The 56,695-nt window shown below is 51.9% G+C and carries 59 protein-coding genes and 1 tRNA gene (2 of these 60 only partly in view); 41 read left to right on the top strand and 19 right to left on the bottom strand.

Annotation, left to right across the window (positions count from 1 at the left end; all coding sequences use genetic code 11):
- The 4 genes from EKM83_RS02425 to EKM83_RS02410 all read left to right on the top strand — a co-directional run.
- Positions 1–164, top strand: the final stretch of a protein-coding gene (locus EKM83_RS02425) for a MerR family transcriptional regulator (RefSeq protein ID WP_125575051.1). The gene continues 256 nt to the left of window position 1, outside the view; 164 of the gene's 420 nt are visible here — the last part of the coding sequence; the start codon falls outside the window, past its left edge; the stop codon is at positions 162–164.
- Positions 165–178: 14 nt separating this feature from the next.
- Complete coding sequence (locus tag EKM83_RS02420; RefSeq protein ID WP_125575050.1) at positions 179–589, top strand: cupin domain-containing protein; 411 nt, start codon at positions 179–181, stop codon at positions 587–589.
- A gap of 12 nt (positions 590–601) precedes the next feature.
- On the top strand, positions 602–937 hold the full coding sequence (locus tag EKM83_RS02415; RefSeq protein ID WP_125575049.1) for a carboxymuconolactone decarboxylase family protein: 336 nt from the start codon (positions 602–604) through the stop codon (positions 935–937).
- Positions 938–1,030: 93 nt separating this feature from the next.
- Positions 1,031–2,149 carry a glycosyl hydrolase family 8 gene (locus EKM83_RS02410; RefSeq protein WP_125575048.1) on the top strand — a complete coding sequence of 373 codons (1,119 nt, stop codon included), beginning with the start codon at positions 1,031–1,033 and terminating at the stop codon, positions 2,147–2,149.
- A gap of 88 nt (positions 2,150–2,237) precedes the next feature.
- Here the strand turns inward: EKM83_RS02410 and EKM83_RS02405 are convergent, their stop codons facing one another.
- The 4 genes from EKM83_RS02405 to EKM83_RS02390 form a co-directional block, all read right to left on the bottom strand.
- Complete coding sequence (locus EKM83_RS02405; protein ID WP_164505566.1) at positions 2,238–3,566, bottom strand: Nramp family divalent metal transporter; 1,329 nt, start codon at positions 3,564–3,566, stop codon at positions 2,238–2,240.
- On the bottom strand, positions 3,559–4,512 hold the full coding sequence (gene hemH, locus EKM83_RS02400; protein ID WP_125575046.1) for a ferrochelatase: 954 nt from the start codon (positions 4,510–4,512) through the stop codon (positions 3,559–3,561). Before hemH ends, EKM83_RS02405 begins: the two co-directional genes overlap by 8 nt.
- A 793-nt stretch (positions 4,513–5,305) precedes the next feature.
- On the bottom strand, positions 5,306–6,247 hold the full coding sequence (locus tag EKM83_RS02395; protein WP_125575045.1) for a GH25 family lysozyme: 942 nt from the start codon (positions 6,245–6,247) through the stop codon (positions 5,306–5,308).
- A 144-nt stretch (positions 6,248–6,391) separates the two neighbouring features.
- Positions 6,392–7,321 (bottom strand): matrixin family metalloprotease, encoded by a 930-nt coding sequence (locus EKM83_RS02390; protein WP_125575044.1) that lies wholly within the window; start codon positions 7,319–7,321, stop codon positions 6,392–6,394.
- Positions 7,322–7,540: 219 nt separating this feature from the next.
- On the opposite strand from EKM83_RS02390, the gene EKM83_RS02385 reads away from it, so the two are divergent.
- The 5 genes from EKM83_RS02385 to EKM83_RS02365 all read left to right on the top strand — a co-directional run bounded on the left by EKM83_RS02385 (position 7,541) and on the right by EKM83_RS02365 (position 14,330).
- Positions 7,541–8,101 carry a DNA-3-methyladenine glycosylase I gene (locus EKM83_RS02385; protein ID WP_125575043.1) on the top strand — a complete coding sequence of 187 codons (561 nt, stop codon included), beginning with the start codon at positions 7,541–7,543 and terminating at the stop codon, positions 8,099–8,101.
- Positions 8,102–8,116: 15 nt separating this feature from the next.
- Positions 8,117–9,253, top strand: coding sequence for an exonuclease SbcCD subunit D (locus EKM83_RS02380; RefSeq protein ID WP_125575042.1), 1,137 nt, complete (start codon positions 8,117–8,119; stop codon positions 9,251–9,253).
- On the top strand, positions 9,250–12,399 hold the full coding sequence (locus EKM83_RS02375) for an AAA family ATPase (RefSeq protein WP_125575041.1): 3,150 nt from the start codon (positions 9,250–9,252) through the stop codon (positions 12,397–12,399). The genes EKM83_RS02380 and EKM83_RS02375 overlap by 4 nt, the downstream gene beginning before the upstream one ends.
- Positions 12,400–12,886: 487 nt before the next feature.
- Positions 12,887–13,870 carry a choloylglycine hydrolase family protein gene (locus EKM83_RS02370; RefSeq protein WP_125575040.1) on the top strand — a complete coding sequence of 328 codons (984 nt, stop codon included), beginning with the start codon at positions 12,887–12,889 and terminating at the stop codon, positions 13,868–13,870.
- Between the two features lie 10 nt (positions 13,871–13,880).
- Positions 13,881–14,330, top strand: coding sequence for a GNAT family N-acetyltransferase (locus EKM83_RS02365; RefSeq protein WP_125575039.1), 450 nt, complete (start codon positions 13,881–13,883; stop codon positions 14,328–14,330).
- A 66-nt stretch (positions 14,331–14,396) separates the two neighbouring features.
- Here EKM83_RS02365 and EKM83_RS02360 read toward each other — a convergent pair whose 3' ends face one another.
- Positions 14,397–16,652 (bottom strand): glycoside hydrolase family 3 C-terminal domain-containing protein, encoded by a 2,256-nt coding sequence (locus EKM83_RS02360; RefSeq protein WP_125575038.1) that lies wholly within the window; start codon positions 16,650–16,652, stop codon positions 14,397–14,399.
- A 439-nt stretch (positions 16,653–17,091) separates the two neighbouring features.
- Between EKM83_RS02360 and EKM83_RS02355 the strand changes: the two genes are divergently transcribed.
- From EKM83_RS02355 to EKM83_RS02325, 7 genes are all read left to right on the top strand, one after another.
- Positions 17,092–18,732 carry a peptide ABC transporter substrate-binding protein gene (locus EKM83_RS02355; RefSeq protein ID WP_125575037.1) on the top strand — a complete coding sequence of 547 codons (1,641 nt, stop codon included), beginning with the start codon at positions 17,092–17,094 and terminating at the stop codon, positions 18,730–18,732.
- Between the two features lie 271 nt (positions 18,733–19,003).
- Positions 19,004–19,552, top strand: a complete 549-nt coding sequence (locus EKM83_RS02350) for a DNA-3-methyladenine glycosylase I (protein WP_125575036.1) — start codon at positions 19,004–19,006, stop codon at positions 19,550–19,552.
- Positions 19,553–20,070: 518 nt separating this feature from the next.
- Positions 20,071–20,877 (top strand): MetQ/NlpA family ABC transporter substrate-binding protein, encoded by an 807-nt coding sequence (locus EKM83_RS02345; RefSeq protein ID WP_125575035.1) that lies wholly within the window; start codon positions 20,071–20,073, stop codon positions 20,875–20,877.
- A gap of 57 nt (positions 20,878–20,934) precedes the next feature.
- Positions 20,935–21,999, top strand: a complete 1,065-nt coding sequence (locus tag EKM83_RS02340; protein ID WP_125575034.1) for a methionine ABC transporter ATP-binding protein — start codon at positions 20,935–20,937, stop codon at positions 21,997–21,999.
- 9 nt (positions 22,000–22,008) lie between these two features.
- Positions 22,009–22,683 carry a methionine ABC transporter permease gene (locus tag EKM83_RS02335; protein WP_382337833.1) on the top strand — a complete coding sequence of 225 codons (675 nt, stop codon included), beginning with the start codon at positions 22,009–22,011 and terminating at the stop codon, positions 22,681–22,683.
- 646 nt (positions 22,684–23,329) lie between these two features.
- Entirely contained in the window at positions 23,330–24,241 is a 912-nt protein-coding gene (locus EKM83_RS02330) for a DMT family transporter (RefSeq protein ID WP_125575129.1), read from the top strand.
- A gap of 11 nt (positions 24,242–24,252) precedes the next feature.
- Complete coding sequence (locus EKM83_RS02325; RefSeq protein ID WP_125575032.1) at positions 24,253–24,876, top strand: histidine phosphatase family protein; 624 nt, start codon at positions 24,253–24,255, stop codon at positions 24,874–24,876.
- Between the two features lie 141 nt (positions 24,877–25,017).
- On the opposite strand, the gene EKM83_RS02320 is transcribed toward EKM83_RS02325, so the two are convergent.
- The 3 genes from EKM83_RS02320 to EKM83_RS02310 all read right to left on the bottom strand — a co-directional run bounded on the left by EKM83_RS02320 (position 25,018) and on the right by EKM83_RS02310 (position 26,898).
- The gene (locus EKM83_RS02320) at positions 25,018–25,770 is read right to left on the bottom strand and encodes an SDR family NAD(P)-dependent oxidoreductase (RefSeq protein ID WP_125575031.1); all 753 of its coding nucleotides are present in this window, start codon (positions 25,768–25,770) and stop codon (positions 25,018–25,020) included.
- A gap of 251 nt (positions 25,771–26,021) precedes the next feature.
- The gene (locus EKM83_RS02315) at positions 26,022–26,237 is read right to left on the bottom strand and encodes a P8 family protein (RefSeq protein ID WP_125575030.1); all 216 of its coding nucleotides are present in this window, start codon (positions 26,235–26,237) and stop codon (positions 26,022–26,024) included.
- Between the two features lie 280 nt (positions 26,238–26,517).
- Positions 26,518–26,898 (bottom strand): glycine cleavage system protein H, encoded by a 381-nt coding sequence (locus EKM83_RS02310; RefSeq protein ID WP_125575029.1) that lies wholly within the window; start codon positions 26,896–26,898, stop codon positions 26,518–26,520.
- 188 nt (positions 26,899–27,086) lie between these two features.
- On the opposite strand from EKM83_RS02310, the gene EKM83_RS02305 reads away from it, so the two are divergent.
- The gene (locus EKM83_RS02305) at positions 27,087–28,127 is read left to right on the top strand and encodes a lipoate--protein ligase family protein (RefSeq protein WP_125575028.1); all 1,041 of its coding nucleotides are present in this window, start codon (positions 27,087–27,089) and stop codon (positions 28,125–28,127) included.
- The gene (locus EKM83_RS02300) at positions 28,124–28,444 is read left to right on the top strand and encodes a DUF7671 family protein (protein WP_125575027.1); all 321 of its coding nucleotides are present in this window, start codon (positions 28,124–28,126) and stop codon (positions 28,442–28,444) included. Before EKM83_RS02305 ends, EKM83_RS02300 begins: the two co-directional genes overlap by 4 nt.
- A 760-nt stretch (positions 28,445–29,204) precedes the next feature.
- Here EKM83_RS02300 and EKM83_RS02295 read toward each other — a convergent pair.
- Complete coding sequence (locus EKM83_RS02295; RefSeq protein ID WP_225418605.1) at positions 29,205–30,860, bottom strand: peptide ABC transporter substrate-binding protein; 1,656 nt, start codon at positions 30,858–30,860, stop codon at positions 29,205–29,207.
- A 433-nt stretch (positions 30,861–31,293) separates the two neighbouring features.
- Here EKM83_RS02295 and mutY point away from each other — a divergent pair, with 433 nt between their 5' ends.
- From mutY to EKM83_RS02270, 5 genes are all read left to right on the top strand, one after another.
- Complete coding sequence (gene mutY / locus EKM83_RS02290; RefSeq protein ID WP_125575026.1) at positions 31,294–32,433, top strand: A/G-specific adenine glycosylase; 1,140 nt, start codon at positions 31,294–31,296, stop codon at positions 32,431–32,433.
- A gap of 80 nt (positions 32,434–32,513) precedes the next feature.
- Positions 32,514–32,834, top strand: a complete 321-nt coding sequence (locus EKM83_RS02285) for a hypothetical protein (RefSeq protein WP_125575025.1) — start codon at positions 32,514–32,516, stop codon at positions 32,832–32,834.
- 10 nt (positions 32,835–32,844) lie between these two features.
- Positions 32,845–33,459: an alpha/beta hydrolase gene (locus tag EKM83_RS02280; RefSeq protein WP_125575024.1), complete on the top strand. Its 615-nt coding sequence runs from the start codon at positions 32,845–32,847 to the stop codon at positions 33,457–33,459.
- 190 nt (positions 33,460–33,649) lie between these two features.
- Entirely contained in the window at positions 33,650–33,853 is a 204-nt protein-coding gene (locus EKM83_RS02275) for a cold-shock protein (RefSeq protein WP_024746588.1), read from the top strand.
- A 179-nt stretch (positions 33,854–34,032) separates the two neighbouring features.
- Positions 34,033–34,275 (top strand): cytochrome b5 domain-containing protein, encoded by a 243-nt coding sequence (locus tag EKM83_RS02270; RefSeq protein WP_125575023.1) that lies wholly within the window; start codon positions 34,033–34,035, stop codon positions 34,273–34,275.
- A gap of 203 nt (positions 34,276–34,478) precedes the next feature.
- Here EKM83_RS02270 and EKM83_RS02265 read toward each other — a convergent pair whose 3' ends face one another.
- Positions 34,479–35,036 (bottom strand): TetR/AcrR family transcriptional regulator, encoded by a 558-nt coding sequence (locus tag EKM83_RS02265; protein WP_125575022.1) that lies wholly within the window; start codon positions 35,034–35,036, stop codon positions 34,479–34,481.
- A 93-nt stretch (positions 35,037–35,129) separates the two neighbouring features.
- Between EKM83_RS02265 and EKM83_RS02260 the strand changes: the two genes are divergently transcribed.
- Positions 35,130–36,827 (top strand): MFS transporter, encoded by a 1,698-nt coding sequence (locus EKM83_RS02260; protein ID WP_125575021.1) that lies wholly within the window; start codon positions 35,130–35,132, stop codon positions 36,825–36,827.
- Between the two features lie 182 nt (positions 36,828–37,009).
- Here EKM83_RS02260 and EKM83_RS13245 read toward each other — a convergent pair whose 3' ends face one another.
- Positions 37,010–37,150, bottom strand: a complete 141-nt coding sequence (locus tag EKM83_RS13245) for a hypothetical protein (protein WP_164505565.1) — start codon at positions 37,148–37,150, stop codon at positions 37,010–37,012.
- A 10-nt stretch (positions 37,151–37,160) separates the two neighbouring features.
- Here EKM83_RS13245 and EKM83_RS13550 point away from each other — a divergent pair, with 10 nt between their 5' ends.
- Positions 37,161–37,427, top strand: coding sequence for a transposase (locus EKM83_RS13550; protein WP_125575020.1), 267 nt, complete (start codon positions 37,161–37,163; stop codon positions 37,425–37,427).
- A 26-nt stretch (positions 37,428–37,453) separates the two neighbouring features.
- Here EKM83_RS13550 and EKM83_RS02250 read toward each other — a convergent pair.
- Positions 37,454–37,527 (bottom strand) — tRNA-Arg (locus EKM83_RS02250).
- A gap of 126 nt (positions 37,528–37,653) precedes the next feature.
- Between EKM83_RS02250 and EKM83_RS02245 the strand changes: the two genes are divergently transcribed.
- A complete protein-coding gene (locus EKM83_RS02245) occupies positions 37,654–37,971 on the top strand; it encodes a hypothetical protein (RefSeq protein ID WP_125575019.1) in 318 nt (105 codons plus the stop codon).
- A gap of 807 nt (positions 37,972–38,778) precedes the next feature.
- Positions 38,779–38,928, top strand: coding sequence for a hypothetical protein (locus EKM83_RS13240; protein WP_164505564.1), 150 nt, complete (start codon positions 38,779–38,781; stop codon positions 38,926–38,928).
- A gap of 141 nt (positions 38,929–39,069) precedes the next feature.
- Here EKM83_RS13240 and EKM83_RS02240 read toward each other — a convergent pair whose 3' ends face one another.
- Positions 39,070–39,831: an SDR family NAD(P)-dependent oxidoreductase gene (locus EKM83_RS02240; RefSeq protein ID WP_125575018.1), complete on the bottom strand. Its 762-nt coding sequence runs from the start codon at positions 39,829–39,831 to the stop codon at positions 39,070–39,072.
- Between the two features lie 176 nt (positions 39,832–40,007).
- Here EKM83_RS02240 and EKM83_RS02235 point away from each other — a divergent pair, with 176 nt between their 5' ends.
- Entirely contained in the window at positions 40,008–40,703 is a 696-nt protein-coding gene (locus EKM83_RS02235) for an NAD(P)H-dependent oxidoreductase (RefSeq protein ID WP_125575017.1), read from the top strand.
- Positions 40,696–40,875, top strand: a complete 180-nt coding sequence (locus tag EKM83_RS02230) for a hypothetical protein (protein WP_125575016.1) — start codon at positions 40,696–40,698, stop codon at positions 40,873–40,875. Before EKM83_RS02235 ends, EKM83_RS02230 begins: the two co-directional genes overlap by 8 nt.
- A gap of 66 nt (positions 40,876–40,941) precedes the next feature.
- Here the strand turns inward: EKM83_RS02230 and thiD are convergent, their stop codons facing one another.
- Positions 40,942–41,760: a bifunctional hydroxymethylpyrimidine kinase/phosphomethylpyrimidine kinase gene (gene thiD, locus EKM83_RS02225; protein WP_125575015.1), complete on the bottom strand. Its 819-nt coding sequence runs from the start codon at positions 41,758–41,760 to the stop codon at positions 40,942–40,944.
- 118 nt (positions 41,761–41,878) lie between these two features.
- On the opposite strand from thiD, the gene EKM83_RS02220 reads away from it, so the two are divergent.
- Both EKM83_RS02220 and codA read left to right on the top strand, forming a co-directional pair.
- Positions 41,879–42,175: a hypothetical protein gene (locus EKM83_RS02220; RefSeq protein WP_125575014.1), complete on the top strand. Its 297-nt coding sequence runs from the start codon at positions 41,879–41,881 to the stop codon at positions 42,173–42,175.
- Between the two features lie 25 nt (positions 42,176–42,200).
- Positions 42,201–43,436, top strand: coding sequence for a cytosine deaminase (codA, locus tag EKM83_RS02215; RefSeq protein ID WP_125575013.1), 1,236 nt, complete (start codon positions 42,201–42,203; stop codon positions 43,434–43,436).
- A 593-nt stretch (positions 43,437–44,029) separates the two neighbouring features.
- Here the strand turns inward: codA and EKM83_RS02210 are convergent.
- Positions 44,030–44,503 carry a hypothetical protein gene (locus tag EKM83_RS02210; protein WP_125575012.1) on the bottom strand — a complete coding sequence of 158 codons (474 nt, stop codon included), beginning with the start codon at positions 44,501–44,503 and terminating at the stop codon, positions 44,030–44,032.
- 451 nt (positions 44,504–44,954) lie between these two features.
- On the opposite strand from EKM83_RS02210, the gene EKM83_RS02205 reads away from it, so the two are divergent.
- The 6 genes from EKM83_RS02205 to EKM83_RS02180 all read left to right on the top strand — a co-directional run bounded on the left by EKM83_RS02205 (position 44,955) and on the right by EKM83_RS02180 (position 51,172).
- The gene (locus EKM83_RS02205; RefSeq protein ID WP_125575011.1) at positions 44,955–45,815 is read left to right on the top strand and encodes a ribonuclease H family protein; all 861 of its coding nucleotides are present in this window, start codon (positions 44,955–44,957) and stop codon (positions 45,813–45,815) included.
- A 117-nt stretch (positions 45,816–45,932) separates the two neighbouring features.
- Positions 45,933–46,403, top strand: a complete 471-nt coding sequence (locus tag EKM83_RS02200; RefSeq protein WP_125575010.1) for a VOC family protein — start codon at positions 45,933–45,935, stop codon at positions 46,401–46,403.
- A 257-nt stretch (positions 46,404–46,660) separates the two neighbouring features.
- A complete protein-coding gene (locus tag EKM83_RS02195; RefSeq protein ID WP_125575009.1) occupies positions 46,661–47,269 on the top strand; it encodes a sugar O-acetyltransferase in 609 nt (202 codons plus the stop codon).
- A 311-nt stretch (positions 47,270–47,580) separates the two neighbouring features.
- Positions 47,581–49,194, top strand: coding sequence for a BCCT family transporter (locus EKM83_RS02190; protein ID WP_382337835.1), 1,614 nt, complete (start codon positions 47,581–47,583; stop codon positions 49,192–49,194).
- 307 nt (positions 49,195–49,501) lie between these two features.
- Positions 49,502–49,960, top strand: coding sequence for a universal stress protein (locus EKM83_RS02185; RefSeq protein ID WP_125575007.1), 459 nt, complete (start codon positions 49,502–49,504; stop codon positions 49,958–49,960).
- A 534-nt stretch (positions 49,961–50,494) separates the two neighbouring features.
- A complete protein-coding gene (locus EKM83_RS02180) occupies positions 50,495–51,172 on the top strand; it encodes a beta-phosphoglucomutase family hydrolase (protein ID WP_125575006.1) in 678 nt (225 codons plus the stop codon).
- Here the strand turns inward: EKM83_RS02180 and EKM83_RS02175 are convergent.
- On the bottom strand, positions 51,126–51,518 hold the full coding sequence (locus EKM83_RS02175) for a DUF488 domain-containing protein (RefSeq protein ID WP_125575005.1): 393 nt from the start codon (positions 51,516–51,518) through the stop codon (positions 51,126–51,128). The genes EKM83_RS02180 and EKM83_RS02175 overlap by 47 nt on opposite strands.
- A 55-nt stretch (positions 51,519–51,573) precedes the next feature.
- Between EKM83_RS02175 and EKM83_RS02170 the strand changes: the two genes are divergently transcribed.
- From EKM83_RS02170 to EKM83_RS02160, 3 genes are all read left to right on the top strand, one after another.
- Positions 51,574–52,203, top strand: coding sequence for a DNA-3-methyladenine glycosylase (locus EKM83_RS02170; RefSeq protein WP_125575004.1), 630 nt, complete (start codon positions 51,574–51,576; stop codon positions 52,201–52,203).
- A 93-nt stretch (positions 52,204–52,296) separates the two neighbouring features.
- Positions 52,297–52,560 (top strand): AbrB family toxin-antitoxin system antitoxin, encoded by a 264-nt coding sequence (locus EKM83_RS02165; RefSeq protein WP_125575003.1) that lies wholly within the window; start codon positions 52,297–52,299, stop codon positions 52,558–52,560.
- Positions 52,561–52,858: 298 nt separating this feature from the next.
- Positions 52,859–53,710 (top strand): helix-turn-helix domain-containing protein, encoded by an 852-nt coding sequence (locus tag EKM83_RS02160; protein WP_125575002.1) that lies wholly within the window; start codon positions 52,859–52,861, stop codon positions 53,708–53,710.
- A 797-nt stretch (positions 53,711–54,507) separates the two neighbouring features.
- On the opposite strand, the gene EKM83_RS02155 is transcribed toward EKM83_RS02160, so the two are convergent.
- The 3 genes from EKM83_RS02155 to EKM83_RS13235 form a co-directional block, all read right to left on the bottom strand.
- Complete coding sequence (locus EKM83_RS02155) at positions 54,508–55,224, bottom strand: demethylmenaquinone methyltransferase (RefSeq protein WP_125575001.1); 717 nt, start codon at positions 55,222–55,224, stop codon at positions 54,508–54,510.
- Positions 55,225–55,308: 84 nt separating this feature from the next.
- Entirely contained in the window at positions 55,309–56,103 is a 795-nt protein-coding gene (gene map, locus EKM83_RS02150; protein WP_125575000.1) for a type I methionyl aminopeptidase, read from the bottom strand.
- Between the two features lie 143 nt (positions 56,104–56,246).
- Positions 56,247–56,420: a hypothetical protein gene (locus EKM83_RS13235; RefSeq protein WP_164505563.1), complete on the bottom strand. Its 174-nt coding sequence runs from the start codon at positions 56,418–56,420 to the stop codon at positions 56,247–56,249.
- Positions 56,421–56,610: 190 nt separating this feature from the next.
- On the opposite strand from EKM83_RS13235, the gene EKM83_RS02145 reads away from it, so the two are divergent.
- On the top strand, positions 56,611–56,695 hold the beginning of the coding sequence (locus EKM83_RS02145; protein ID WP_125574999.1) for an MFS transporter. The gene runs 1,328 nt beyond the window's last position; the window shows 85 of its 1,413 coding nt (coding positions 1–85); it begins with the start codon at positions 56,611–56,613; the stop codon falls past the right edge of the window.

Here is a 56,695-nt window from a genome sequence, read left to right as displayed (position 1 = left end):
CAATGCTCCAGCAGGTCAAGGTGGATGCCGAGGCCGATATTGCTGAATTGCAGATGCATTTACAAGTCTTAGGACACAAGATCGACTGGTACGATGGTAAAATTGATCACTCGATTCCAGATGCTGAGAGCTTCCACGACTACTTGCAAAAATTTCAAGACTAAAGAGGCTAAAAAATATGGCAAGGAATGAAAATGTGAAAAATGGCGTCATCTTCCCAGTTGGCGAAAAAAACGTGGCTTACCAAGATGTCTTCACGGGTCAAAGCTACTTACAGGGCCTGGTCAATGACCCCGATGTCAGTGTTGGTGTGGGTAATGTGACCTTTGAACCGGGGTGCCGGAACAACTGGCACATTCACCACAATGGGTTCCAAATCCTGCTGGTCACGGGTGGCGAAGGCTGGTATCAAGAAGCTAGTCAACCCGCACGCCGGCTTCATCCTGGCGATGTGGTCGTGACTAAGGACGGCGTTAAGCATTGGCACGGTGCCACCAAGGATAGTTGGTTTAGCCACGTCGCCATTACGGCGGGTACTCCAGAATGGTTGGAACCAGTGGATGACGCCCATTACGACGCGTTGGATTAGGAGGTTAGCACGATGGCGAAAAAACAAACTGCTGGTCGGGACAACTTAGGTGATTTTGCGCCCAAGTTTGCTGAACTCAATGACGATGTCTTATTCGGTCAAGTCTGGTCACGCGAGGATAAATTATCCGCGCACCAACGAAGTTTGATTACGATTTCTGCATTGATTTCTGCGGGCAACTTTGAACAACTTCCAGCACATCTGAAGATTGGCAAGGGCAACGGCATCACCAAGGACGAGATTGCCGAAGTTATTACCCACTTATCCTTCTACGTGGGTTGGCCTAAAGCGTGGTCTGCCTTCAATATTGCCAAGGAAATCTTCACGGATGAGGCAAAAACTAAATAGCAACGTTATTCCAGGATTGTGGCGGTGGTCACAGTCCTTTTTATTTCAGTGCGCGGTATAATGAACGTATGAATAGCGAAAGGAGTTACCAGTATGCATTTACATAAATTAATCGTTGGTATGGCGGTGTTGTGTGGCTTGACGGTTGGCGGCTTAGCGCTGTCCCAACCGATGTCGGCGCACGCGGCGTCTGCCACCACGCTGTATAAGCAGTGGCGGAAGGCTTATGTGGGCGGCAAGACCCAAAAGTATGTCAAGTCCAACAACGGCCAAGGAGCCACGACCGCTTTATCTGAGGGCCAGGGTTACGGCATGTTAGCGGCCGTATTGGCGGCTAAGAAGGGCGTCAATACGCGGAGCACGTTTAACCAGTTCTACAAATACTACCGTGCTCACCGGGTATCCAGCAAGGTCCCGTTGATGCAGTGGCAACAGACCAAGCGTGGCGGCAAGCTGACCAGTACCGGCCAGCAGCGAAATTCGGCGACCGATGGAGATTTGGACATTGCCTATGCGTTGATTTTAGCCGACAAGAAGTGGGGTAGTAAAAAGGTCAATTACAAGGCGGCCGCCAAGAAGCTTTTGAAGGCCATCAAGCAAAAGGAAATCAACCCGACGACCTTACTGCCAACTATGGGTAATTGGGCCACGAGTGCTTATGACCGCAGTAAGTTGCGGACGGCGGATTTGATGACGGGGTACTTCAAGACGTTTGCGAAATACACCCACGATAGCTTCTGGAACAAGGTGGCTAAACGCAGTCAAACCGCAGTTAAGAAGCTGAGTGCGCGGCACAAGACGGGCTTGTTTCCAGACTTCATTTTCGTGACAGGTAAGAGCCTGAAGCTCAAGGCCGTGCAGCCGTATGCCATTGAATCGGGCACGGATAATCAAGTTGGCTACAATGCTTGCCGGGTGCCGTGGCGGTTAGCCCAGACTTATAAGATCAAACATGACAGCGTGACCAAAAAAGCGCTGCTCAAGCAACTGACCTTCTACAACCGGAAGGCCAAGATCAAGGCGGTCTACACGCTCGGCGGCAAAGCGGTCAACACCTACGAGAACACCGCGTTTACCGCGCCGGTCAACTACGCGGCGCGCGTGATGAAGCGCACGTCCCTGAAAAAGAAGACGGCTAAGCAACTGCCAAAATCGATTGAAAAGAAGAATTATTTCTCAGCGACTTTGCAAGTGGTCACAGCGTTGGGATAGACGCAACCGGCTACCCGTTTCACTGAGTTAAAATGCCATATAAAAGCGCGTTTGGACAAATGGCCCAGACGCGCTTTTGTATGGCATTTTAAGAAAAAACAGAGAGTAATAATTGCAGGTTAAACACGGTGATCACCGCCGTCAAGCCGTACCCGATGACTGCGATTGCGCGGCGGTTGACGTGGTTGCCCATTAGCGGCGACTGGTCCGTCAAATGAATCAGTGGGAAAAGGGTGAATGGCAACGCAATGCTCAAGACCACCTGAGCGTAGACGATGAGGCTTTCAAAGGTGTGGTCGTTAAAGCCGACCGCCCAGCCAATCAAGATGATGGGCACTAGCGTTACGAAACGTGTCAGCAGGCGCCGTTGCCACAAGGGTAAGCGAATGTGGATGTAGCCTTCCATCACGATTTGTCCGGACAGGGTGCTGGTGATGGACGAAATCAGCCCGGTGATCAAGAGGGCCAACGCGAACAACCAACTCATGAGCGGACTAGCCAACGTGCCGACGATGGCGCTATTTTTCAGGCCCTGGTAGACGGCCTGCAGACTGGAAAGTTGGCCCGTTTTGCCAAAGAATAGCGTGCCGCCGAGAATCAAGAGTAAGGCGTTAATGATCAGAGCCGCAATCAAATGGACGGTAGAATCCCAGCGGGCGAACCGCAACGCCTCGGTGACTTGCGCCGGGTCGTGCTCGTCGTAGCGCCGACTTTGGGCGAGGGCCGAATGTAAGTAAAGGTTGTGGGGCATGATGGTCGCGCCGATAATGCCGACGCTGAGAATCAATTTTTCATGATTGGTCAGGAGGCTGAGCGAAGGGACCAAACCGCGAGCAATCGCACTCGGCACGGGTTGGGCGCGCCAGACCTCGATGGCAAAGATCAGCCCCACGGTGAGAATCGCCACCAACACGATGAATTCGATGCGCCGAATGCCGAAGTGCAAAAACAACAGGACAATCAGCACGTCGGCCACTGTCAGTAGGATGCCGTAGACCAGCGGCAAGCCAAAGAGTAATTTCAAGGCGATGGCCGTGCCCACGACCCCGGTCAGATCGGTCGCCATCATCGCCACCTCATTGAGCAGCCACAGCGTGATACGCACGGGTGTGGGAACCTGGGCCGCGATTGCTTGAGCCAAATCTTGACGGGCCACGACGCCGAGCTTGATGGCCAAATCCTGCATGAACATCGCGACTAAAATCGCCATGACCAGGACTGCCAACAGTTGATAGCGATACTGGCTGCCCCCCGCCAGCGACGTCAACCAATTGCCGGGGTCCATATAGCCAATAGCCACCAACGCACCGGGCCCGCTATAAGCGAGAAATTTCTGGAAAAATGACGTCTCATAGACGCTAGGTACCGGCACGCTACGATTGACTTCATCCAAACTGGGCCGCGTGGGTTCAGGCATGGGCATCACCCACTTGAGTGAGTCGCTGTTGCGCTAAATCAGCGAGAAACCGGCTGAACCGCGGGTCGTCATTCATCGGCGGAACCAGCTGGAAATTGTCGCCGCCACTGGCCTTAAACGTTTGGTAGTTTTGAACGTAATCTTCTTCTAAGGTTTCCAGACAGTCGGCCACGAAAGACGGTGTCGCAATTAAGACGTTGCGTTTGCCTAGCTCGACTAGCTGCATCAGCGTGTTCTTCAAGTAAGGCTTCTGCCACGGCATCGGGCCGAACTTAGATTGATAGACCGTCTGGACCTTGTCGGCGGGCAAGTCGGGCAGACGGTCCAAAACGCCTTGTGTGGTGGCCTGACACTCCGTCGGGTAGGGGTCACCGTGACGAACCATGGCGCTAGGGATGCTGTGGTAACTGAATAAGACGGCATCGTAATCGGCCTGTTGATAGGCGTGCCAGACTTGATCCGCCAAGAGGTCGAGGTAGGCTGGCTGGTCGTAGAAATGGTGAACCGTGGTGACGGGTACACCAGTAGCTTGAGCCTGCTGAAAAATACCGCCATGCGTGCTTTGCGTGTACTGTGGGAAAAGCGGCAGTAAGACGATGTGATCGCAGGTTTGTGCTAACTGGGTTAACGCCGGTCCAATCGCGGGTTGGCCGTACGTCATGGCGTAGGCGACCTGCCAGTCTGGCAACAGTCGTTGAACTTGTTGCGCCATTCGTTGGGTGTACACAATCAGAGGTGAGCCTTCCTGGGTCCAAATATGTTGATAGAAGGTCGCCGAGCGCCAGGAACGAGTGGGCAAAATGATGCCGCGCAACAGTGGTTGCCATAGGGCAGGCGACATTTCAATCACGTTGCGGTCGCTGAGAAATTGGCGTAAGTATTGGCGCACGTCCGCCGTGGTGGGCGAAGCGGGTGAGCCTAAATTGACTAAGAGTAAACCGTTCATGAGAATTCCCCCAAGGGTTATGATTAAATTAATCTTAGCATAAATTAACCGCTTACAGAGTCACTCACTAAAGATTCTTTTGCGGAGATGGTGATACCTAAAGACAAGAAAGATAAGAATCAGCTAGAAGCATAGTCACCACGCGACTGATGGCGAAAAAATCAATCGTTTACAGCTTCGTAGTGAGGACTGGTCGCCTACCGTCCACCAACTATGGGTTGGAACGCAGTGGGCGGACCGGACCGAGCCTGAAAAACGGTCTCGGCCTCGTTTTGAGCCGAAGGTCGCGTCTCAAAGACGCCAGTTGTCTAAGCGGCATGAATCACGCCGCTAAAACAACTCCCACGGCTGAACCCATAGTTGGCGGACTCTCGGCTGCAGAAGTGCTTGCCAGTAAAAGTCGGCTTAGCCCTAGACGGCAGCTATTCTAGCGGTTGATTCCTAACACAGTGTTATTGATAATCACCAACCCGCCGGAGACAGCCAGAGATGGAGCCAGCTGTGTCGACGGTGTTGGCTGAGGTCTTTTCTCAGCCTACAGCGTGGGGCGACTTTGGAGACTGACTGATTTTGTCAGGCTTCAAAGCGAACTGGAAGCCCGCCCTTTGGCTGGAGGTGTCCCTCATAGCAGGCGGAATTTCTGGCTGACGCAGGCTCCTGGTTTGACTAAGTTTATATGGACAGGATACTGTCGTTTCGGGTGTTAACGCGTAAATGTTACTTTCAATCTTTAGGTGATACGAAAAAAGGACCGCAACCGAAGTCGCTGTCCTTAAAACAGTTAAATTTAATTTTAGTAAGTCGTCACGAATGCCTTGTTAGCAGTCACGTACTTGCCGTTGTTCAATTGGAAACGGTAAGCGTTCTTGCTGTTCTTGGTGATGGCTTTGACCGCAACCTTCTTACCGGCAGTCAATTTGGTGCTTCGCTTGTTCTTTGTGAACAACGTGCTGTTGTATTCATAAACGTTCTTGTCGATCTTGATGCCAGTCACGTTTTTCACACTACTGTAGTAGCTAGGCGTAGTATGGGCGGCACCGGCGAACCAGCTCTTGACCACGGAATTGTTTTGAATCTTGTTCAAGTCAACGTTACCGCTGATACCGGAGACCCGTCCCGTACTGGTGTATTGCCACAAGTCGATGGACGTACCAGAAACCTTAGGCTTAGTGGAACTGTACTTGGCGATCCAAGAACCGTCAAATTTAGAGAAGTCCAAGTTATGTGAGTTGGCGTAATATTCACCAGCATACATGATCAAAGGCTTATCCGTTAAGCTCCGCATGGTCTTCAACCAGGCATTAACGTAAGTTTGTTCGGACTTAGTGGCACTTGGCATCCGCTTTTCTTCATCCAAAGCGAAGAACTTCGTGTGCGCGTTACTCCGCTTGTAGAAGTCCTTGGCTTCTTGCTTGGCATCCTTCACACTCGTGAATTCGGCAAACATGTATTGGCCGAATGGCACGCCCGCCTTGTAGGCACCGTTGGCGTTGACGTTACGCTTGCTGTCGACCATGTAGCCAGCGTCGCCCTTGCTCCCGTGTTGTACACGAATGATGGCGTACTTTAAGTCCTTGGACGCCTTGTTCCAGTTGATATTTCCTTGGTATTGAGAAACATCCGCAACTTTGTTACCGGCTGCTTGTGCGCTAGTTGTGCTCAAACCGATACCCACGGCCAAAACAGCAGCTGCAGCGGCCAAACCGGCCCCTAATTTATGAAACTTAATTTGCATGAATGATATCCTCCTCAGTCTTTGGGTCCATTGTACACGGTCTGACTTGCGAGGAGGTTACGGACAATTTACAATTGATTACAGTTCGATTGCAGAAAAAAAGTTGCCAACGAGAAAACGATTGGCAACTTTTTACGGAGTTGATCAGTGAACAGCCACATAAATTTTAAGCGCGAGTTTGGCGCGATTCTTATCGGTCTTGGTCACTGGTGTGTATTTGGACAGACCAGCTTTGACTTTCTTGTAGCTGTAAACGTTGCTACTACCGCTTTCAAAGTACATTAAATCTTTCTTATTCGGTGAATGATTAAGTCCCATCACGTGCCCCAGTTCATGGGCGATCGTGCTGGCGTATTCGTACATGCGGCCTTCGTTGGCGAGCTTATTCTTCACCAGAGTCACGTCTTTTTTCAAAACGGCGTATTCTGGTAAACTCGTCTCGACCTTACCGGCTTCCTGATTGAACAGTGTCTGGTACTCGTTGTCGTCGGCAGAGATACCTTCAGCCATCAGGTTAGCCTTGGCCTTCGCTTCAATCTTCCCAGCGTATTGCTTGTAAAAGGCGTCGTTGAGCTGATTGGTCATGGCCACGCCGATATTTTGCTTTTCGGCGGTGTAAAATGATTGCCGAATCTGTAACTGCTTCTTAGCAGGCGTCCACCACGCGTCACTTTGATCACTCTTGGTAGGGGTGGTCTTGGAGACGGAGAACGTCAGATTGTGCTTTTTCTTGGTGCCGACAGTAAATTCTTTCTTGCCCAGCTTCTTGTTCCAGTAAGCCATCGCGGTGGTAACACTCTTCTTGAGCGTCTTATCCTTGGTGTTCACGTACACCGTGGTCTTGCCGTTTTTCTTCAAGGCGGTCTGTGCATCATAAGCTAACTTGTATTTCTTGCCCAGCGTCTTGGCGTGCTTTTGATAGTAGCCCTTGGATTTTTTGAGCAATGCACTAGACGGGGTCACACTGGCAGCTGAAGCCGTGATGGTGCTAGTGGTGATGGCGGGTGCCACGATTAAGGCTGCCGCAACGGCCGTAATCAGTGAGCGCGCCTTGAGATGGTGTGTTCTACGCATGATGATAACCTCCTCTATTCCCCAAAACATGTCATGTTTACAATAGCATAGGCCATTAGTTGCGTAGGGTCAAGCAAAATTAATTGAGGAAATATCAGATGAATAAACCACTGATTGCGGCATTGGTGTCGCTTTCATAAAATAATAAATCGAACGTTTGTTTGGTCTTTGAATTGGAATCTGGTATAGTAGATTTAACAGAAAATGGGAGGAATCGTCATGGTTAAACGATGTGATTGGGCAACGGGTTCACCGGTGATGGAACGGTATCACGATGAAGAATGGTGTCGGCCGCAACACGATTTACAGAAGATCTTTGAGCTACTCTGCCTAGAGACCTATCAGGCTGGGTTGAGCTGGCAAACGGTACTGAATAAGCGCGCTGCTTTTCGCCGGGACTTTTACGATTTTGATATCGCCAAAGTCGCGGCCATGACCCCCGCAGACATTGCACGCTTGTTGACTGACCCTGAGATCATTCGTAATCGGCGGAAGCTCGAAGCCACGGTCAACAACGCCCAGGTCATTTTAAATTGGCCGGCTGGTCCTGACTTTGCGACGTGGCTGTGGGCCTTTGTCGGTGGGCAACCAATCCGCCACGCCATTCAGTCGGCTGATCAGATGCCGGCAACGACGGATCTGGCACAGCATATTTCCCGAGAAATGAAGAAACGCGGCTTCAAGTTCGTGGGGCCCACCACCGTTTATTCCTTTCTGCAAGCGGTGGGTATGGTGAATGACCATTTGGTGAGTTGTGATTGGGCGCCAGAGAATAAGTAGAGAGAGGGCAGGACGATGCGATTTTTACATACAGCGGATTGGCATATTGGCAAAAAGCTTCACGGCTATGATTTGATTCCAGAACAAGAGGAGGCCTATCGGCAGATCAAGGCGATCGCGGTGGCCGAGCACGTGGATGCCATCGTGATTGCGGGCGACCTCTATGACCGCGCACTCCCCAGCGAACCGACCGTGACGGCATTGACGAAGATGCTGGTGGACTTGAACCGCCACGAGAAATTTCCGCTGCTGGCTATCAGTGGTAATCATGATTCCGGCGTGCGGTTGGGTTACGGGGCCGAGTGGTTTTCGAGCACCGACTTTTTCTTACGGACCAAATTAGCAGACGTCTTAAAACCAGTGACACTGGGCGATACGCAGTTCTTTTTACTGCCGTATTTTGAACCAATCGCTGCTCGAAAGTTCTTTGATGACGATAAGATTCGCACCGTCAATCAAGCGATGGAACGGTTAGTGGCGGCAATGCAGGAAAAATTTGCGCCAGACAAAAGACACGTCTTGATCGCCCATTTCTTTGCGGCCGGTAGTCAACATACAGATTCAGAAACGCAGGTTCAAGTAGGGGGCTTGAATGCCGTCCCCGTGGACTTACTGGCCCCATTTGACTACGTGGCGTTGGGACATTTACATCGTAAAGAGGCCTTGCAAAATGAACCGACTGTCAAATACAGTGGCTCACCGCTGAAATTTTCGACCAGTGAGGCTGCGGATACCAAAGGGGTGTGGATTGTGGATACCGACACGACACCGGTAACCGTGACCTTTAAGCCGTTGAAACCGTGGCATGACTTGGTCGTATTGGAAGATAGTTTTGATCACTTAATGGACCCCAATCACATTTACCCAGTGACGCCGGAGGACTTTATCGCCGTGAACCTGACGGACACCACGCCGATTACCAACGTGATGCAACGACTGAAGACCCGGTTTCCGCGGGTGATTGAGTTAAATCGGGTCAACCAATTGCTGGTGACACCAGAAACTTTGGACGTGCACCAGGTCCAACAAGACCCCGTGACGCTTCTGAGTGATTTCTTTGCCCAGGTCACGCAGCACGACTTGAGTGACCAGCAGTTGACTTGGGCCAAGCAGGCCTTACAGCGTGCGGAAAAGGAGGAGGAACAACAATGAGCCCAGTAACCTTACATCTGGAATATTTTGGTCCTTATCGGGATGCGACCATCGACTTCACCAAATTTGCCGCGACACCGTTGTTTTTGATTAGTGGCAAGACCGGGAGTGGCAAGACCACCATCTTTGACGGGATGTGCTATGCCCTGTTCAATCAGACCTCAGGCGTCGACCGCGAGGCCAAATCCATGCGTTCAGACTTTGCCACGATGACGGACACCACGCGGGTCACGTTTACCTTCACGCACCGCGAGCGGCGCTACGAAATTGTGCGCGAGCCTAGCCAAACGTTGGCCAAAAAGCGGGGAACTGGGGTCCACGAAGCCGCGGCTAGCGTGACGCTCACGGTTTTTGCTGGAGAAGATGAAGTGACCCAGCTGACCAAGGAAGGCCAGGTCCGCGATTACCTGCAAAATCTCTTGCAGATGGACGGCAAACAGTTTGCCCAAATCGTGTTGCTGCCTCAAGGCCAATTCCGGCGCTTTTTGATTGCGCCTAGCGAAGACAAGGCAGCGGTGTTGGAGCAACTGTTCAACACGACTATTTTTGCCCGGTGGACGGACCAACTAAAGCGCCAACTCAAGCAAAATGAGGCCGCCAATCGCCAGACTGCGGCGACCCAAGACCGGTTGCTCGGTGAATTGAAATGGACGCCAGCCAACCAGGCACACGCTCAAGATCTCCTGGCTAATCGACAAACGACTGAGATTCTGACCTTAATGGCTAGCCAACAGGCGACTACTAAACAAGAAGTTGCCACCGTGCAAAAGAAGCTACAAGCCGCTGATCAGGCCCACAGTGATTTGGTCCGCCAAGATGAACAAGAACGGCTATTCTTGCAAGACCAGCAGCAATTGGCTCAGCAGCGTACTGAACAACAGACGCTGGCCACGCAGGAACCGGCGATGGCGCAACTCAAGCAGCGAATCGCCGAGTTGGAGTGGACCCAACAACTCCAGCCGCAATGGCAGCAACGCCAACGGGCAACTCAAACCGTGGCCCAGCGGCAGACCCAGCAACAAACTGCCAAAGATCAGTTGAGTCAAGCCCAGGTCCAACTGGCGGCTGCCCAACAGGAGCAGACCCGTCAACAACCACTGGTGGCCAAGCTCAAGCAAGCCAATACCCAATTGGCCCAACAGCAGGCTTTGGTTCCGGTCTATCAACGTGTAGCTGACTTAAAACAGCAGCGTGAGCAAGCTCAGGTGGCGGTCCAACGGGCTACGGCGGAGGTGACGACTAGTCAAACCGCAGTCACAGAGAATCAAACGGCCCAAGTCCGGCGACAACAGGTCGTGGACCAACAGGCAACGATTTATGCCACCCAAAATACCTTGGCGCAGCAAAAAGCGACACTGGATCAACAGCAACAGCAGTTGACGACATTACAGGAGTTGACGAAAAATCAGGCGCAATTGACGACCCAGCAACAGGCGTTGACGATGCAGGCCAATGCGGCCGCTGCAACAGCGAAGCAACAACGCGCACTAGCTGAAGCGAAGAACCAAGAATTCTTGCGGAACCAAATCGTATTGTTAAGTGCGCAACTGACTGAGGGGAGTCCGTGTCCGGTCTGCGGGTCGGAACATCATCCCCATCCAGCGCCAACGACGGCGGCCGCAGACATTTCTGAAGATGAGGTCAAGCAACTAGCAGCGACGGCCCAGCAGCGCGAACAACAGGCGACTCAACTGGCAACTGAATGCAAAAATCAGCAAGAACGGGTCGCTGAGCAGCAAGCGACCATTCAGACTGGGTTGCGTGACCTCCAACAGGCGCTGGCCCAACCCGCAACGGCTACGCTAGCGCAACTGGCTAGTGTGCAGCAGGCGGCTGTGACAGCTTATCAACAAGCCATCGCTGAAAATAATCAGCAACTAGCGGACCTGCAGGCGGCGCAAACGGCCCTGGCCCAATTGAAAGCCGATGCGCAGTCTCTGGCGACACAGTTGACGCAGGCCACTGAAACGGCCAAGCAGCGGCAATCTGCGGCAGACCAGCTGACAACGGAACTTGCGACCGAGACCAAGCGGTTGCCGGCCGATGCCCCCACGGTCACGGATTTTGATCGGCAATTGGCGGCATTGCAACAACAAATCACCCAAGATCAGCAGACCTTAGACATGGCTAACCAAGCAGTTCAACAAGCACAACAGACCGTGGAAATCCGGCAGACACAGGTCACACAAGCCCAGCAGGAACTGGTAACGAGCCAACAGGAACTGGCCACGGCCCAAGCAGCGGTCCATCAACAGCTCTTGACCCAATTTCAAGCAGCCGGCGATGAGCAAGAACAACTGGTAACGACGGCTATCGCGGAATTGCCCACATTGGGCGCTAACCGTCAAACGCTACAAGACTTTCAACAGCACCAGGCCCAGTTGGCGACGTCAATCGCCACGCTGGTCAAGCGGACGCAAGGGCAGGCCGCGCCGCAACGTGAACAAACGCAGGCTAAATTGACGGCGGCTAAAGAACAAGTCACGGCACTGCAAGAACAGCAACGACAACGGCAGAACTTGGCTGAATACAACACGGAACGCGTCACCCAACTGGATCAGCTGGTGGCGGACCAAGCGGCTACCTTGAAGAAAACGCAAGAGCTTACGGAATTGAGTGGGGTCGTCAACGGGGATGGCCCGAACAGTAAACTGGGGTTGGAGCGCTACGTGTTGCAAACATATCTCCGCCAGATCTTGACCGTCGGCAATCACCGGCTGAAGCAGTTGACCAACGGCCGCTATCAGTTTGTGATCGACGAGGCGCAAGCTAATTCAAAGAAACGCTCTGGTTTGGAAATCAATGTCTATGATGACCACGTTGGCGAGCAACGCAGCGTGCACACGCTCTCTGGCGGGGAAAGTTTCATTGCCTCGTTAGCCCTGGCCTTGGCGTTAGGGGAAGTCATTCAGCAGACCACGGGGAGTGTCGACGTGGATGCACTCTTCATTGACGAAGGCTTTGGCTCACTGGATGAGGATGCTTTAATGACGGCCCTGGAATCACTAGAAACAATCGAGGGACAACACCGGATGATCGGAATCATTAGCCACGTGAGCGAGCTGCGTGATCAGGTCGAAAACCAGTTGCAAGTCATCGCCAACGGGAATGGCGAGAGTACGATTCGCTACCATGCTGCGGAGTGATGTTATTCCAGGCCAAAATAAAGAGACTGGAATGGTCGGTTCCAGTCCCTATTCCGGAAGGACGGCGGTCACCTGACACACGGCTAGCTAAAAGGCCTTGTGACTTGCCTTTTAGATTGGGGGTCTCATTGACATGATGCTGTCGTTTAACTGCGCCAGTGGAAAAGCTAACCCGCAACCGTCATTACCACGAGAAGCGACCTTCCTACCCGTAAGCATACCCGACCACTAGCAAAATAGATACCGGAAAAGCGTGAGATAGCACCAAAAGTGATGATTAAGTTGCTCAACTTAAAACGGTGAGTTAATTTTGCCCCACAATGGTCTTGCACACGCAAAATTAATGATGGTAATCGTTAAAATAACCCCTAAAACGGTTTATCGTAGGACTGAATTAACTGGTTATAGTTTCAATGATTATCCGTGCAAAATTGATTTTGAAGGGTTAGAATAATGAGTAACTAAATTAGAAACGGGATGATTTTCAATGTGTACGAGTTTAACTTACGAAAATAGTCAGGGCGACCATTTTCTGGCACGCACGATGGACTTTGCTTTTGAACTAGGTGGGCAACCAGTCTTCATGCCCCGCCACCAAAAGATTCAAGGAGATGCCGGCGACTTTACCACGAAGTACGGCTTTATCGGGGCTGGTCGGAATCTGAGCCACTACATGTTTGTGGATGGCGTGAATGAATTTGGCCTGGGAGTCGCTGCACTTTACTTCCCCCAATATGCGCAATACCAAAAGACGGCACCCGCCGATAAATTAGGTCTAGCGCCCCATGACGTGACGGCCTGGGCCCTGGGCAATGCCAAAAGCGTGGCCGACTTGCGGGAGTTGGTTAAACACATTCAGATCTTAGACGTACCGGTAGCGTTATTAGGGTTGACCACGCCGTTGCACTTTATTTTCAGTGACCCGACCGGGGATACCGCGGTACTGGAAGCTACCAGTGAAGACCTGCATTTGATCGACGACCCAGTGGGGGTCATGACGAACGCACCACAGCTGAGCTGGCATCTGCAAAACCTTAGCACGTATGGTACGATGCAAGCGGCGGAACGGCCGTTGCATGACTACATGGGCTTCTCACTGAAGACGCAAGGTCCGGGAACTGGGGCACTGGGACTACCCGGCGACTACACCTCACCATCACGCTTTGTCCGGACCGTTTACAACAAGCATTATAGCTTACCAACTACGGGGACGCCCAATACGTTGAACCTCTTACAACACCTTCTGGACAGCGTCACGATTCCTAAGGGCGTCAAACTAAAGGCCGATGGCACGAGTGACTACACCCAATACCGGGGCTACGCGAACTTGGACGAACGCTCTTACTTCATGGAACCGTATGATAATCAGGAGTTACAGGGCGTGCGATTGACTGATGAAATGCTGAACGATTGGGATACGCCCGTGGAATACCCCTTGGATCATCAGCCTCACGTCAAGTACGTGAACTAGCGAGAAACGTATGAGCGAATTTATCCAAAAATCATTTTCTGAGGTGACCACGACGGAGTTGCTCGAAATCTATCGGCTGCGGGTGGCAGTATTCGTGGTGGAGCAAGACTGTGCCTATCAGGAAGTAGACGATGCTGACCAGGTTGCCCAACACCTATTTCGGCAGGATGCAGCTGGACATGTGTTGGCCTATGCCCGGTTGATTCCAGAACCTCAGCAGGTTCGCATCGGGCGGGTCGTCGTGGCCCCGTCAGCGCGTCGGCATGGCGCGGGTCGCGAGTTGGTCATGACGGCGATTCAGGCGGCCCAGACGACTTATCCAGCAGCCCGGCGGATTGTGATTCAAGCGCAAGCCTATCTACAGCAGTTTTACGCCTCGCTGGGATTTCAACCGGTGAGTGACGTTTACCTGGAGACCGGGATTCCGCATTTAGATATGGTGTTGCCGCTAACGCAGTAAGACAAAAGCAGGCGCGACTACCAAGTAGCAAAATACTTGATGGTCACGCCTGCTTTTTAAGTAAATCTATTTCGTACGGTCGTTGGCAGCGGCAATAAAGTCAGCAATCAACGGTGCAGGACCGCCGAGCGCAATGACTGCGCGCAACGGCATGTTCAGAAACATTTGATCTTGAAGTAAGGCTAGATTACCTTTTTCGTCAGTGGCGGCTAAGAAGTTATTCGACCCCGCATACTTCGGTGCCAGGACGGTTGCTTGGAAGAGTGCCCGCAACCGCGGATCTTGGACAATCGTGGTCAAGTAGGTCTCCATGGTGACGGGGGCTGGTGAGTTCTTGAAGTCCATCGTCAGCTTGGTCTGGAGGCGAATGTCTCTTGAGGAATCGCCAATCATGATTTCGTAGTCGCCGGTATCGGCTTGCCAACGAGCCTTGCCCTCACACCACCAGCTGAAGTCGCGGCGGCTGAGCTTGAGAGTGACGGGCTGGGTTTCGCCTGGCGCCACGGCCACCTTGGTGAAGGCGCGCAGTTCCTTAGTCGGCATTGGTACGTGAGAGGCGTGGTTGGCCACATAGAGTTGCGGCACTGCTTGGCCCGGGCGGTCGCCGGTATTGGTTACCTCAAAGCTTACCGTGGCACCGTGCTCGTTTTCAGTGATGGCCAGGTTGGTGTATTCAAACGTGGTGTAGCTCAAGCCGTGGCCGAACGGGAACAGCACGTGCATTTCGTGGGTGTCGTAATACCGGTAGCCCATGAAGACGCCTTCAGTATAGCGTTCGTGATGTGGGTCTTGGCCAAAGGTCGGTGCCATCGGCGTATCGGTCAACCGCCGGGGGAAGGTCTCGGCCAAGTGACCGGAGGGATTGACAGCCCCGGTGATGATATCCCAAGTGGCTTCGCCGACCGCTTCACCAGCTAGGTAAGTTTCCACGACCGCGTCCACATTGTTGATCCAAGGCATTTCAACGGCAGAACCGTTTTGTAAAACGACAGTGACGTGTTCATTGACTTTGGCGAGGCTACCAATCAGTTCCCCTTGATTTTCAGGGAGCATCAGTGAGGTCTTGTCGAAGCCTTCTGACTCGGCGTTTTCGGGATAGCCAGCAAAAATGATGACGTGATCCGCTGACTTAGCGGCTTCCAGTGCGGCTTGCGCCAAGCTGTCGTCCGTTTCGCTTTGGTCTAAACGATACCCGGGGTAGTAGTTAGCCGTCAGTTCGCTGTCTTGCAGCGCCATCAGTGGGGTGACCAGGTTGGTCGGATTGACGTGCGAGCTACCGGAACCCTGATAGCGTGGTTGGTCGGCGAGTTCGCCAATCACGACGATATTGCCAGCGTCCTTGGCTGTCAGTGGTAATTCGTGATGTCGGTTCTTTAACAACACAATGCTGTCGTCAGCTAATTGCCGGGCAAATTTGTGGTGGGCGGCGTGGTCGTAAGTGCCGGGTTTGGCGGCTGGCAGCCAGTTTTCAATGATGTGCAGCAGGTGCCGAACGGCCTTGTTCAGCGTGCCTTCGTCCAGCTCGCCAGTTTCCACGGCCCGGATGATGCTGTCGACGGAAGCCTGACCTTGACCAGGCATTTCCAAATCAAGACCGGCGCGTAAGGCTTGGACGTTGTTGGCGACGGCCCCCCAGTCAGACATCACTGCGCCGTGGAAGCCCCATTCGTCACGTAAAATGCTGCGCAACAAGCGGCGATTCTGCGAGTTCAACGTGCCATTGATTTTGTTATAAGAGGTCATAACGGTTGCCGGCAGAGCGGACTTGACGATGATTTCAAAGGTCCGCAGATACAATTCACGCAAGGTCCGTTGGGACATATCGCTGGAAGCCGTGAAGCGTTGATTTTCCCGGTTGTTGGCGGCAAAATGTTTAACGGCGACCCCTACATGTTTGGATTGAACGCCTTGAACGTAGGCGCTGCCGAGCTCACCGGCCACTAGGGGGTCTTCAGACAGGTACTCGAAGTTGCGGCCGCCCAGTGGGGAGCGTTTCAAATTGACACCGGGACCTAACAACAGACTGATTTGTTCGGCGCGAGCCTCGTCTCCCAGGTGCTCGCCCAATTGGTGAAGTAGATCTTTATTCCACGAGCTGGCACTTAGCGCCGCCGCGGGATAGGTGATGGCTTGGACCGAGTCGTTGATGTTGGTGGTCCCTGAATCGGCGGTCTGTTTCCGTAAGCCGGAAGGGCCGTCCGTCATCATGAGAGCGGGGATGTCTAAGCGGTCAATGGCCGCGGTGTACCAACTCTTTTTTCCTGAAACCAAAGCGGCCTTCTCGGGTAACGTGAGTGCAGCTAGCGTTCGTTCGATGTCCATACGTTCAAATCCTTTCTACTAGTTAAACTTGTTTCCAGTATACCGTTTTCATCCCCGTTATGTTACCCTCTGTTGAGAATTTTGTGCCAGCAAAACTTATTCTTTGACAAATGGCTGGGTTTAGGTTAACTTTAATCTTGTGCAATTCACTTAATAACAAAAAATAAGTAAAGGAGGAAGATCACGATGATGACGAACGCTAGCCAAACTCAAGGACAACTGGCCGCATGTTGCGAATGTAACGTGTCTTTTTGCGTTACCTCAATTCGTGATCTTCCGGCTAAACCGTAGCAGTACATAGCGCCAATCTAGATTGGCAGTGTCTAACGGGTTACCCCTTTCACGAATGTCGTGAGGGCGGTAACCCGTTTTTTGGCTTCAAAATAAAAATTTTTGTGGATTGCACACCAAAAATTGAGGAAAAAGGAGCAGTTATCTGATGAAAAAATGGACTGGAATTGGGTTAGTCGCCGCAGTTATCGCACTAGGCATGGGGTTAGCTGCTTGTGGACAAACGTCATCAACGGCCAAGCCGCAGCAGGTCTTGCGGCTGCCAGCGACCGCGGCACTTGATACGATCGACCTGGCTAAGGCCACCGGTTATGGCCAGACGGGGAATGTGTTTGAAGGTTTTTATCGCTTAGGCAAGAACGGTAAGGTGGCGCCTGGGTTGGCGGACAAGGTCAGCGTTTCCAAGGATAAGAAGACCTGGACCTTCCACGTTCGTGACAACGCGAAGTGGAGTAACGGCGATAAGATTACTGCGCAGGACTTCGTTTATTCTTGGCGGCGAACGCTGACGCCATCGACCAAGTCGTCTTACATGACCATGTTTTCTGGTATCAAGAACGGTGACAAGATCATCGCGGGCAAGGCTAAGCCAAGTACCATTGGGATTCACGCCAAGAACCAACAGACGGTCGTGGTCCAACTGGACAAGCCAATCGCTTACTTTAAAATTTTAATGGCGTACCCGCTGTTTGCCCCGCAAAATCAAAAGGTGGTCGACAAGTACGGGAAGAAATACGCGACCAAGTCCGAGTACATGGTCTACAGTGGGCCATTTAAGATTCAGGGCTGGAACGGGACTGGCAACACCTGGTCCTTCGTCAAGAACAACCAGTACTGGGATCACAAAGTGGTGAAGCTGCACAAGATCAATTACCAAGTCGTCACTAATCCACAGACGGGGTTGAGCCTGTATCAAAACAAGAAGCTGGACTTTGCCCAACTGTCCAACGAGCAGGTGAAGAACTACAAGAATGACAAAGAGTTCCAGCAATATCCGTACTCCATCGTGATTCATTTGAAATACAATTTCCAAGACGCCGACAAGGCTAAACGGCGGATCATGAGCAACCAAAACATTCGCCAGGCCATTGCGTTGTCCATCAACCGTAGCCAGCTGACCAAGAAAGTCTTGGGGGATGGCTCCGTGACGCCGACGGGGTTCGTAGCCAGTGGTTTGGCGAACGACCCGAAGACGGGTGAGGACTTCGCCAAGCAACAGGCGGTCAAGAATACCACGACGTACAATCCTAAGTTAGCCAAGCAGAAATGGGCGGCTGGCTTGAAGCAACTGGGCGTCAAGGAAGTTAACCTAAGCATCATGGCCGGCAACGATGACGTCGCGGCCAGCACCGTGACCCAGTACCTGAAGGGCGCGCTGGAAAAGAACCTGAAGGGCTTTAACCTGAAGATTCAAAACGTCCCGGCTTCCGTGGCCCAGTCCCGTTCGACTAGCGGCGACTTTGACTTGTACCTGTCCCACTGGGGAGCCGACTTCAACGACCCGATTTCCTTCCTCCAGATTCCGGTCAGCTCGAACTCACTGAACTACGGGAAATGGTCGAACAAGCGCTATGATGCATTGATCGACAAGGCGCAAAACCAGGATGCCGGCAACGATGAAGCCCGCTGGCAAGACATGGTCCAAGCAGCCAAGTTGTTAAACAAGACGCAAAGCTTCACCCCGTTGTATCAGGCTAACTACGCCTACCTGACGCGTTCTGACGTTCACGGCATTATCCACAACACAGCGGGAACGCAGTGGAGTTATAAGTATGCTTATCTCAAGTAATGAGGCGGTGTGCGGACCGGACCAAGCCTGAGAGACGGTCTCGGCCTCGCTCTCGCTTTGAGTCGATGGCGCACGTCTCTGGCCTCATAGCCGAAACGTGCGCCAACAGGCAACTGGTTCCGCTTAACACCGCTAGACAAATAATCCAGAATCAGGATTATCCGCCGAGCGCCGTTAATGCTCGCCAGTTAACCGCCTGTTGTCACACTCTTGATCATATCGCTTTCCCCAGTTTTTCTGGTATCATGGATGAAAGAGAGGGGATGGCAACATGGCGATTGGACCCGACGACGGCCAGGTTTGGGACAGCAACGGTACGCAGGAATACTCAGCTTACTTTGGAACGCCAACGCATGATGATCACGTCTTGTTCGAGCTCCTGACGGTCGGCGTGTTTCAAGTGGGGCTCAGCTGGCAGGCGGCTGCGAGCAAATTGCCGGTGTACCGGCGGTTATTTGCGGGAATGGATCCGCAGCGCGTGGCCGGTTTTGAAGACGAGCTCGACGGTGAGCGCATCGCGCGTGACCCGGCGATGATCAGCAATGGTCGCAAGATTCGCGCGACGATTCACAATGCCCGGGCGCTGGTGCAGGTGCAGCGCGAATTTGGCAGTTTCAGCCAGTACCTCTGGCAGTTCGTTCAGGGGACGCCACTGTTATTGCCGGCCGTGACCCGCGATGAGCTGACCAACCAGTCGACCATCGGGACCGCCGTGGCAAAAGACCTCAAACGCCGGGGCTTCAGCTTTGTCGGTCCGGTCGTCACCCACATGTTTCTCTTAGCCGCGGGCTTGTTACGCGAGCAAATCATCGACGACTAAGTGAAATTTAGGTGAGAAAGTTATTTCGCCCACCAATGGTTTCTGGGGGACATGGGTAAGGGAATGCCGGTATTACGCGATTCATTATGAATAAATTTATCGCAACTTTGTCTTGACACCCGATTAAAGTTGCATTAGACTTACAGATAAATTAAACGATTGAAAAAACAATGTGATCAGGAGAGTAACCACCGTCAATGGTTTGAAGAGAGCCCGTGTTTTGCTGCAAGCGGGTAACCCACGGCGGGGCGAAGATGGCCTGAAATGAATTGGTATCGCTGAGTCTTTCGAGATGAGGCGGTAATGTCCGGCACTCATTATCGTGCACGCACTTCAAGGCGCAAGCTGGCGAGTGTTAATGAGGAGCTGGGTATTCGTACCTGACTTGAATTTAGAATGGTACCACGACGAAGTTCGTTTCTATTAATTTAGGAGCGGACTTTTTCTTTTGGTCACAGTGTCAATCGCGGCATTTAGCTTAAAACTTAGAATTTAATCGATAAAGGGGATTATTGGGTATGAAGAAATCATTTAAGCATTTTAGTTGGTTATTATTGTTATTGATTCCACTGTTGATTGTTTCTGGCTGCGGCAAATCCAGCAGTTCAAAGACGGTAAAGGTCGGCATCATGGGGTCCGATGAAAAGATTTGGAAACCAATTCAAAAGCGGCTGAAGAAGCAAGGCGTCAACATCAAGCTGGTGACGTTTACGGATTACAACCAGCCTAACGCCGCGTTGACCAACCACGAAGTTGACATCAACTCGTTCCAACACACCTACTTCATGCAACAATGGAACAAGGCACACAAGACCAACATCGTGTCTATCGGGAAGACCATGCGCGCGCCACTGCGGTTGTACTCCAAGAAGGTCAAGAGCGTTGCTGACATCAAGAAGGGCGACCAAATCACGATTCCTAATGACTCCACCAACGAAGGTCGGGCCTTACACTTACTGCAATCGGCTGGGCTGATCAAGATCAACAACAAGCTGGCATTGCCAACACCGAAGAACATTACGCAAAACAAGTTGAACTTGAAGATTACGCCAGTTGACGCTGCGCAAACACCACGTTCTCTGAGTGATGCTGCCGGGGCCGTTATCAACAATGAATTTGCGGCTGAAGCCAAGCTGCCCAACAGCGAAACCATTTACAAGGAAAAGCTGAACAAGGCGTCGATTCCGTACATCAACATCATTGCTACGAACAAGGCGGACAAGAACAACAAGACCTACAAGAAGATCGTGAAGGCTTACCAGTCTGAACAAACGAAGAAATTAATCAAGAAGTACTACAACGGGTTGTCTGTACCAGCTTGGTAAACAGTACGTCCGTGAACACTGAAACTGCCGGCATTGGCGAGTAAGGAGAATGAGTCTGTGACTAATGAAGCGATTATTCAATTAAAAGATATCGACGTGACCTTCCACAACAAGGGCCAAACCGTTACGGCCGTGAAAAACGTGTCACTCACCGTAGAACGGGGGGACATTTACGGGGTCGTCGGGTATTCCGGCGCCGGGAAGAGTACGCTGGTTCGGGTCATTAACCGCCTTCAACGGCCAACTGCCGGTACGGTGGAAGTTAATGGTCAAGATATTTTGGGCCTCAAGCCTAAGGAACTCCGGGTGGCACGCACCAAGATTGGGATGATCTTCCAGCACTTTAACCTGATGGCGTCACGCACGATTGCGGACAACGTGGGCTATCCCTTAAAGGGCGGCGACTTGTCCCATGAGGAACGCCAAGAAAAAGTGGCCCATTTACTGGACTTAGTTGGCTTAACGGAAAAGGCGGCGGACTATCCCGCTCAGCTTTCCGGGGGGCAAAAGCAACGAGTCGCCATTGCCCGGGCCTTGGCCAATGACCCAGAGATTCTGATCAGTGACGAAGCGACCAGCGCGCTGGATCCCAAGACCACGTCATCCATTTTGGAACTGTTGAAACGCTTGAACCGCGAACTCGGCTTGACCGTGGTCCTCATCACCCATGAAATGGAAGCCGTTAAGGAAATCTGCAACAAGGTGGCTGTCATGGACGCCGGCGAAATCATCGAACGCGGTGATTTGGTCACCATCTTCAGTCGCCCGGAAAAGCCATTGACCCAAGACTTTATCAACACGGCGACGCAAGTGGATCAAGCCCGCGAGAAGATTTTCAAACAAGCGCGGACGTTGGGCCTCGACGATCATCACCGGCTGGTCCAACTCCAGTACGTGGGTGCCAGCACCGACGCACCGTTGATTACCGAATTGTACAAACGCTACGGCGTGGTGTCTAACATTTTATACGGGAACGTCGAAATCCTGCAAGACACGCCGCTGGGTAACCTAATCGTCGTCATGACTGGGGAACCCGACAAGCTGTCCGCCGCTTGGCAATATTGCCAGGACGCGGGAATTTCCGTGACGCAGTTACAACCCACAGATCCGGAGGTGGCCTAATTGAATTTTATTGCGAAATATTTTCCTAATGCAGTAACCATGAAAGACGAGTTCGTGCAGGCCACGGGCGAGACGCTGTACATGACGTTTATCACGGCGGTTGTAGCGGGCATCATCGGGATGGCCATCGGGGTCGGGTTGATTGTGACCCAACCAGGCGGCATCTTGGAGAACCGCGTTGTTTATAACATTCTTGATAAAATCGTCAACCTGTGCCGGTCGATTCCATTCGTTATCTTACTGGCCGTGATTGCGCCACTGACCCGGCTGATTGTCGGCACGGCAATTGGGACGACCGCGGCTATCGTCCCACTGGTTATTGGTTCCGCACCCTTCTACGCGCGGCAGATTCAAAATGCCTTGTCAGAAGTGGACCGTGGCGTGATTGAAGCGGCTGAGTCAGTCGGCTCTGGCCCAATTGCCATCATCTTCCGCGTCTACCTGCGTGAAGGCTTACCAGACATCATTCGCTCGTCAGTCCTCACGTTGATCAGTCTGATCGACCTGACCGCCATGGCCGGAGCTATCGGTGGTGGTGGCCTCGGGAACTTGGCCATCAACGTTGGGTACAGTCGGTTTGAAAACGACGTGACGATTGCGGCCATGCTGATCATCTTGGTCCTGGTCTTCGCCATTCAGCTGATTGGCGACCTCTGGGCCCGCAAAGTGGACCACACAGCTTAAAGCGAATTTCAACAATGGTGAGTTGACCTGATTGCCTTACCGTTACGTGAAAGTCTAGGCTGGAACGCTGGGGAAGACCGGTCCGAGCCAAAGAGCGGTCGCGGACCTTGCTTTAAGCCGGAAGAACGCCGTCTTAAAGTCACCAATTTATCAGCAAAATTCGCCGATAAATTCCCCGGCTGAGCCTAGATTTCACTTCACTCACGGCTAACGGAGTGTTGCTGTGTTGCAATACGTTTTTGCCCGTGATGTCAGCTATATGGCTCAAGAGTCAACAAAAGTGAACACGCAAAATCACCGTGAGGTCAGGGCAATTGCCCTGGCCTCATTGTGGTTTTCCGAGAAACTGACTAATCTGAACTATTTTTCGACAAATTAGGTTATCTGACTAAGCTTATCCGCAATGATTCACTGGGATAATTAGGTGTAGCGGGGATGCTGTTGAGTTTACGCGAAGCTCGCGTGTAAGGACATCAGCAGGGCCCCGCCGCAGTGTTGAAAATATTTTTTAAGCAACGCCCATTTTGCCGCCGAATTCTAATGATATTCCGGTAAAATAGGAAAATTATGATGCATATCGTTACGGGTATGAGAGAGAAAGGATTTATCGGGTTTGAAGAATTTAGGTGCGCCGGCTGAAAATGTCATGAAGGGAATTTTCTGGGCAACCGTGGCTTCGGCCATGTTTGGGATTTCCGGAACCGTCCTGCAGTTCATTTCACAAGGCCAGTCAATTCCGACCAGTTGGTTCTTATCTGCACGAACCATGGGTGCCGGCATTATTTTGTTGTTGATTAGTTTGGTATTGTATGGAAAAAAGACGTTTACGATTTTTAAGAGTTGGCAAGAAATTGGGTGGATCGTCGCCTATGCTTTGATTGGGTTGGGGGCGAACCTGCTGACGTTCTACATTGCCGTACAGACAGGAAATGCTGCGGCAGCCACGATTCTGCAGTACCTCAGTCCACTATTTATCGTGCTGGGCAGCCTGTTGTTCAAACACGAGCGGCCATTGCGCAGCGACTTGATTGCCTTTGTGGTCGCCTTAGTCGGGGTCTTTTTAGCCATTACGCGCGGAGACATCACCCAGCTGGCGATTCCCGTTGACTCCCTGTTGTGGGGCATTGGTTCTGGGATCACGGCGGCTTGTTACGTCGTTTTACCCCGGCCGTTGGTCCGTGACTATGGTCATGCGCCGATTACTGTGTTAGGCTGGGGAACGTTTATTGCGGGCGTGGTTTTTAATTTATACCATCCCGTCTTCATGAACATGCCACCGATTACCGGCACGCTAATTGGGTCCATGGCCACGGTGATTATCGTGGGAACCATTTTACCGTTCTCCTTGATCCTCTACAGCACGCATTTTGCGCCGTCCGACGTTATCAGTATCGTCGACGCCACGCAACCGGTGGTGACCTTTGTCTTGTCGATTTTATTCTTGAGCTTAAAGATTACGATTGCCGAGATCATCGGCTCCGTTCTGGTCATTGTGGCGATTTACCTGTTACAACAGGGCCGACGGAAAATTGAAACGCAATTTGAACGTGTAAATTAGGAAGTGAGCAAATGACGACCTTTGATTGGGTGCGTCATGGTCAAACGCAAGCCAACGTTGACCAAGTTGTGCAAGGACAATTGGATAGTGCGGTCACGCATTTAACAGTCAACGGCTTGCAGCAAGCCGAACGCCTGGCACAATGGCTTCAAAACAGCCACTACGACCAGTTGGTCAGCAGTCCCTTACACCGGACCCGGCAAACGACGGCGGCCTTAACGGCGACGCTAGACGTCTTGCCGCAGTTCGATGGTCGGCTGATGGAAGCCGATTACGGGCAATGGACCGGAGCAAATTTTCAAGGGCTACGGGCCCAGCGCCCTGGTGATTTTGACGCAGTGACGGGGGAAGCCTTGCCGGACGTTTTAGCGACCGTTGGCGGAGAGACCTTTTTGGACGTGCAACGGCGAGTGGGCCAGTGGTTGGCCGAGGAGGTCGTGGACCATCCCGACGACCACATCCTCGTGGTCAGTCACGGCCTAACCATCAAGGCGACCGCGCTGTTGATGTTGGCAGCGCCGGCCACGACCGCGTTGCCCGAGCCCGGCAATACCAGTCTGACCAGGATGGTGATCGATCCGGTGACGGGGCAGCGGTACTTGCAGTCCTATGCGGTTAGCGGGCAGTTTCACTAGAAAATAGAGTAGGATGCAAGGCGGTTAGCCGGCCATCTGCAATTGGCGAATAAAATAACGAGAATCAGAACTGTTTTGAAAAATAGCATTAAAAAAAGTTGCGTAACCAAATTTTGGCGCGCAACTTTTTAATTTGCTTTTTTATTGTGCCGTCACACCGCCGTCAACCGGAATCTCGACCCCGGTGATGAAGGAGGCATCATCAGAAGCTAAGAAAGCCACGGTTGCGGCAACTTCGGTAGCTTTCCCCAAACGGCCCAGTGGGTGCATCTTTCCCAGGTCAGTCTTAGGTGCTTCGTAAATATCTGAGGCGTAATCTGCCATTTCCGTTTCAATCAAGCCGGGGTGGACTGAGTTGACCCGGACTTGAGCAGGAGCATATTCGATAGCGGCGTCTTTGGTCATCAGGCGAACGGCTCCTTTGCTAGCACCGTACAGGGTAGCTTGCGGGGAACCAGCCAGTCCAGCAATTGACGATGTGTTGATGACGGAGCCACTCTTCTTGGCTGCCATGATGGGGATGACGTGTTTCATGCCAAAGAAGACACCCTTAACATTGATATTCATGAGCTGATCCCATTGTTTTTCTGTGATGTCTGGCAGGTTGATCAGCCGGAAGATACCGGCATTGTTGAAGAGGATGTCGATGGTCCCAAATTTATCAAGGGTTGCCTTGACGACCGTTTCCCAGTCGGCCTCCTGACTGACGTCTTGGGGCATGAAGATTGCCTTAGGTGAATCGAGGTCAGCTTCAACCTTCTCGCCAGCTTTAACGTTAATATCCGTGAAAACCACGGTTGCGCCCTCTGCTAAGAAGCGTTTGACCGTTGCCAAACCAATTCCTGCGGCGCCACCGGTTACCAGAGCAATTTTACCATCAAGTCGTTCAGTCATTCTGAAAACCTCCAGTATGTAAGATTATTGTACATGTTCACCATATCACAAAACAAACTGAGTGACGTCACTTGACAGCTAAAGACTCTTTGCCAGGTTAATTGCTACCACGGGCTAAGCCGTTGTTATGGGGTAGCACGTTTGTAGCCGAGAGGCCGCCAGCTTGCACCACCATAGACGACAATTATTTAGGCCAAAGAAAAATAACCCCACCGCTAGGGCAGGGTTATTTTTTGGTTGAGACAGCCGGTTTACTTCTTGAGGTTATCTTCTACGTAAGAACGAACTTCATCGTCGGACTTAGCGTCGATTTCCTTCATCGAAGCTTCAGTTTCATCGGTGTTGTGACCATTGGATTCCATAAAGTGGTTCCAAAGAGCATCCCGAACTGGTTGCTTTGAATCTGACCAGTCGAATACTTCACTCATTTTTTCATCCAATAAAGCAGTCTTTTCTACAACAGCCATAACCAATTACCTCCAAAATGAATATTGGGGTCAGCGGTTCTGTTACTGGCATACGCCACCGGCTTCATCTTCATAGTAGTCCAAAAAATTGGAAATGGTAAATATTTTGTTTAACTCAGCCAAGTTTCCCAGTAATTAGGCCCTAAACCAGCGGCTAAAAGCGGTGACGGGTGAAATGAGTTGACACGGTTCCCGTGAATTGGCTGGGATTTCAACGCATCGGCCACTAAGTTACGGCGGCGTTAGTGCGGTCGGGTTGGTAACTTGACTGACTAACGGCTTAAACCACTTGCAGGTCCAGCACCCAGTTGTCCGCTTGCTTATTCTTGTTGATCTTCGCTGGGTCACTGACCAAGTCTTCATTGACCTTGACCACGGTACCCGCGTACGGCGTTTTGAAATTTTCCACGGCCTTGTCGCTCTCGACTTCTAAAATGTCGTCGCCGGCGGCCAGAACGTCTTCACTTAAGATAGGCAGATCGGCGAAGCTAATGTCGCCGATCTGTTCGAGTGCGTCGCTGGATAAGCCCAGCCGGTAGTGGCCTTGGTCACGTTGTTCCAGCCAGACACCGTCCTTCACCGTGATTTCTGGTGCGGCAGGGGCTTTGTTGCCGCGGAACCAGTTGATGAGGCGTTGCCAAAATGATTGTTGTGCAGCCATGATAGAATTCCTCCCTAGTATGTCGTGTTTAACATCTAGTATACCCTTTACGTGTAACCGCTGACAATAACTTGCTCACGGGCACGGAGAGTTGTTGCTGTGAGAGGCTTATGCTACACTGAAAATAATTTCATTCGGCGGCTAACTGGTAGCGCCGATGGTTAAGCGTGAAGGGAGCGTTACCCAAAATGTTTTTAATTGATACGAGCCGTAATGGCCAAGTGGTCACTGATGCCATCGTCAATCAGTCGATCGATAACTACCTCGTGAACGACTTAAAATTACCCGGCCACGGCCTGATGATGTACGTCAATCAGCCCGCTGTCATCGTCGGCATCAACCAAACCGTGGGCGCCGAGGTGGATTTACACTACCTCGAACAGCATCAGGTTCAGTTAGTGCGGCGGACGTCCGGTGGCGGCGCCGTTTACCATGACGAACGCAACTTGATTTTCGAGCACATCATCAATGGTGACCCGCAAGATGGGTCGAAATTTGGCGACTACACGGTCTTTGCCGAACCCGTTTTGCGGGCGCTCAAGGCCATGGGCGTGGCTGACCTGGGCATCAGTAACAAGAGTGCCTTGACGGTAGCTGGCAAGAAATTTTCTGGCATGACCATGTTCAAAAATGGGGATGGCTATGCGGCTGGCGGGACCATCATGTACGATTTAAACGTCGATGCGGCCCACGCGGCACTCTTGCCGGCTAGTGAACGACCACACCGGGGCGTCGATTCCAACCGGGTGCCCATCACCAATCTGCGGCAATACCTGGCACCGGAATACCAAGATCTCGACATCCAGGCCTTCAAGGAAGCCTTGTTGTGCCACATCTTTGAAGTCGACCGGCTGGACCAAATTGAAACGTATCATCTGACCGATCACGACTGGGCGGTCATTGATCAGCGGTTGGCGGAGAAGTACAACACTGATGCCTGGAACTACGGCGCCAATCCGGGATTTCGGGCATACGAAAAGCTCGCCGTCGCTAAGGGTCAGCTGCACGTGAACTTTACGCGTCACGCGGGTAAGTTACGGGCAGCCATGCTCTTTGGCGCGGTCGGCACGCCAGCAGAACTCCACGCCATTTCGGAACAGCTGACTGGCATCGCTGCCACGGCCGACGCGATTGGTGCTGTGCTGAAACAACCCGAGACGGTCGCTATTCTGGGTGAAGATGCTATTGCCCCAGTCACGGCGATTTTAGCGGGGGAGGCGCAGCAATGAAGGCCAAGTACGACGTCAACGTCTACAGTGGCGTGCCGGTCGAGACCAACGCCTCCGGTCAGTACGAAATCAAACGCGACCCGGACGGCAGTTTCAAGCTTCACGACTGGCGCACCGGTCGTCATAGCAAGGGTAAGTTCAAGGGCGTCGGCCAGATTTTCTTAACGGAAAACAACCTCCGTGTCGCCGTCATCGTGGCTCACCCGCTGGACTACAAGCAACGCCACGACTACACGCCCATGCAGCGTCTAACCAGCGAATTCGTCAGTGAAGACCTGGTCCAAACGGTCCGGCAAACGTTGGCGATTGACGATTAACTGGCATTGCTGTGGACAAATCTGTTGATAACTCAAGATGAAATTCTGTTAGAAACATTGTCATCACACGACGCATGGCGCAAAAATTAGTCGTTTACAGTTTCGTAGTGAGAGCTGGCCGCCTACCGTCCGCCAACTATGGGTTGGAACGCGGTGGGCGGACCGGACCGAGCCTGAGAAACGGTCTCGGCCTCGCTTTGAGCCGAAAGCCCGCGTCTCAAAGACGCCAGTTGTCTAAGTGGCATGAACCGCGCCACTAAGGCAACTCCCACGGCTGAACCCATAGTTGGCGGACTCTCGGCTACGAGGGCGCATACCAATAACAAGCGGCTTAGCCCCAGGTGGTAGCTAGTCTCTACCACAGTGTTACTGATAATCACTAACCCGCCGGAGGCAACCAGAGGTGGAGCCAGCTGTGTCGACGGCGTTGGCTGAGTTTTTTTCTCAGCCTACAGCGTGGGACGACTTTGGAGACTGGCGGATTTTGCCAGGCTTCAAAGCGAACCGGAAGCCCGCTTCTTAGGCTGGAGGTGTTCCCCAGAGCAGGCGGAATCTCTGGCTGACGTAGGCTCCTGGTTTCACTAATTTTAGTGGCCAGAACGCTGTCGTTCCGGTAGTCAACGTATTAATTTTGACTGTTAGCCGATAACTAATCTTTAGAGTAAATGAAAAGGCAGCGTCACACCAGAAATTTCGGTGGCCGCTGTCTTTTTTTGTTTGATGAACGGTAAGGCAGCCAGGATGGACCGCTGTTGCCAGGTTATTTCACAAAGTAAGCACCCTTGAAGTTCGACTGCGTGCCGACCGTGTTGTACTGCACGCCATTGAGTTTGGGATTGATCAGGTAGGTGCTGGCCGGTTGGAACAGGGGCGTGACGCCTTGATCTTTCATCAGCTCGCCTTCAGCCTTGAGGAGCGTCTTCCACCGTTGACTGTTGAAGGACGGCGCATTGCTGGCCTGAGCAATCAGCTCGTCGTAGCGCTCACTGAACCAGTAGCCGGTATTGGCGGCGTTGTCACTGGTAAAGAGGGCCAGCATGGCCAGCGGGTCGGCATACTGTGCGTGTTGCGTGGTCAACGCCAGGTCCGCATTGGCCGGGCCGTCCGCACGGTTAATGGTCCATTCACGGGTCTTGAGTTTGATCTGGAGCCCGGGGAGTGCGCGTTGCAATTGACTGCGCAACAAGGTCGCAATTTTCTTATTATAGGGCGCATCCAAATAGCTGAGCGTCAGCGTCACGTGGTCGAGACCGGCGCGTTTCCGGGCGGTCGCCCATTGTTGTTTGGCCAGTTTGGGTTGATAGGCCAAGGTATCTTGGGCAGGCTGAGCCGCCGCAAAGTCCGCCGTGCCTCTTTGACCACGACTCAATCCCGCCGGTACGACCCCTTGGGCCACTAGCGAGGTGTTGCCATACGAGTCCTGGCCCAATTGTTTGCGATTGATGGCGTGGGAAATCGCCAGCCGCGCCAATCGTTGACTCAAGAGGTGGTCGATGGTTGGGTTTCGCCCGAGTTGCCGGTAATTAAGCAACACCATTTTCGAATAAGGCCGCGCGGTGTAGGCCGCTTGTTTTTCGTACGACTTGATATTGGTGATGCCAACCAGCCGCATTTCATCCAGCGTGCCGCGACGATAAGCCCGCCACATTTGGCGCGTGGTCCGGTAAACGTCGACGTTGATGCGCTGCAAGTAGACGTGCTCGCGGTCCCAATAGTGGGGATTGGGGACCATGTGCCAGTGCTGGCGCGTGTTACCCTTGGCTGCGACCATGAACGGCCCCGCGTAGACTTGATATTGCGGCTTGGTGGCGTAGCGCTTACCGTATTTGCGGGCCACGCGTTGATTCTGCGGGCCGAACAGCGGAAATGTCAGCCGTTGTGGCAGCTCAGCCATGGGATGATCCAGATGGACCACCAGGGTAAATTTGGTTGGCGCACTGACGCCCAACTGGGTGGCGGGCAACTTACCATCTAAAATTTTACGGGCGTTCTTGATGCCGACAAACAAGTCGGCGTTGGGAGCCTTGGTCGTCGGTGCCAGCGCTCGTTGCCAGGAGTAAACGAAGTCCTGAGCCGTGATGACGTCACCGTTGCTCCAATAAGAATCTTTATAAAGGGTGAACGTATAGGTCGTCTTGGCGGCGTTGACGTGGACCTTCTTGGCGAGTGCCAGTTGGGCTTGGCCTTCGCCAGTCGCGGAATACAGCCCCTCAATCGTGTTGTTCAGCCGTCCAAACTGGGTCAGCTTGTCAGTGTCCAAGGTGGTCAGCGGCTGTGATGTGGCCAACGTGACGACTTGGCGCTTGGTCATGACCCCCTGGCTGTCGCTAGGTGATTCGGTCTCTGACTGCATCTGGCACCCGGTGGTCAGGCCCAAGCCCAGTAGCAAAATCAGTATAAAACCCCAATGTTTCACGGTTACCACTCCTGTATCTGAATAGTCTTCTTTGAATTTGTTTGATGATTGAATATTGGCGTTGTTGATAATCGCCAACTCGCCGGAGGCAGCCAGAGGTGGCGCCAGCTGTGTCGAACCGGAAGCCCGCTCCTCAGGCCCCCATAGCAGGTGGAATCTCTGGCTGACGCAGGCTTCTGGTTTCGCTAATTTTAGTGGATAAAACACTGTTGTTCCGGGAGCTGCCGCGTTAATGCTATTTTCAACATTTAGTGCCTACCTAATTGAAACGAGTGATTCGTCCACCGTGATAGTCCTAACGGAAATTGTTTTTGCTGGCAAGTGATAGGTTTCTTTTCTGATGATAGGGGACGCGGCCAGCGGCGTCAAGGGCTACTTGTAGCGGGAAGCGGAATTCGTTAGAATAAGAAAAAACGAACGAGGAGGCGAGCTGATGGAAAACTGGTCAGCGGCCACGATCCGGGATTTTCGCCGGACATTATTGGCTTGGTATGATCAAGAGGGGCGTGACTTGCCCTGGCGGCAGGACCATGACCCGTATCACGTGTGGGTCAGTGAAATCATGCTCCAACAGACGCAGGTCAACACGGTGATTCCGTACTATCAAAATTTCATGGCAACATTTCCCACGGTGGGTGACTTGGCGGATGCCGATGAAGCCACTCTGCTCAAGGCTTGGCAAGGGCTGGGGTACTATTCGCGTGCCCGTAATCTCCAACGTGCAGCACGCCAGCTGGTCACGGATTATCAGGGAAAATGGCCACAAACGGCCGCAGAACTGACAGACCTGGTCGGCATTGGCCCTTATACGGCGGGCGCCATCGCCAGTATTGCCTTTGGTGAGGTCGTGCCAGCAGTGGATGGCAATGCGTTTCGGGTCTTCTCGCGGCTCTTGTTGATTGATGACGATATCGCCAAGCCCCAGACGCGTAAGGTATTCGAACAGGCGATTCAGCCCATTGTCGACCCACAACGGCCTGGTGCTTTCAACCAGGCCATCATGGATCTGGGGTCCAGCTACATGCGCGCCAAGAATTCTGATCCGGCCCATTCACCGGTCAAGGCGTTTGATGCCTCATACCAAACGGGACGGGTGGCCGATTTCCCGGTCAAGACCAAGGCACCCCGGCCCAAATTGATGCCATATTACGCGGTCATCGTCCACTCGCCGGCCGGCTATCTCTTGGTCCAACGCGACGCGACCCAGATGTTAACGGGATATTGGACGTTTCCACTGCTCTTACAGGCCGATTTGACGCCTGTAGAGGCGACCGAACCTAATAACTTGGATCAGGACTTGGCAGCCATTACGCGGCAATTTAAAACGGATTACCAACTTGACCTGGATTTGGCCGTGGTGGGCGGGCAACCGGTGAGTCATACCTACACCCACCAACGTTGGCGGGTGAAATTGCTCGTGGCTGAACTGACGACGACGCCTTCATTGGCCTTTTTCCCGGGAAAATGGGTGGCTGCGGCAGATATTTCCACGTTACCGTTGCCCAAAGTCCAGGAAAAAATCATGACCAGATTTCAAAATCAAGGCCATCCGGGCGTATTTACGAAGAAGTAGTTTCCGTTGCCGGCAAAAAGCTGTATGATTTAAGCAACAATCCCAGCACGGCGGAACTAATTCAGAAGGAGTGATCAATCGTGCAAACAATTTTTGACGTGTTAAAGCATATTTCGGTGAATCACCAAGAAGTGGAGAGTCCCCAAGTTGTCATCACGGACCGGGCGGGCAAGCCCAACGGTCTGTTGACGGATCTTTTACATGATTTAATTAATAATGCGCTGTTGTTCGTGACCTTAAAGGAGTTGGCCTCGGCTGCGGAACTGATCGAGCATTTGCGCACGCACACGCCGTTGCCCGCCGACGTGTTGGCCGAGTACAGCAAGATTTTGACGGAAAATTGTGAGGGCCTCAATTTCGCCCCGCAAAAGGGTCAAATCGAGCTCATCGTGGCCCGGTAGGTGGACGCAGATGGCAGAAGAACAGTTGATTGAAACCATGCCGGGCGCCAATACCGCACCACCGCTACTGTTGTTGCAGGGGACTGGTGGTACGAATCAAGAGATGCTGAACTTTGGGCGACGATTGGCACCGCAAAGTCCGCTGATCACGATTGGTGGGCGGCAGGGCCAAGGCCAACAACGGCAGTACTATTCGCAAACGGCAGCTGGCCCGGTCAATCCGCAGCAGATTGCGACCGAAGCGGCCTGGCTGGGTCAGCAGGTGCACGCAATTTGTGCAGACCACCACTGGGACAGCGACCGGCTGGTAGTCGTGGGGTACTCCAATGGAGCAGCCATGGCGGCTTACGGCATTCAGACGGGACAGTTTCCTGGCCAGGCGGCACTGCTGTTCCACCCGTTACTGTTGCCAGTGGCTCAGCCGGTGCCTCGACCAGATTATCACGTTTGGTTGTCAGCGGGTGCTCATGATCCGCTGGTCACGGTGGCCACCGTAAAAAAAGTTTTGGCAAATTTAGCGGCAATTGGCGCGCAAACGACGCTGGAAGAAACCGGCGGAACCCACCAGCTGACGCCGCAAGAGGTGCTGGCGGCCCAACAGTGGCTAGCGGTAAATGCTTTATAGGGGTCGGCAAAAACATTTCAAAAAATAGCACTTTGCATTTGCTATTCTGGAAAATACCTGTTATCCTATGGTTAATGTATTTATGGTTCGGAAGTTTTAAAGGCTCGACGTTCTTATAAGAATGGCTCCTTTTTACCCCAGCTTTCAAATGCAAATATTATTGCGCTATGCGCATGGAGGTTTCATTCTTATGGAACAAGGTACTGTTAAATGGTTCAACGCTGATAAAGGTTACGGCTTCATCACTTTGGAAAACGGCTCAGACGTTTTCGTTCACTTCTCTGCTATCAACAGTGAAGGCTTCAAGACTCTTGAAGAAGGCCAACACGTATCCCTTGATGTAGAACAAGGCGACCGTGGCCCACAAGCTGCTAACGTTACGGTAGTTGACTAATTTACATTAGCCTAAATCGTGCTTAGTAAAAAACCACTGACTTCGGTTAGTGGTTTTTTTGCGCCCATTTTTCTGATCAGCGGGGTTAACCAATTGGCTTATCAAGTGACAAACGAATTAGTTGTTATCCACACTATTTCAGGTTATGATATAAGCAAATAATGAAGGTGGTGCTTTTAATGAGTGCAGAAAAGGTATTTAACCAAGCAGAATTAGCGAAGTTTAACGGACAAGACGGGAAACCCGCTTACGTGGCTATCGCCGGTGTCGTTTACGATGTCACGGGGGTCGACGCCTGGGCTGGCGGCAAGCACCACGGTAACCTAGCCGGCCAAGAACTGACTAGCGTGATCGATGGCAAGTCGCCACATGGCCGCAAGGTATTGAAGAACTTACCGGTTGTCGGTCAGTATCAGGATTAACGGGAAACAAGACAAACGAGTCTGGGACAAAACCCCAGACTCGTTTTTTTATTTCCAAACATTTATAGTCGAAACGTGCGATAAAAGACTGCTTCCTTCGCTTAGGGACGAAATACGAACGATTGAAAGTGCACAATCATTCGTATTCCTAGGCTATGCTCGGTAGTAAAACGTCTTTTGTCCCACTCTCGTGCGGTTGAAGGTCATTGCTGCGGCTTGTGGGGATGCAGCGTTGCTAGGCGTTCAATTTGTTGGCCGAGGTATGCGGGCGGTTCCGGCATCCCGCGCCGCATCCAGTTAATGGCAACGTTGACGACCGCGCCGGAAAAGAATTCCACGTAGTACGGCTCGTTAAAGATGGCTAAACCACTGGCGCTACTAATTCGGTTCTGTTTAATGAGTAATTGAAAGACGGTCTGAAACGTTTGCACGAAAATATCGTACTTATCGTTTTTGATTAATAGCCGGTTGGTGTCAGCCGCTTGTTGGACGACTTGGAAGTACCGGGTCATGAGTTCAGCAAGCCCAATTTGTGTCTGATTGGGCAGACGTCGCAAGTAGTGCAGCATGTATTGTTCTTGAAAGGCACCAATAATCTGATCAAAGTTCGCGTAATTGCGATAAAAGTAAGTTCGGGAAACACCGGCTTGTTGACAGAGTTCGGTGATGGAAATGGTGGCTAGTGGTTTTTGAGTCATCAGTTGCAGTAAGGCTTGGTAGATGGCGACTAAGTTTTGCCGTTTGCGTTCTTGTGGACTCATTGGGTAACAACCTCCCATATTTTGTAACCTAAATATTTATTTGTGTGCGAACGTCCCCGTATACTGTGCATACACAGATAGGGGGAGCTTAAAATGCAAAAATCAACTAAGATTGTAACGACGATGGCGATGGGGACGTTTCTATGTATGTTGGATACGACGGTCATGAATATCGCACTACCCGCAATCCAAACGGGTTTGGCGACTAACTTAGCCCAATTATCCTGGGCGCTCAATATTTATACCATACTATTTGCTAGTTTGACCATTCCTTTGGGCCGGCTGGCGGATATTTATGGCCGGGCACGCCTGTATTTAATTGGTTTAGCCCTATTCTTAGGCGGTTCACTGTTTTCCGGCTTAGCTGGTCATGTCAGTTGGTTAATCGTTGGTCGTGGCGTCCAAAGTCTGGGAGCGGCGATCGTTTTCCCTGCCAGCATGACGATTGGGATTCAAAGTGTCCCGGCCGCTAAACGAACGGGTGCGATTGCCATTCTTGGGACCACTCAGGGATTAGCCGCAGCGTTAGGACCGACGATTGGGGGTGCGGTGACGCAATTTTTTGGTTGGCGCGGTATTTTTTTAATCAACGTGCCGTTAGTCTTAATCATGTTAGGGCTATGCTGGTGGTTACTGGATCGCCAAACTACTGAAACGGTGACTGAAAAGATCGATTGGGTAGGCAGTTTATGTTCGATGGGGACATTATTTAGCTTAACACTGATGCTAGTCAAGGGGAGTGACTGGGGCTGGACGAGTTCAGTCGTCATTAGGCTCGGTGTCTTCAGTCTGGTCGCATTAGTCAGCTTTATTGTGGTGGAGGCCCACGTTGAACAGCCGATGATGCCGTTAGCGCTATTCCACAACCGTCAATTCACGGGCGCAGCGCTTATCACCATTATTTCCGGTGTATTCATGGTGGCGCTGTTAGTCCTGTTGCCGAGTTTTTTCACCAAAGTCCAAGGTAAAACGGAACTTGTGGCGGCGCTGATGATTTCACCGGCGTCAATGATGATTTTCCTATTTTCACCCATCAGTGGATTCGTGCTGGCCAAAGTTGGTCCCCGGGCGGTGATTCTCAGTGGCATCCTCGCAATTATTGCGGGTTACGTCGGTCTCAGTCGACTGAATCCGGATCATTATTGGCAACTCCTGATTGTCTTGCTGTTAGTCGGTGCGGGATACGGGATAATCATTGGGCCGATTACGGTCTTAGCCGCTGGTGACTTCACGGGGAAATTGCTGACGGCCTCGCAGAGCGTGATTGGGGTCTTTCGGCAAATCGGGACGTCGCTAGCGGTCGCGATTTTTGTGTCAGCGTTATCGACTAACCTGGTTACCGCTAAGCACCAGGTTTGGCAAACGGCACAGGGCGCAGTGGCGAATTTGACGGTCTCAGCTAAGGCCAAGCAGGATACGTTAGCGGCGGTACGGGCGCAGCTAGCCACGGAAAAAGTCGCGTCCGGCACATCAAAGCACTTCATTACCCCGGCAAAGACCCAGCATCTGATTCGGCAAAACTATGCGCAAGTGATTAAGCAACAACGGCTTGCATTAGCGCCCGTCCAGGTTCGTAGGGCGTTTTATCGCCGGGTTCAGCGGACCGTCATTGCAACGGTTGTACATGACAATCAACAGATTGCGACCGTGGTGACTAAGGTTAAGGCTACGAGCAAGACGGCGTTGACCGGAGCATTTATGCGGCCTTACCAGGTTGCGATGCCGGTTACATTCAGCACGTTGCCGTTGCTGATCAGTTTTAAACGGCGACGGGATTATTTGAAACAGTAGGTCTGGCTCCACTTAATTGGATCTTATAAACAATAACGTGCTTCCCGCAATAATGGAGGCACGTTATTTAGGTTTATTCTGAATGACCAACTGTTTTAACCGATGTAGCCCGTAAGCTCCGACAAATGAGCAGGCCCAAGTCAGGAGATAGATGCTGAAAATAATGACCAGTGGGGCCTTAGTTAGGTCGCGTTCGCCAATTGGCCAGATAGGTTGTAGCCAAAAACGTTGGCGAGGTAGGCCCGGTAAGCATACGTGGCTAACCAGTGAATAATCAGCAGGCTAGCGACGTGTTTGTGCAGCTGATAATAGGCCCAACCCATAATTAGACCGATGACTAGTAAAATTGGGCATGATTTGTACGCTCGCCGTAAAATTGAAATTGAACCAATCTTTGCTGACCTCAAGACTTACTTGAAGTTCAAACGCTTTTCGGTACGTGGTCTAGCTGCCGTAGATAATGAAATGGGAATCGCTTTAATGGCTGAGAATTTATCAAAACTGTCTAAAATCATTAAACAACCAACCCTAAGACCAAAGAAAAGTGGTGTCAATCGCCACAAACCGGCAATTGACACCACTTTTCTATTTAAGCTCTAGAGTCTTGTCCCAGACTCTTTTTAAAATGTCGCAAGAGAGATTCGAACCCTCGACCTACGGTTTAGAAGACCGTTGCTCTATCCAGCTGAGCTATTGCGACAAAATCCCATAACTTCTTAATTATAGAGAAGCGAACGGGTCGTGTCAATCACTGTTCTGTCCGGTTAGTTGACAGGGACCAGTGGTTCCAGTAAAGTTAGGCTAAACTAGTCAAGGAGGGTTTCTCGTGGGTGTTGTCCATATCGTTGCCGAAGTCATTGTATTTTTCGCTGCCATTTTATTAATTTATTATTTCTTTCAAATCACACAAGTCCTCGGTGACCGCAAGAAAAATATCCGTTACTTAATCATTTCTGCCGTCGTGTTGTTCATTGCCTATCCCGTTTCCAATCTATCCGGGAAGAAGACTGTGAACCCATCGACGCAGATTTCAGATCAGGTGCGTAAGGTCCAAAAGAAGCATCAACAGAAAAAAGAATCCGAGAAAAAAGAGTCACAACAGAAATCATCTAGCAACTCAGCCGATCAGTCGGATAGTAAATAATCTGGTAAATAGCTGAAGGTTGAAAGTAGCATTAACGCAATAGTCCCTGGAAGGACAGTGTTCTGGCCGCTAAAATTAGTGAAACCAGGAGCCTGCGTCAGCCAGAGATTCCGCCTGCTATGGGGGACACCTCCAGCCTGAGAAGCGGTCTTCCGGTTCGCTTGAAAGTCTGGCAAAGTTCGCCAGTCTCTCAAGTCGCCCCACACTGTAGGCTGAGAAAAGACCTCAGCCAACACCGTCGACACAGCTGGCTCCACCTCTGTCTGCCTCCGGCGAGTTGGCGATAATCAGTAACCTTGTCTTAATTAAAGACTAGTTGTCAAATCAGCCGTTACATGGAGCTAAGCCAACTTTCGCTAGCACGTACACTTGTAGCCGAGAGTCCACCAAATATGGGTTCAGCCGTGGGAGTTGTCTTAGCGGCACGGTTCATGCCGCTTAGACAACTGGCGTCTTTGAGACGCGGGTTTCCGGCTCAAAGCGAGGCCGAGACCGCTTCTCAGGCTCGGTCCGGTCCGCCCACCGCGTTCCAACCCATAGTTGGCGGACGGTAGGCGGCCAGTTCTCACTAGGATGCTATAAACGACTAATTTTTACGTCATCAGTCGCACGATGACAATGGTTCTAGCTGATTTCCATCTTTCAACCTTCAGTAAATAGTGGAGTAGCTGGGGTTTCATCAGGGAACTAACAGTCGTTCAGTACTGAATTATCAAGAAATTCTAATTTTTAAGCGTGACCACTTGCAATCTTTCTGTAACATTAGGATAATATATTTGTAACCTAATGTTGACGGGGGGAATTCTTATGCATGCAGTAGCAATCATTTTACTGATTTTAGTAATTGCCGGAGTGGGTCAATTGTACCTGAATAATCTGGCGGCTTTTCGGAAGAAGAGTAAGCATTTGGCCACGCGTAGTAAATTCCACGACGATAGTAATCGCCGGTTAAGTTAAGAATTAGGGTCGTCCAGTCTTGGGGCTGGGCGTTTTTCTTTGGGACGAAAACAAGCCTGGGACAGACCTTCCAGGCTCGTTTTCGTCATCTTCACATAGCAGAACTGGCTAATTGCCTTTTGGCCCACTCGCTCGATACGCTTAATACATTTGAATATCGCCGCCATCGACCATCAGTGTTTGCCCGGTCATGTAGGCGCTGGCGCTGCTGGCTAGGAACAAGGCTACGGCGCCGATGTCGTGTTCGGGGTCGCCCAGCCGGTGGAGCGGAATGCTGTTGACCAGCTGGTCGTATTGCTTGGGCGCAGCTTGGTGCCACTGCTTGACGCCGTCCGTTTCAGCGATGGGGGAAATGATGTTCAGGCGAATCCCGTCAGCCGCCCATTCGTGAGCGACCACGCGCGTTAAGCCCCGGATGGCTTCTTTGGCAGCGGCGTAGGCGGCCTGAGTCTGTTGGCCGCGGATACCGGCACCGGAGGCAAAATTAATGACACAACCCTGCGTGGCCTTGAGCTGGTCGTGGGCCAGTAACATCAAGTGGCGGGTGGGATTAAAACTGGTATTGAAGGACAAGGCAAAGTCGTCGTCCGTCAGGCTCGTAAAGGGTTTCTGGCGAGAAGCGTGCGCGTTATTGATCAAGACATCCAGCTTGCCAAATTTAGCGACCGCCGTGTCGATGATCTGGCGGTCATTTTCGACTGAAGAAATATCCAAATTCAGCGTCTCAATTGTGCCGAATTGTGCAAGCTGTTTAGCGGCTGCTTGCAGATGTTCTTCACTGACATCGACAATCAAAACCTGGGCACCAGCCTTCACGAAAGCCGTGGCCATCCCCAGGCCGATTCCGCCGGCCCCACCGGTGATAATCACACTTTTACCTTGAACGTCCCATTGTACTGTCATAATGAGGTCCTCCTTATGTAGGTTATTCGTTTTACCAGCGAGCAATTATACACGTTATTCGTTATTTTGTAAGCGATTTCACAGAAAGGTCACAAACTAACTGGGCGTTCAGATCCGTTGCCCAGTAAATTTGTGATAGAGTAGTTTTAGAGAAAATAGTCGAAGGAGATGAGGTCATGACGACCCTAGTATTGGTTTCCCATCCGCACTTGGCCGACTCGACCAGTCAACAATTTTTAAAGGCGAGTCTGCCGGAAAACACGGATATCGTGTGGGAGCACATTGAAAGTCAGGCACACTTGGATGTTGCCAAGGAACAGGAACAACTGCGGCAAGCCGACAGAATCATTTTACAATTTCCTTTGTATTGGTACGCGGCCCCCGCTGGGCTAAAGGCGTGGGAAGACACGGTGTTGACGCGAAGCTTTGTCTACGGTGATCACCGTTACCCGTTGGCCGATAAGGAACTGGGTATCGTAGTCACGACCGGGATGCCGGCCAAGGCCTTCCAGCGCGGCGGGGCCGAGGGATTGACGTTAGACGCTGCTTTGGCGCCCCTGGCTGCGGTGGCCCATCGAGCGAAAATGACCTGGTTACCGACATTTGCGATTCACCAGTTCGCCTACCTAGAAGAACCGGAGAAGCTCCAATTGGTCGTGGACTACCAACGCTACCTGACGCAAACGCAGCCAGATAGCTTGCAGGCGCGGCAGACCTGGTTTGCCCAAAAATTACCGGGGATGATCGACCAACTGCCGCCCGAACAACAAGCGACCGGGCGGCTGATCGAGGCTGAATTTGCCCAGCAACAAGATGATATTGAGGCGCTGGCGGATACTTTGTCTTTGATTAAGGAGCGAGACGATGACTGAGCAATCGCAATGGTTACAACTGCAAATTGACAAGCTGGCCGAGCAACAGACAAAGTTCACCGACCGCGCCTTTTGGCTGGCCCTCAAGGAAATGGTCCGCGAGCAGGACCGGCGTAACGACCAGCTCAGTGGCGAGGTCGATGGCCGCACCTGGCGCCCGGACAAATGGTAACTGGCTACCTGTGAGACTCTAAAAAATGTCAAAAAAAGAGGCCCAATGACGGCCTCTAAGTCATAGCTAATCGTAAGAACGGTCCTGCGCTGCCCAGTGGTTGATGGGGCCAAACTTGTGGCCGACCTCGATGGGGTGACCGATGGCCGTGTTGACGAATTGCTTGGCGATTTCAATCGCTTGCTTCATCGGCGTGCCCTTGGCCAGTTCAGCGGTGATGCAGGCGGACAGAGAGTCGCCCGTCCCGTTGACCCGGTTGGTCTGGTGGTAGGGTTCGCTGAGCCAGAAGCCTTCGCCGGAAGCTAGCAAAATGTAGTCACGGACGGTCGTTTGCGTTTCATCGGCGTGGCTGCCTTTGGCGACGACGTTTTTGGCACCCATGGCTTGCATCTTCTTGGCGGCCATAATCATGTCATCGTCGTTGTGAATCGTCATTTCGGCAATCTTTTGGACTTCATAAAAGTTCGGGGTTAGGACCGTTGCCAGCGGAATCAATTTGGTCCGCAGGGTGTTGAAGGCACTTTCCTCTAACAGCTGATTGCCGTGCTTGGTCATGATGACGGGGTCGACCACCAGCGGCCCGAAGTCAGCGGCTTGGTAATTCTTGACCACGTCTTCGATCAGTTCGGAGTCGGCAAGCATGCCCGTTTTAGCTGCGCGGATGTGGTAATCATCTGCCAGGTCAGCAAACTCTTGGTCGATGAAATCAGTCGGCATAGGCACGCTAGCGTGGATGCCGTATGAGTTACCGGCGACACAGGCGGTCATGACGGATGCACCGTAGACGCCGCGGGCAAAAAAGGTGTGTAGGTCGGCTTGCATCCCAGCGCTACCATCGCTGTCAGAACCGGCAATCGTTAAGGCTTGTGGATATGAATTTATCATTATTTGATCGGACCTCCGTGACTTAAAATTGATTGCATTCAGCATACCATGGAACCTATGAAAAATACCATTGAAAAGGCGCGGAAAGTTCAGTCAAAATGAAAAGGGAGTGGGGAACATGACCACTGGGGGCAGAAGTGTTTTACTCTGGAGCGTTGGGGGCGTTGCGGCTAGTTGGGTCGCCATTGCCGGGGCCTTTGACCAATTGTATGTCTTAATTCCCAATGAACCGCTGACTTTAACGCTCGGATTGACGCTAACTGTGATAAGCTTATATGGGTTGGTGCGCTCGGCACGACGGGGACCGCAGTGGGGCCTGGTACCGGCGACAGTGGCGATTATCGCCGTCATCGCGGGCATCGTCACGGACGGGTCTTTGCTAGCGCTAGGCTTGACCATCCCAGGATTTTACTGAAATGCGACTAGGAGGATTAGCGTGCATGTTAATTAAACAAGGGCATATCGAAAATGCAAAACAGCCACAGGATATTCGGATTGAAAATGGCCAATTTACTGCCATCGCCGATCATTTAACACCAAAAGATAATGAACAGGTGATCGATGCGACGGACAAATTGATCTTACCGCCATTTGTTGACCCACACGTCCATTTGGACAGTACCATGACAGCCGGGGACCCCGAATGGAACCAGTCCGGGACCTTATTTGACGGGATTCGAATCTGGTCAGAACGGAAGAAGACGTTGAGTATCGAAGACGTCAAGACGCGCTCCCGGCAAGCACTGGAACGCCAAGCGGCCAACGGGATTCAGTTCGTGCGGTCACACGTTGACGTCACGGATCCTAACTTAACGGCGCTCAAGGCCTTGATTGAAGTTCGTGACGAGGTCAAAGACTTCATCGAACTCCAACTGGTCGCCTTCCCTCAAGAAGGGATTCTATCGTTCCCCCACGGTAAGGAATTGATGGAACAAGCCGCCAAATTAGGCGTTGACGTCATCGGCGCTATTCCGCATTTCGAATTCACCCGGGAATACAGCGTGGAATCCTTACACTTCGCCGTTGAACTGGCCCAAAAGTACGGCAAGTTGGTCGACGCGCACTGTGACGAAATCGACGACCCGGCTTCTCGTGGCCTGGAAACGTTGGCGACATTAGCCTTGGAAACGGGCTTGGGCGACCAAGTCACGGCTAGCCACACCACGGCGATGGGGTCTTATAATAATGCTTATGCTTACAAATTGATGCGGCTCTTACAGATGTCCCACATCAACATGATTTCTAACCCATTGATCAACACCCACTTGGGCGGCCGGTTCGATACCTACCCGAAGCGCCGTGGCTTGACGCGGGTCAAGGAATTAAACGCCGCCGGGGTCAACGTGGCCTTCGGGGAAGACGACATCAAGGATCCGTGGTACCCAATGGGGGATGGCAACATGCTGGACTCCTTACACATGGGGATTCACGTGACGCAAATGATGGGCTACGACGACATCATGAATTCTTATCAATTCGTCACGACCCACGGGGCCAAGGCCATGCACGTGACCGACCACTACGGTATCGAAGTGGGCAAGCCAGCTAACCTGGTCGTCATGAACAACGACAACTTCTACAACGCTTTGAACCAACGTTCCGAAGTGCTGTACTCGATTCACCATGGCAAGGTCATCGTAAAGACCGACCCCAAGCAGGTTCACTTGGACCTCTAAAATTAAACGCAACCTAAATCAGCAGACTGGCGCATCGTGGCCAGTCTGTTTTTTTGTTGTAGTGTGGCAACCGCCGTCTTACCGTTCGTGCATGATAGTTGCCTGGTATGGGGGTCACCTCCAATCTGAGAGCGGACAAGATTGAAAAATAAAAATCAGCTAGAAACGTTGGCATCACGCGACTGATGGCGTAAAAATTAGTCTTTTACAGCTTCATAGTGATAATTGGCGGACTCTCGGCTACAAGTGTGTGAGCTAATAATAGTTGGCTTAGCTCCAGGTAACGGCTGATTTGACAACTAGCCTTTAATTAAGACAAGGTTGCTGATAATCGCCAACTTGCCGGAGACAGCCAGAGATGTAGCCAGCTGTGTCGACGGTGTTGGCTGAGGTCTTTTCTCAGCCTACAGCGTGGGGCGACTTTGGAGACTGACTGATTTTGTCAGGCTTCAAAGCGAACTGGAAGCCCGCTCTTTGGCTGGAGGTGTCCCCCATAGCAGGCGGAATCTCTGGCTGACGCAGGCTCCTGGTTTCACTAACTTTAGTGGACAACAAAAAAAACGCCGGTCACTGTGGGAGTGGCGGCGTTGGCATTACTTCTTAGTGTGCTTAACTTTTTTAACGGCCGAGACGTGCGCTGGCTTAGCAGCGGCGACGGGCTTTTTCTTTTCGTGGTGTTGGGCGCGCAATTGAGCCTTCAACACCTCGATTTCGTCAGTATGCTTAGTTTTCCATTCCTGGTAGGAACTGGTGAAGTCCGTATCGTTGGGCTTCAGGCCGGTGTTCAACCAGAAGCAAGCTTCAGAGAGACTGGGGAAATTATGGATCCACAGCGTCTGGCCATTGTCGGAATCAAACGCCACGTAGGAGCGGAAATGCTTCTTCAAAAACGTATGGCGTCGAATCTTAAAGGCTTCTCGCTTACGGGTCAACCGATAGTCTGGTAAGATGTATTGACCGGAGGCGGCTAGCTCTGGAAAACGTTCATCGCGTTGGTCACGCTGGTCTTTCAGCATGGCGCGGGCTTGGTCGACGGTTATGATGGTCGCACGGATCGGATTCTTCATGAAAAACGAAAACCCCCTCAAAAATTTAGAAAATGCAGGAAAAAACAGTGTTCTCCGGTCATTATTTCACACCTTCTAGGTTAGCATAATCTAAAAGTTATGGAAACAATTTAACCTTAGAAATTCGGGATTTCTCGAATACTTAATTTTTTCGCAAAAAAATCAGCGCGAGCCCGCCGGTATTGGTGTCGGATTCATAAATTTGGTAATGACAGATTTTAAAAAATCCGGGAAAAAGTATGGTAAACTAGGGCGAGTTTGCGAAAAGATTAAACCGATTTATGGGCGCAGGTTTCGTTAAATTCGGACGGCTGGGGGTCGTGGATTTCGGTACCGAGGCCTCCCGTCCAACTTGGGGGTCCAGTTGCGGATTACGCGAACGGCAACCGGCTTCATCTAACCATTAAAAAATAACGCAACACCTAAACCAATTTTGAAAGCAGGAACGAAGATGGCACAAAAATACTATGCGGTTCGCCGGGGGAAAAAGCCGGGCATCTACCGGACTTGGCCGGAAACGCAAAAGCAAGTCAACGGCTATTCCGGCGCACAGTACAAGAGTTTTACCACTGAAGCGGCCGCTCAGGCGTTTATGCACGACACGCCGCAAGCAAAATCGACGGCTCAGGCGAAAACCAAGGTCACCCACCAGGCATCAGCGGCTGCACAGACGACGATTACGGTCTATACCGATGGTGGGTCCCGCAACACGGGCAACGTCGCTGGCGGGCACGTCCGTGACGCTGACAAGGCCGCTTGGGCCTACCGCATTGAGTTGCCCGATCACGTGGAGACGGGGTCGGCCGGCGAATTTGGTGCGACCAACAACCGGATGGAAATCATGGCCTTTCGCAATGCCCTGCAGCACCTGGTTGACTTGGGCCAGACCCGCGAAAGTATTTTATTCGTGTTGGATTCCCAGTATGTGTTGAACGCCGTGACCAAGGGCTGGCTGGCCGGATGGAAACGCCGCGGCTGGAAGCGTAGTGCGGGGCCGCTGGTCAATGCCGAACTTTGGCAGGACGTGGATCGGCTATTGCCGCAATTTACGGACCTCCAGTACCGCTGGACTAAGGGGCACGCCACTAATCAGGGCAACGTTTTTGTCGACCATTTACTGAATCAAACGATGGACCAGATGACCAAATCTGGGGCGAAGTCGCTTGTTAAGCCGGTGACGGCCACGCAACCGGCACCAAAAGCTAAGCCTACCAAGGCCCAAGCGCCCCAAGCGATGACGCACCGATCGACCGAACAGTCGGTGGCCGACATTGCCCGCAGCCTACGCGACCTACCGTTTACAGATGATTAAGGGTATAATACCAACTAGAGGGATTGTAGACGTTATCTAATGGGGGCAACCAGCACCCAAGGATTTAGGGGCTAGCCTAGATCCAGCAAATATTAAGGATTGAATGGGGTACCGACGATGCAAGCAAAGTTAATTCCGTATCTGGAGTTTGAAAATGCCAAAGAGGCAATTGATTATTATCAGAGTGTCTTTGGCGCCACGAATGCTTACCGTGTCAGCCCAACCGTAGATGAAGCCGAGCGTTTTGGCTTAGATCCTGCGGTTGATCTGGAGAAAATGACAATGCGCGGTGGCTTTCAAATCATGGGGTTGGATATTCAGTGCGCGGATGCCTTGATGGGGCAGCCGACGTCTTCGACCTTGATCTCACTGATGTTGGCGGTTGATGAGGACGACAGTACCAGCGTTAAGGCGTTAGACGCGCTGTATCAGCGTTTGGTCAAATCAGAAGTTAAGGTGATCAGTCCGTTTGCCAAGCAGTCATTGGGCGGCAAAATGGGACAAATCGTGGATGCTTATGGCATCACCTGGATTCTCAGCGAGCAATCATTGCCCGCCCAGCCCAGCGAAGCCACCACGGAAGCCTAACCGTTACTTGGAACGCTAGTGAGCGGCCTAAAACGGCTGTAGCGTAGGCCGTAAAATAACTAGATAAACAATCGTGGAGTCTGGAAAAATTTCCCGACTCCTTTTTTGATTGCTTGATCTTAGCTTGTGGTAATGGAATTTGATAGCTCAAAGCGCTGGGGAGGCGGCCAGTATCCACTGGGTTATAGCTAACCGCCCCTTTGTTACCCTCGCACCAACAGTGGTATCATGAAACCAAGAGGAGTGATTGATAAATCATGGCAACAGCACGAGAAAAAATGACAGCCGGGCAGCCCTACAATCAATTCGACAAGGAACTGATCGACCGGCGCGTATTGGCCCGCAAGACCTTACAGGCAGCTAATCAGCTACCAGACAACCAGGCCCGAAACGCCGCCTACAAGCAATTACTGGCGGACACCGGCGATGATTTCTTCGTCGAGGCCAGCTTCATGTTTGATTACGGCTGGAACATTCACATCGGGGACCATTTCTATGGCAACTACGATATGACCTTCCTAGACACTTGCCCCATCACGATTGGCAGCCACTGCTACTTTGGCCCCAACATCGGTCTGTACACGCCAGTTCACCCGCTGAACGCCATGGCGCGCAGCAATGACGTGGAAATGGGAGCGCCCATTACCATTGGCGACAACGCTTGGCTAGGCGGCCGGGTCACCATTCTCCCAGGCGTCACGTTAGGCAATAACGTGGTCGTCGGCGCGGGTTCCGTCGTCACCAAGTCCTTTGGCGATAATGTCGTCATTGCCGGCAACCCGGCGCGCGTCATCAAGGAAATTGACAACAGTGAGACCGGTAACGCCGCTGCCCAGGCCCAATGGCCAGATCAATTGGGCAAATAACCCCGATTTTAGCCACTAATCTAAATTCTAATCAAATTCTTAGATTACTAACATGACGTGGCTTGTAACCGGTTTATTTTAGACAGAAAAAACTTATCGTCCAGCAAGATTTTACTAATTTAAATGACCGCGTATAATAGATTTTGGATATCGCTTTAAGAAGATTTTCGAAAGCAATTTGTATTTAACGGTAGCGCGCTGTACAGGTAGCTCGGATAACGACCCTGGAAACGCGCTTTTTTCGTACAATCTAATTGAAGTACCATCCGCTGGAGGCTTGGCCTGCAGGAAACAAATGAGGAGGATTATTTATTTTAGCGCGTAAAAATATTGATAAGTTAGTATTCGTACCAACCATCGTTTTATTTATACTCGCGTCATTGCTATTTATTTTAGGCGGTGGCCAGTTACAGGCCACGCTCAGTTCATTGTTGAACTGGATTGATACTCGCATGTCATGGGCCTATTTGATGGTGTACGTCGTCAACTTTTTATTTTTTATGTATCTGGCATTCGGTAAGTTTGGTAAGGTAAAATTAGGTGACCCCGAGGACAAACCCCACTACAGCAACTTCCAGTGGGGGAGCATGGTCTTCGCAACGGCCATCGACGCCAGCATCTTGATGCTGTCCATCGTCGATCCGCTGCGTTACGTCCAACACCCCGCGTTTGGCTTTAAGCCATTTTCTAGCAACGCTTATGGGGCAGCGCACATGTTGGGGCAGTTCAACTGGGGGCCCATGGCCTGGATGATGTTTGCGCCCGCGACGATTGCGATTGCTTACGTGCTCTACGTGAAGCACGCTAAGGTCCAACGCGTCAGTGCCGCCATCACCAGCCTGCAAGGCGACAGTCGGGGCAAGGTGATTGCCCGCCACGTCGTTGACTTCCTGGTCGTCTTTGGCATTATGGGGGGGATTGGTTCGTCCGTCGGGATGGAAATTCCCATCATTTCCAAAGTGTTGAGCCGGCTTACCGGTGTGCAAGATAACTTGATGCTAAAGATTGAGCTCTTCATTGTCTTGTTTATTTTATTTGCGGTCACGGTTTTCCACGGGTTAAATGGGGGAATCAACCGCCTGAGTTCCGCCCACATTTGGACGGCGCTGGGATTGTTAGCCATTATTTTAATCATTGGCCCAACCGTGTACATTTTAAATTCGGAAACGAATAGCTTGGGGTTGATGGCCCAGAAGTTTATTTCGATGTCGACCAACACCTTGCCCAACGGTGGGGACAGTACCGCTCAGCAGGAAACCATTTTCTACTGGGGTTGGTGGTTGTCTTACATGCCCGTGATGGGGCTGTTTATTGCCCGCATCTCTAAAGGCCGGACGATTCGTCAGGTCTTAGTGGGGATGTTAACGTACGGGGCTTTGGGCTGCATGAGTTTCTACGCCATCTTTGGTGGGTACTCTTTGTGGCTTCAACGGACTGGGGCCGTTAACTTGGTCCACATCTTAAATACCCAAGGTCAAGCCGCTGTGGTCGCCACGGTGATTGCGACGTTGCCATTTAAGATGATCATTCTGGCTTTGTACTGTATCTCTTGTTTCATCTTCTTGGCCACGACGATTTCGTCGTCTGCCTTCATCGTGTCGTCCTTTACGAGTCTGCACCTGGATGATGGGCAGGAACCAAGCCGCTGGAATCGGATGATCTGGGTGGTCGTCTTCATCATCTTCTCCTTTGGGATCGTGATGGTCGGTGGCTTCAAGACCGTGCAAACCGTTTCGACGATTGCCGGGTTCCCACTGATGTTTGTCTGCATCCTATTGTTGCATTCTATCTGGCACATGCTGGCGGCCAAACCCAAGCCAGCGCCGGTGGTCGTGCCGCAACCCGTTGTGGTCCGGCGTATCACCGTCGAATTACCGCGTGCCGTCCGGGGACCAATGATCTTGTCACCAGACCACGCAAACTAATTAACTGAAATTGACTGAGGCTGGGACCGTGTGTCCTGGCCTTTTTTGGGGGAAAAAGCAAGGAGAATAATTTCAGAATCTGAAGCTTAGTCTGCGAGTAGGCTGGTGTTAGGCTTTCAGTTAAAGGACTGTTGTTGCTGATTCCAAGAAGTGGTCCACATTCGCTATTGTTATAACCGCATTGAATTTCTTACCTAAGAAAAAATTGTTCCACACCAGCCAGAAACCAAAAGATTAACCCCCAGTTTTCCCCGCAAATATGATACAATGAGGGCCGAATCATCCATTGGAGGGAACTAAATTAATTATGGCAGATGAAAGTAATGATCCGCTGTTTTTCCGACGTATTTTGATTACGATCGATGAGGATGACCGCCCATCGACCACCCGGGCCTTTCGGTTTGCGATGACCCTGGCGAAGGATTATGGTGCGCACCTGGGAATCGCTTCCGTCTTGGAAAGCAATGACATCAGCATTTATGAATCACTGATGCCGGATAAGCTCAACGAAAAACGTGACCACTTGCGTCAGGTCGTTCAAGACTACGCCAAGCGTGCCGAAGCTTTTGGCGTCGAACAAGTGCGGCCCATTATCGCTGAGGGTGGCGACGTGGACGACGTGATCTTGCAAAAGATCGTGCCCGACTTCCAACCCGATTTGATCGTGTGCGGGGCTGACGTTGACTTTGCCAGCCACGGTAAGCCTGGGGCCATTGGCTTGCGGTTAGGCAAGAAGGCTGACGTTTCGGTCATCGTGATTCGCTAAGCGCGTTCGTACAACCAAAGGCAGTTGTGGCGCCGCGCGTTTCGGCTATCTGAATTTGTGATACAGGAGTTTGGGATAGGTTGTCCCAAACTTTTTTGTTACCGTTTTAAAGACGAGGTCGAAAGTGGCATTGATGCGGTAATTCCCGGAATGACAGGGTTCTACCCACTAAAATTAGTGAAACCAAGAGCCTGCGTCAGCCAGAGATTCCGCCTGCTCTGGGGAACACCTCCAGCCTGAGGGGCGGGCTGGAGGTTCGCATGAAAGTCTAGCCAAGACCGCCAGTCTCTTAAGTCGTCCCACGCTGTAGGCTGAGAAAGGGCCTCAGCCAACACCGTCGTCCCAACACCGTCGACACAGCTGGCTCCATCTCTGGCTGCCTCCGGCGGATTAGCGATGATCAGCAACCTTCAGTTACCGTTAACTTAGACGCAATAAAAAGGCGTCCGGACAGTTTACGCCCAGGCGCTAGTCACCACGTTACGCGTGGTATAATTGAGGCATTACATTTAGTCATTAGAGGGGGAAACGCGCATGCCCACGTCTAAAATTCAAGGATTTTTGTTCGACCTGCACGGGGTCATTGCCGATTCCTGGCAGTATCATTTGGCCTCCTGGCAAGCTATTGCTGCGGAGTTGAACATTCCGTGGACCACGGCCTTGGCGGAGGTGCTGCCGGGGATGAGTCGGTTGGGGTCGTTGCAAACGATTCTGGCCTCAGCCAATCGCCAGGGTGAGTTCGATGCGGCGCAGATGCAAGCCATCACCGACCACGAAAATGACCTGTATCGCCAGTACGTTGCCGCCATGACGCCGGCTAATCGGTTGCCGGGCGTCACCGCTTTTTTGGACGAACTGGTGGCTGCGGGCTATCCCATGGCCTTGGCGTCGGCCTCGACCAATGCGCCCGCCGAAATCGCCCGTCTCCAGCTGACCGACTACTTTACCCACATCGTGGCGGCCGGTAGCCTAAAGGCCAGTAAACCGGCGCCGGACGTGTATTTGGCGGCTGCGCAACTGTTACATTTGGCCCCGACGCATTGCGTGGCGTTGGAAGACACCGTGACCGGCGTGCAATCCGCAAAAACGGCCGGGTGCTTGACTGTGGCCATCAATGTTGACCCGTTACCGGGTGCCGACGCGCAGTTGTCCAGTACGCAAGACCTTAGTCTGCCAGCCGTGCTGCGGGCACTCGGTCAGCCAGACGCTTGAGCACCAGGTCCTTTAAGATGACAGCCTGATTGTGGGTCTCATCCTTAGCGCCATAAAGGAAAATAACGTCTTGTTTAGCCAGTTGGGTCGCCACCAGAGTTAAGAAGTCTGGTAGGGCCGGATTGGCGGCTAGTTCTGCTAAGTATTTTTCTTGAAAGGCGGGGAATTTTTCGGGTTCGTGATTGAACCATTTTCGCAGCTCAGTCGACGGGCCCATTTCCTTTTCCCAGGACGCCAGTTGGGCATTGACCTTGGAAATGCCGCGGGGCCACAAGCGGTCGACCAACACGCGGTAACCGTCTAAATCAGCGGGCTTTGTATAAATACGTTCGAGTTTAATTGCCATATTTGACCATCTCCATGAGTCAATTCTACCATAGTGAAAGGGAAGCGAAAAAAACATGACTACCGCATTAGCTGAATTCTTTACTGGCCGCCCGACGGCCCAGATTGCCCAGGACTTGTTGGGCCACGAACTGATCTACCAGACGTCTGCGGGGACCATGAGTGGCTGGATTGTTGAGGCCGAGGCGTATTTGGGTGAGCAGGATACGGCGGCCCACGCCTTCAACGGTCGCTATACCGCGGCCAATGCGGCTTTGTATGATGCGCCGGGGACCATTTACATTTACATCCTGCGGGGGTACTACATGTTAGATGTGGCGACCCAGGCGGCTGGTACGCCGCAAGGAATCCTGATTCGGGGCATCGAACCTCATCAAGGATTGGACCTCATGCAGCAGCATCGCGCTAAGCCGGTACCGGATATCACCAATGGGCCGGGCAAATTAACGGCGGCATTGGGCCTGCAATCTAAGGATTTGAACCGCACCATGCTGGGTGCCAACAACCTGACGATTACGGAACAGGTGACGCGCCAGCCCCAAGAGATTGCGGCCACGTCGCGGGTCGGCGTCAGCGCCGGTAGTTGGCAGGAACGGCCCCTACGTTACATCGTGGCCGGCAATCCGTTTGTCTCCGGTAGTCGCAAGCGCGATTGGGACCGGGAACACCATGGTTGGCGGGAATAGCGAGGGTAGTTGCGGGCCTGGACTAGCTGGTAAATTTCTTGTCACCCATCAGACTACAGCGTATACTGTCGTTAAAGTAAGGAGGCGCTGATGATGAGCGAAAAGATAGTTAAGTCACGGCATGCAGGTGACACTGTAATTTTGACTGTCCCTAAAAATAGTGACATACCAGACGATACAGAATTTCGTGTCCATCAAGATGCTGACGGTACCATTGTTTACCGGCCTCTGAAAAAGGCGACAGATGATTTGTGGTCAGACCCCAAGTTGGATGATTACGACTATCCTGAAATACTTAGCCAGGAGTTTCAGGACCTAGGTTATAATCCGCGGGAAGTACCACCGGTGGGAAAGTAAAATCAATGGTGACGGATTGCTTTTACAATTACTTGCATATGATTTTCTAGCGAGACATGGTCAAGTAATTGGTCATATTCATGATCGTCGACAGTTTAAGTTGATTTTAACCAGGGTGCAAGGTATTTTTGCTGAAGAAACTTAAATCAAAGTTTTTTAAGAGCAGACGTCAAACGAACCATCCGGTCGTTCCTCGTCTGTTTTTGGTATAAGATTTCCGTTCGGCAGAAATCAGCTAGGCTTGCGCAGCATTAATTGCTATAATTGACCTAGAATATTTTAAGGGATGGCACAATTCATGAACATTGATATCTTTATTGAAACGCGAAAACGACTTCATCTGTCCCAAGACCAATTGGCGCAAGGGATTTGTACCCAAGCGACGTTGAGTAAATTTGAACGAAACGGGAAGGTGCCGTCACTCAAGATTCTCTTACAACTGTGTGACCGGCTTGAATTGACGTTAAACGACCTCTTCCCCCTAAACCATGATGAGGATTCGGTGCGCTCCCAGGCCCTGGAGCAGGCGGAATTCCAGTTGCTAGTGGGGGAGTATGACGCTGCCCAGGCCAGTCTCGACAAGTTGGGTGATCCCGCCAACGGCACGCTCAACTTTCAGATGCGCTACTACTTCATTCGCGGCTATGTCACGGCGCTAAATGGCGGCGCGATTGCGGACGCCCTCTACGACTTTTCCCAGATTCTGAACCGCTTTGATGAGGGCCATCACTCCATGTATTCCCTGCTGGCTTACACGGGGATGGGCGTGGCATACAACCAGGACGGTGACCACATCCGAGCGGAATTTTATTTCAACAAGGTAGCTGGCGAAATCCACAATCTGACGTTCAAAAACAACCACAGTATTTGGCGGTCCTTGAACATCATTTACTATACCGGCCAATTCTACGGGCAAACGGGGGACCTACAGGCCAGCGACAAGCTGTTGAACTACGGTGTGGACGTGTGTGCGCGCTACCACGTGACTTACTACTTGGCAAAAATCCTGTATCAACGGGCTTGCAATGCCCAACAGCAGGCGGGGGATCCGGCAAAAATCAAGCAAGACTTGCAGGATGCCGCGGCCTTTGCGCGATTGAACAGCAATGAAAAATTGTTAAAACAGATTGCGGCGTTTCCGCAAGACTAAAAAACTCAGTTCTGGCAGGTGCCGGCTCTGAGTTTTTTTAATTGACTTCTAAAGATTGAATGATGAATTAACACGTTAACTCCCGGAACGACAGAGCTTTGTCCACTAAAACTAGTAAAAACAGGGCCTGCGTCAGCCAGGGTTCCGCCTGCTCTGGGGAACACCTCCAGCCTGAGAAGCGGTCTTCCGGTTCGCTTGAAAGCCTGGCCAAGTCCGCGAGTCTCTAAAGTCGCCCCACGCTGTAGGCTGAGAAAAAACCTCAGCCAACACCGTCGACACAGCTGGCTACATCTCTGGCTGCCTCCGGCGGGTTGGTGCTTACCAACGACACTGTGTTAGTCAAAGACTAGTTGCTAAATTAACCGCTAACTGGGGCCGAACCAACCATTACTAGCACACACTCTAGTAGCCGAGAGTTCGCTAAATATGGGTTCAGCCGTGGGAGTTGTCTTAGCGGCACGGTTCATGCCGCTTAGGCAACTGGCGTCTTTGAGACGCGGGCTTTCGGCTCAAAGCGAGACCGTCCCTCAGGCTCGGTCCGGTCCGCTCACCGCGTTCCAACCCATAGTTGGCGGACGGTAGGCGGCCAGCGCAAACTACAGAGCTGTAAACGACTAATTCTTAAGCCATGAGTCGCGTGGTGACAATTTTTCTGGCTGATTTTCATCCTTCCACCTTCAGTTCCTAAAGAAAAAGTTAAGATCCGGATTGTAGGGGTCACAAAAATCGGTTTCATTTCGTTAGTAAGAGTATGGGGACTGCGAGTGACGTCAATGGGCCCGCCCACCGCGTAGTGGTCAGAACGGTTTAATCCCGAAGTGCACGGCCGCAGCGCCCAGGTTGAACTGTTGGTAGTGGACCTGGGTCAGTCCCGCCGCCGTGAACATGTCCGCTAGTTCACTCACGGACACGAAGCGGTGAGTAGACTGTTGCAGGTAATTGTAGGCTTGATAATGGTGGGCCAACCGACCCATCAGGGGGACCACATGGCCGAAGTACACTTGCCAGCCGGCATGAATCACAGGATTGGTCGGTTGCGACGTTTCTAGGCACACGACCTGGCCGCCGGGCTTGACCACTCGGGCCATTTCTCGTAAGACCTGGTTGGCGTCAGGCACGTTGCGCAGGCCAAAGCCAATCGTGACTACGTTGAAGGAATTGTCCGGGTAGGGCAGGTGCATGGCGTCTCCCTGGCGCAGGGTGATTCGGTTGGCCAGGTTGGCGGTGCGGACTTTGCGATCGGCCTCGTGCAACATGACGCTGCTAAAGTCCAAGCCGACCACGTGGCCGCGGGGACCGACCGCTTTAGCCAAGGCCAGGGTCCAGTCGCCGGTGCCACAGCACAAGTCCAAGGCAAAGTCGCCGGTGTGCAGCGTCATGGCGCGCATGACTTGTTGGCGCCACAGTCGGTGCGTTCCCAAGCTGATGACGCTATTCATTTGGTCGTATTGTGGTGCGATGCGGTTAAAAATATCTTGCACCGTGTCTTCTGGTGTGTGATTGGTCAAAGTCATGGTGATGCCCCCTAAATAAATTACTTTCAGTGTAAAACAAAAGCGCCAGGAAATGAACCCAATCCTGACGCTAATGGTAAAGTTTTACAGCAAGTACTTCTTATCGATTTCGTCGCCTTGGGAGGTCAAAATCTTGGGACCATCATCCGTGATGACCAGCGTGTGTTCGTATTGAGCAGACAGTGAGCCATCGGCCGTGACGTAGTATTCCCAGGATTTGTCGGCCGTTTCCCGGGAGGCAATTTCCCAAGTTCCCAGGTTGATCATGGGTTCGATGGTGATGGTCATGCCGGCACGTAACCGCAGACCCTTACCAGCTTCCCCGTAGTTCGGCACGTTAGGTTGTTCGTGCATGGTTGGTTGAATACCGTGACCAATCAGTTCGCGAACGTCACCCATGTGTTCTTGGCCTTCGGTGTAGGCTTGGATGGCGTGGCCGATGTCACCGATACGGTTGCCGACAACGGCTTGGTCGATCCCCAGGTACAAGGACTTCTTGGTGACGTCCATCAGGTGTTGGGCTTCCGGACTGATCTTGCCTACCGCGTAGGTCCAGCAAGAGTCACTTTCAAAGCCGTCCAGGTTGACCGTCATGTCTACGGCCACAATGTCGCCTTCCTTTAACAACAGTTCCTTGCGGGGAATGGCGTGGGCGACTTCATCGTTCACGCTGACGCAAGTGGCGTACTTGTAGCCTTCGAAGCCTTTTTCGGAAGGCGTAGCGCCGTGTTCTTCAATGTATTTGTTGGCGAAACGTTCGATCTCCCAACTGGAGATACCAGGTTTGATGATGTCCCGTAAGCCCTTGTGGACACCAGCTAAAACGGCACCGGACTCCGCCATTTTTTTAATTTCACGGTCTGATTTAATTGTAATCAATGTGTGACCTCCTAAAATTTTTAACTACTTCTAATGTACACCTATTTTCCCCGTTCGGCGAATGACTGAGGCAAAACTTTTCGTCACGGGGATGTCCCCAAGCCAAAAAAGCCCAGCACACCTTGGCGCTCGACTCGGAAAAACTAGGCCTTTAAGCTGGTAATCTTACCTGCGTTGACCTGGTCTAGGATACGTTTGGCTTCTGTGATCCGGGCATCGCACAAGAAATTCATGGCGTTGTCTTTTTCCTGCTTGGCCCGGTCCATTTGTTCCGTGAGAAACTCGATTTCATCGGTTAAATATGCTACTAAGTCCATGGTTTTGCCCTCAATTCTTTCCGTAGTTCGCAACGAGTCGCTGCGGTGATTAACCCTATTGTAACAAAGATTGCCCAATAAGTAACTTCGTTCAACAGGCGGCGTGCGTTTGGTTTACAGCGACGCGGAAAAGGACTAGGATAGAAGTCAGTTAATAATGTTTCTAAAGTGGGAATGAGGAGTGAGTTACATGGCAGAACAGCCAATCGATTTACAGGGGCGGCCCTACAGCCACCTGGCCTTTATCTGGACGTTACTAGCGGGGACGTTCACCA

Origin of the sequence: Levilactobacillus angrenensis, from assembly GCF_003946085.1 — a bacterium.
Lineage (GTDB): Bacteria > Bacillota > Bacilli > Lactobacillales > Lactobacillaceae > Levilactobacillus > Levilactobacillus angrenensis.
Note: the sequence above shows the minus strand (reverse complement) of the source record. Positions and strands in the feature narration are given on the sequence as shown.

Coding starts and splice junctions, on each gene's coding strand:
- EKM83_RS02315 (WP_125575030.1), bottom strand. CDS start 26,237: ATGGCTGTTGTAGAAAAGACTGCTTTATTGGATGAAAAAATGAGTGAA.
- EKM83_RS13550 (WP_125575020.1), top strand. CDS start 37,161: ATGACTAGTAAAATTGGGCATGATTTGTACGCTCGCCGTAAAATTGAA.
- EKM83_RS02165 (WP_125575003.1), top strand. CDS start 52,297: ATGAGCGAAAAGATAGTTAAGTCACGGCATGCAGGTGACACTGTAATT.
- EKM83_RS02375 (WP_125575041.1), top strand. CDS start 9,250: ATGAGCCCAGTAACCTTACATCTGGAATATTTTGGTCCTTATCGGGAT.
- EKM83_RS02270 (WP_125575023.1), top strand. CDS start 34,033: ATGAGTGCAGAAAAGGTATTTAACCAAGCAGAATTAGCGAAGTTTAAC.
- EKM83_RS02420 (WP_125575050.1), top strand. CDS start 179: ATGGCAAGGAATGAAAATGTGAAAAATGGCGTCATCTTCCCAGTTGGC.
- EKM83_RS02155 (WP_125575001.1), bottom strand. CDS start 55,224: ATGACTTTGACCAATCACACACCAGAAGACACGGTGCAAGATATTTTT.
- EKM83_RS02210 (WP_125575012.1), bottom strand. CDS start 44,503: ATGAAGAATCCGATCCGTGCGACCATCATAACCGTCGACCAAGCCCGC.
- EKM83_RS02280 (WP_125575024.1), top strand. CDS start 32,845: ATGGCAGAAGAACAGTTGATTGAAACCATGCCGGGCGCCAATACCGCA.
- EKM83_RS02175 (WP_125575005.1), bottom strand. CDS start 51,518: ATGGCAATTAAACTCGAACGTATTTATACAAAGCCCGCTGATTTAGAC.
- EKM83_RS02320 (WP_125575031.1), bottom strand. CDS start 25,770: ATGACTGAACGACTTGATGGTAAAATTGCTCTGGTAACCGGTGGCGCC.
- EKM83_RS13245 (WP_164505565.1), bottom strand. CDS start 37,150: ATGGGTTGGGCCTATTATCAGCTGCACAAACACGTCGCTAGCCTGCTG.
- EKM83_RS02385 (WP_125575043.1), top strand. CDS start 7,541: ATGGTTAAACGATGTGATTGGGCAACGGGTTCACCGGTGATGGAACGG.
- EKM83_RS02360 (WP_125575038.1), bottom strand. CDS start 16,652: ATGGACATCGAACGAACGCTAGCTGCACTCACGTTACCCGAGAAGGCC.
- hemH (WP_125575046.1), bottom strand. CDS start 4,512: ATGAACGGTTTACTCTTAGTCAATTTAGGCTCACCCGCTTCGCCCACC.
- EKM83_RS02200 (WP_125575010.1), top strand. CDS start 45,933: ATGCAAGCAAAGTTAATTCCGTATCTGGAGTTTGAAAATGCCAAAGAG.
- EKM83_RS02275 (WP_024746588.1), top strand. CDS start 33,650: ATGGAACAAGGTACTGTTAAATGGTTCAACGCTGATAAAGGTTACGGC.
- EKM83_RS02195 (WP_125575009.1), top strand. CDS start 46,661: ATGGCAACAGCACGAGAAAAAATGACAGCCGGGCAGCCCTACAATCAA.
- EKM83_RS02405 (WP_164505566.1), bottom strand. CDS start 3,566: ATGCCTGAACCCACGCGGCCCAGTTTGGATGAAGTCAATCGTAGCGTG.
- EKM83_RS02345 (WP_125575035.1), top strand. CDS start 20,071: ATGAAGAAATCATTTAAGCATTTTAGTTGGTTATTATTGTTATTGATT.
- EKM83_RS02355 (WP_125575037.1), top strand. CDS start 17,092: ATGAAAAAATGGACTGGAATTGGGTTAGTCGCCGCAGTTATCGCACTA.
- EKM83_RS02365 (WP_125575039.1), top strand. CDS start 13,881: ATGAGCGAATTTATCCAAAAATCATTTTCTGAGGTGACCACGACGGAG.
- EKM83_RS02410 (WP_125575048.1), top strand. CDS start 1,031: ATGCATTTACATAAATTAATCGTTGGTATGGCGGTGTTGTGTGGCTTG.
- EKM83_RS02160 (WP_125575002.1), top strand. CDS start 52,859: ATGAACATTGATATCTTTATTGAAACGCGAAAACGACTTCATCTGTCC.
- EKM83_RS02415 (WP_125575049.1), top strand. CDS start 602: ATGGCGAAAAAACAAACTGCTGGTCGGGACAACTTAGGTGATTTTGCG.
- EKM83_RS02330 (WP_125575129.1), top strand. CDS start 23,330: ATGAAGGGAATTTTCTGGGCAACCGTGGCTTCGGCCATGTTTGGGATT.
- EKM83_RS02185 (WP_125575007.1), top strand. CDS start 49,502: ATGGCAGATGAAAGTAATGATCCGCTGTTTTTCCGACGTATTTTGATT.
- EKM83_RS02350 (WP_125575036.1), top strand. CDS start 19,004: ATGGCGATTGGACCCGACGACGGCCAGGTTTGGGACAGCAACGGTACG.
- EKM83_RS02395 (WP_125575045.1), bottom strand. CDS start 6,247: ATGCAAATTAAGTTTCATAAATTAGGGGCCGGTTTGGCCGCTGCAGCT.
- EKM83_RS02380 (WP_125575042.1), top strand. CDS start 8,117: ATGCGATTTTTACATACAGCGGATTGGCATATTGGCAAAAAGCTTCAC.
- thiD (WP_125575015.1), bottom strand. CDS start 41,760: ATGATAAATTCATATCCACAAGCCTTAACGATTGCCGGTTCTGACAGC.
- EKM83_RS02220 (WP_125575014.1), top strand. CDS start 41,879: ATGACCACTGGGGGCAGAAGTGTTTTACTCTGGAGCGTTGGGGGCGTT.
- EKM83_RS02310 (WP_125575029.1), bottom strand. CDS start 26,898: ATGGCTGCACAACAATCATTTTGGCAACGCCTCATCAACTGGTTCCGC.
- EKM83_RS02305 (WP_125575028.1), top strand. CDS start 27,087: ATGTTTTTAATTGATACGAGCCGTAATGGCCAAGTGGTCACTGATGCC.
- EKM83_RS02205 (WP_125575011.1), top strand. CDS start 44,955: ATGGCACAAAAATACTATGCGGTTCGCCGGGGGAAAAAGCCGGGCATC.
- EKM83_RS02170 (WP_125575004.1), top strand. CDS start 51,574: ATGACTACCGCATTAGCTGAATTCTTTACTGGCCGCCCGACGGCCCAG.
- EKM83_RS02300 (WP_125575027.1), top strand. CDS start 28,124: ATGAAGGCCAAGTACGACGTCAACGTCTACAGTGGCGTGCCGGTCGAG.
- EKM83_RS02260 (WP_125575021.1), top strand. CDS start 35,130: ATGCAAAAATCAACTAAGATTGTAACGACGATGGCGATGGGGACGTTT.
- EKM83_RS02325 (WP_125575032.1), top strand. CDS start 24,253: ATGACGACCTTTGATTGGGTGCGTCATGGTCAAACGCAAGCCAACGTT.
- codA (WP_125575013.1), top strand. CDS start 42,201: ATGTTAATTAAACAAGGGCATATCGAAAATGCAAAACAGCCACAGGAT.
- EKM83_RS02390 (WP_125575044.1), bottom strand. CDS start 7,321: ATGCGTAGAACACACCATCTCAAGGCGCGCTCACTGATTACGGCCGTT.
- EKM83_RS13240 (WP_164505564.1), top strand. CDS start 38,779: ATGCATGCAGTAGCAATCATTTTACTGATTTTAGTAATTGCCGGAGTG.
- EKM83_RS02230 (WP_125575016.1), top strand. CDS start 40,696: ATGACTGAGCAATCGCAATGGTTACAACTGCAAATTGACAAGCTGGCC.
- mutY (WP_125575026.1), top strand. CDS start 31,294: ATGGAAAACTGGTCAGCGGCCACGATCCGGGATTTTCGCCGGACATTA.
- EKM83_RS02180 (WP_125575006.1), top strand. CDS start 50,495: ATGCCCACGTCTAAAATTCAAGGATTTTTGTTCGACCTGCACGGGGTC.
- EKM83_RS02235 (WP_125575017.1), top strand. CDS start 40,008: ATGACGACCCTAGTATTGGTTTCCCATCCGCACTTGGCCGACTCGACC.
- EKM83_RS02265 (WP_125575022.1), bottom strand. CDS start 35,036: ATGAGTCCACAAGAACGCAAACGGCAAAACTTAGTCGCCATCTACCAA.
- EKM83_RS02240 (WP_125575018.1), bottom strand. CDS start 39,831: ATGACAGTACAATGGGACGTTCAAGGTAAAAGTGTGATTATCACCGGT.
- EKM83_RS02370 (WP_125575040.1), top strand. CDS start 12,887: ATGTGTACGAGTTTAACTTACGAAAATAGTCAGGGCGACCATTTTCTG.
- EKM83_RS13235 (WP_164505563.1), bottom strand. CDS start 56,420: ATGGACTTAGTAGCATATTTAACCGATGAAATCGAGTTTCTCACGGAA.